This is a genomic window from Streptomyces sp. NPDC058579 (assembly GCF_042718575.1).
Lineage (GTDB): Bacteria > Actinomycetota > Actinomycetes > Streptomycetales > Streptomycetaceae > Streptomyces.
This window is the reverse complement of the sequence record NZ_JBHXPI010000016.1, coordinates 54,448-112,118: the sequence shown is the minus strand read 5'-3', so window position 1 is coordinate 112,118 and position 57,671 is coordinate 54,448. Positions and strand designations below refer to the sequence as shown.

Below are 57,671 nucleotides of genomic sequence, written 5' to 3'. Positions count from 1 at the left end.
GCGCGCGGCGCGTGCAGGATCTTCTTGCCCTTCGGGTCCCAGACGAGGGCGACGTGTTCCGGGCCCTTGCGGCCGGGCCGGAAGAAGATCACGTCACCGGGCTGTGTCTGGGCGAGATCGACCTCGTACGCGGCGAGGTTGTCCTCCTGGTCGTACGTCACCGCCCCGATGTTGATCTTGCCACCGCTCGCCTGGTAGTACGCCCACTGTGTGAAGCTGGAGCAGTCGAACGACACGGGGTTGTTGCCCTGGAGACGGGGCGCGCCCCACACGTACGGTCGCCCGATGCCCCGCTGCGCCCAGCCGAGCGCCGCCCTGACCACGGGGTCGTTCGAGTCGGGCAGGACGCCCGTCACGCCGGCGCCGTCGGGCGCGACCGGGGTGCCGCCGCTGCCCTTGGCACAGTTGGCGTACTCGGCGTCGCGACCGGCGCCGTTGTCGCCGCCCGGCACGCTGCCGTAGTCGGGGTTGGCGGTGATCTTGCCGTTCAGCCAGTCCTGGGGGTCGACCATGCCGGGGCCGTTGTCCTGGCCGCCGACGAACGGGTTGTCGACGCCGGGGACGCGGACCTCCCAGTGCAGGTGCGGTCCGCTGGTGTTGCCGGTCATGCCGACGGCGCCGATCTGGTCGCCGCGCTTGACCTGGTCGCCGACCTTCACGTTCATCCGGGACTGGTGGGCGTACTGGGTGATGACGCCGTTCGCGTGCTGGATGTGCGTCTCGTTGCCGTACGCGCCGCCGGAACCGGCCTTCACGATCTTGCCGTCGGCCGGGGCGTAGATGCCTGTGCCGACGCGGGAGACGAGGTCCAGGCCGGTGTGGTAGCCGAGGCTCCACATGCCGCCGCGCTGCTTGTACTTGGCGCCGATCGTGTACGAGCCCTCCTTCAGCGGCCACTGCCAGTCCTTGCCGGTCGCGGGCGCGTCCGGGTCGGGGGCGGGGGCGAGGGGGAAGGCCGCGAGGGACATGGGCACGGCCTCGTTGAAGCCGCCCTGTGCCGCCATCGCCTGCGTCGTCGTTTCACCGTCGCCCTCCAGGGGCGGCGTGGACCAGGAGCGGGCCGGGGACGCCGCGATGTTCAGGGCCGTGTTCGGGTCGGCGTTGTTGCCGACCGGCTCCGGGATGTCCGACTGCCGGCCGAGCGTCGGGAAGTCAGGGTTCTTCTCGACCGTCGCCTTGAGGTGCGCGTACCACTGCTTGATCCGGTCCTGATCGCCGGTCAGGTTGCCCCGGTAGCGGGCCGCCTGCGTCAGGACGACGCGCATGTAGATCGTGTTGCTCGGGCGAGAGCCCGAGTACCGCATCAGCGCGTTCCAGGCGTTGGTCTCCACCTTCATCGCGTGCAGGAAGTTGGCGGCGGCGAAGGCCGCGTCGTCGATGTTGTAGAGGTCCTTCTTGCCGTCGCCGTTGCCGTCGGCGCCGTAGTCCTGCCAGGCGGGGTTGCCGAACTGAAGGATGCCCATGTACCCGGCGCTGTTCTTGCCGCCGGGCGCCGCCGACGGATCCTGCCCGTACTTGGTCTCCTGGTACATCTGCCCGGCGATGAGCGTCCAGTCGAGCCCGTCGTAACGGGCGGCCGCGCGCATCGCGGCGAGGATCATCTTCGGGGGTATCTCGTTCCGGGCCGTCGAGCTCGGCATGTACACCTTGCCCGCCGGCATGATCGGCGAAGTGGCCGCCGCGTCACCGGTGTTGCCGGCTTCCGCGTTGTCGGCGTAGTCGGCGCAGGCCGCGGCGGCCGTACCGCCGCCGATGCCGCCGATGAGTCCGCCGATCATGACGAGGATGACGAAACCGAGGCCGCCGACCGGCAGCAGCCCACCGCCGCCGAGAAGCAGCCACAACTTGAGGTTGCTCTTCTTCCCTCCGCCGGGGCCCTGGCCGCCGCCTCCCCCTCCTCCGCCGCGCGCGTTCTGGGCGACGTTCTTGGCGGCCTTCGCCGCCTTGGCGACCTTGGCGGCCTTGGCCGCGGCCGCGAGAACGGCAGGAGCAACCATCGGTGACTAGCCTCCCGCCTGGTCGGAGGCGCCCACGTTGCCGAGGCCGAAGATGGAGACCGAGGACACCCTCCAGGAATCTCCGCCGACGCCCTGGACCGTCACGAGCCAGGAGTTGGTCTCGGAAACGGTGTTCCGGCCGTTCTCGCTCCGGGCCGCGGTCACCTCGACCAGGCTGGAGACCGTACGGCCACCATCGCGCACGAGATCGTCGGCGACCATCGCGTCGCGGGCCACGACAGCCGTCCCGCGCGAGGCGCACTTGGCGGCCACACAGGTGTCCCAGACCTTGCCGGTGGGAAGGGCCGTGTCCTGCTTCAGCTGCGGGTCGCCGGTGGTGAGCGCGAGCAGTGGCGCGGCCCAGGCGGCGCTCTTGTCGGTGTGCGCGTACGTGTTGAGGCCGACCATGTAGTCGGTCATCACCTTGTGCGCCGCGTCGGCCTCCGCCTGCGTGAGGATGGGCTTGACCGCGCCCGCGCCGGACGTGTTGTCCGAGGGCTTGCCGTCGCCGCCCGCCGAACCACCGGAACTCCCGCCCGGGGGCGCGCTGGTGGCGGACGGGTTCCCGGACGCGTCGTCCGAGGTGTCGTCGTCTCCGTCGAAGAGGGTCAGCACCACGAGGGCGCCGACCATCAGGAGCCCCAGTATCGCCAGGGCCAGTGCCGCAGTTCGCTTGTTCTCGGCGGGTGACTCCACCGTCCCGGGCCTCCCTCAGTCAGGTTGCCGAGACACGGTAGGGGGAGAGGGCCGCCGGAGACCGCATGTTTTCCCCGGCGGGGAAAGTGGGGGACGGGGCGAGGAAAGGCGGGGAGTCGGGGACGTGTGGGGAAGTGGTGGAGGCGGGGGTGAAGGATCCTCACGGACGTGGGCGGGGACCGCTTCGTCGCTTGCTCAGGCCAGCGGGTCCTGGCTCGCGTCGTACGGCTCCACGGGCAGCGGGTCGAACGGGTAGGCCGTGTGACCGTCCTTCGGCGAACAGGCCGCGAACGGACCCATGTCCGGGTCCATCAACACCCGCAGATGCGGGTCCGCGTGGTGCAGCCACCACGTGGACATGCCGGTCCCCGGCTCCTGCCGCAGGTGCTCCCACGCCAGCCAGAGCGCGGTCAGCCGCGCCCCGGCCTCGGGGTGCGCCCACCAGCGGGGGCACCAGGTGCTGGAGGAGCCGTTGACGCGGCGGCGCAGCAGCTGGGAGAGGTACTCGGTGACGAAGACGAAGACGTCCGCATAGAAGAACTCGGAGTCGTCGTCCGGCGGCGGTGTCTCGGCCTGTTGCACGGGCTGAGGCTGCGCCGCGGCGGGCTCGGCGAGGGCCGGGAACATCGCGAGCAGCTGGGCCAAGGCATCGCTGCGGTGGTGGAGTTCGGCGGCGACCATGGCGCTCAGTTCGGCGCCGGCGTTCGTCTCGGCCATCGCGTCCCCCGCCGCGCGAGCGGTGAGCAGGCGGGTCTTCCACAGGTGCAGCTGATGGCCGTGGTGGCCCTCTTCGTGGGCGGACCGGGCCCCGGCCAGGAAGTACGCCAGATTCCTGTGCGCGGACTCCCAGGCGTGGGAGTCCGCGAGCAGAACCGCCTGCTGCGCCAAGGCCTGGGCTGTGCGGGCGAGGTCGGTGTCGCTGCTCATGGCGTGCCTCTCTTGATCAGGCGGGCTGCCCCGGCGGCGGTCACCGGCGCGCCTCCAGGGTTTCGGGCGGCGCGCAGAGCTCGAGTCTCAGGGAGGTGCCGGTGTTCCGGGCCGAGGAGTGGACCGACTGGTTCAGGACGACCCAGGGCCGCCCCACCTCGTCTTCGGCCGGCTTCCAGTGGGCCAACGCGAAGGGCGCGCGGTGCTCGAGCCGATAGGCGCCGCGCGCCCAGTACGAGCGGTGCGGGGGCTCGGGGAAGTCCGCCGCGTTCCACGGTCCCGACCAGGTGGGGGAGCCCAGCACGGATTCGACGGCCTTCAGATACACCGGCCAGTTCGCTTCGGCGCGGGTGAGGGCCGTGTCGTACGCGGCTGGGTCGCCTGTCTTCAAGCTCCATGGGGTGTGGACCGCGGTTTCGACACGGCAGAGGCCGTCCATGTAGATGGACAGCCGCGCAGCCGTACGGGTCCGCACGGGAATGCACCCGCGTTCGTGAACCGGGACGTCGTACTCCCAGCCGTAGCCCTCGAACAGCCTGCGGAAGTCCGGCCCCCCGGGCTGCGGCAACCCCCGCCATAGCTCCGGCCAGTCGACCGCCAACTCGTCCTTCAGTTCGGCGACCAGGTCCTGAGGGGTTCGCGTGGTCTCTGTCAGCATCGTTCGTCTTCCGGTCAGGCGAGGATGATGCCGATGAGCAGCAGCGCCACCACGATGCCGCCCATGATGAAGCGGGCCTTCGGGTCCTCGCGTTCCCAGAGGTCGTGGACCACTGCCCAGCCCGTCATGCGGGCGGCGCGGCCGTCGTGGATGCTGGTGGAGTCGGGGCGGCCGTCGCCGGACGGGCCGTCGGGGGTGTCCAGGTCGAGGTCGCCGGTGATGCCCTGCTGCTCCTGGGCCACCATCACCAGGCCCTCGAGGAGTTCCGGCATCGTGTTCGGGGTGAGGGGGTACGCGACGGTGCCGAACTCGGTCTCGAAGACGAGGCGCGACTGCCAGGGGTTGCCGGGCTCGTAGCCGTCGATCCAGGCGTGCTGGGCGTCGTACGACGGCGTGGTCGGCGTGGTCGGCGTGGCGGGCGGCTCCGGCGCGGCGGATGTGGCGGGCGCGTACTGCTGGGGCGGCGCCGCTACCGCCTCGGCGGCGGGTGCGGGGTGCTGAGGTCCTGCGGTCTGGTCGCTCAACTCTCGTCCTTGGAAAGGTCGGGGACGCTTCGGCGCGCCCGGCGGCGCGTGGCCAACCCCCGCATTGTGCCGAGCCCGCCCGAGCACCGGGTCTTCTTGAGTCCTGGGGGCACGTCACCACTCCCGTCCGGATTCCTCTCCTTTCCTCGTTCGCACTCCTCGCTTTCCTCGATGAGGAAATCGAGGCGTTGTTGTCCCCGCCGTTTGCCACACTGCCCTCCGCACCTGAGCTCACCAGGGCCCGCCGCGCCCGATCGGCGGCCGGGATCACACGCGGGGGGAGATCGAGCCGATGACGGACCACAACAGCCCTGCCGGCGGCAACGGCGGGAATCAACCGCCCGTGCAGCCCGGGCAGTTCGGGCCGCCGAACATGCCCGCCGGGCAGCAGCAGCAGCCGCAGCAACAGCAGGCCCAGCAGCCTCAGCAGGTGCCGCCGCAGGCACCCGGGCCGTACGGCTATCCGGCCCCGGCCGCTCAGGGCCCCGCGTCCGCCCAGCAGCCGCCCATGGCCTCCGAGGCCGCGCGTGCGCAGGTGGCCGCGGCCTGGACGCGCCGCGCCCCGCAGGCCGCCGTGCCGCCCGGCGAAGCCGCCGTACCGTCGCTTCCGCCGCGCCAGAGCCCGGCCCCCGGCGCTGCCGGCCCGAGCAAGAAGGACCGGCGCGAGCAGGCGAGGCTCGAGCGGAAGGCCGCGTACGAGGCGAAGAAGGCCCAGCGGGAGAGCCGTAAGCGCGGCGGAGCCCCGGCGGCCACGCCCACGCACGCTTCCCCGGCCATGGCCGTCGGAGCGTCCTCGCACGCCCCCGGCGCTACCACCACACCGGCCGGAACACCCGCGGGCGCCACCGCGCACCCCGCCGCCGGTGCCTCCTTCGACATACCCCGGCCCGGTGGCCGGCTGCCCGCGACGGGCCGCGGTACCCACGTCGCCCTCCGCGCCACCCTGCTCTTCACCACCTGCGCCTTCGCGCTCGGTTCGTGCGGGGTCGTCGGTCTGGCGATCGGGAAGTCCTCCAGCGCGCCGACGGCCGCGCTCGACAAGAAGGACGTCCAGAAGTACCGGCTCACCGAGTTCCCGACCCGGGCCGCGGCGACCTTCGCCGAGAGGTACGCGACGCTCTGCCTGTCGTACGAGCCGAAGGATGCCGAACAGCGGCGGGAGGAGCTCGCCCGCTACGCGACCTCCGGCGTGGACCGCGACTGCGGCTGGAACGGGCAGGGCACGCAGAGCGTCTCCAGCGCCGTCTGGGACGGCAGCGTCGAGGATCTGCCCGAGTACGGGAAGAACGGCCGCTATCTCGGCGTCCAGGTCACGCTGTCCACCGGGCGCGTCACCACCGTCTCCGTACCCGTGTACGTCGCGAATCCGGCGTCCGGCGCGGGGCTGCGGGTCGTCGGTGACGTCGGCGAGATGCCGCTGCCCGGCCGGGGCACCGCGCCCGAGGTCGACCGTGACGCCGAGGTCGTCGACAGCACGCTCTCGGACCAGCTCAAGGCGCAGGTGCTGCCCGGCTACTTCACGGCATGGGGCGCCTCCGACGCCACCGCGATGTCCCGCTTCACGGCCCCCGACGCCACCGCCGCCGCGACCTCCGGGCTGGCCGGCGCGCTCTCCGCGCCCCAGGTCCAGACGGTCGAGGCGCTGGCCCCGGCCGGTACGGAGGGCGGTGGCGCCATCGCGTACAAGTACGGGCAGACCGTGCCTGTGCGGGTGATGGTCGTCTGGGGCGGGGCCGGCGCGGAAGGCGCGCCCGGTCAGGAGACCACCCCGCAGTTCAAGCGCTCGTACCGGCTCACCGTCGTGAACACGGCGCAGGGCTGGTTCATCAAGGACGTCCGCGGTGCGGTCCTCGACCCGGCGGGCGGACAGGGCGACGGCGATGCCGCCGCTCCGAGTGCCACGCCTTCGCCCGGGCAGCAGACCCCGCCGGCCGGCGGTACCACCACTCCGCCGCCCGCGACCGGCGCGGCCAAGCCGCCCGCCACGAAGCCGGCCACGGGCAAGCCCAAGCCGCCCAAGCCCTGACGGGGCGCGGCGCCTCCGGACGATCGGTCTTCCCGATCCCAGATCCGGGTCCCGGGCCCGCCCCCGTCCGATTCCCGATCCTTCTCCGCTCCTCCCCTCACGGCCCCAGAACGAAAGGACACACCATGTACCTGGCAGCGACCACGCTGAAGGACATGTTCGGCGAGATCCAGGAGATCCTCACCACCATCGGCACGATGGTCGCGGTGATCGCCCTGCTCATCCTCGGCATCCGGATGCTGATGTCCATGAAGCGCGGCGACGGCATGCGCGAGGCCTTCCAGGGCTTCGGCATGATCGCGATAGCCGCCCTGATCATCGGTGGCGCGACCGGTCTCGCCGGTGTGCTGATCGACCTCGGCAAGCAGGTCGGCGGCGACGGCAACTGAGGCACCCGGCCGGGACCGTGCGGTCCCGGCCCTCGGAGGGGCCACGGCCGTCGAGAGAGTAGGGGGAGTGACCGATGGCGCAGAACGTACAGGGCGAGCCGGAGCCGATGGTCGCGTACGACCACACGGATCTGCTCAACAGGCCCAAGCGCATCTGGAACTGGGGCAACATCCCGCTCCCCGGACTGCTGCTGCCCGCGCTCGGCGCGGCGTTCGGCTTCGGTGCGGTGTGGTTGATCGCCCTGTTCTCTCTTTCCGCCTTCCTGCCCTTCCTGGGCATGTCGATGCTGACGGCGGTGCTCTACTTCGGCCCGCCCGTCGCCGTCTACTTCGTCTGGGGCCGGCCGCTCCCCTCCGCCCTCACCCTCAGCCAGCAGCTGGTGGTCTGGGCCGACTACTGGTGGCAGCCGAAGAAGCTGCAGGGCCTGGCCGCCGACCGCGAGCCGGAGGAGCTGCACTGGCAGGTCATCCTCTGGCAGCCGGGTTCGCGGCGCTGGCAACAGAGTTACGAGCAGGCGCTCGGCGAGGCCGCGGCGCATGGTTCGTCGTACGCCGGTACGGGCCCGGTGATTCTCGCGCCCCGGACGGCTGCTCACGAACCCCTGGCGAACACCGCCGTTCCCTCCTCCGAGACCGCAGGATGACTCCTCCATGTTCATGATGATCCTTCTGGGCGGGGCGGTCGCCTTCTTCGTGATCGCCATGATCATGGCCGCCTCCTCCTCCAAGGCCAAGGCCGCCAACGGCGGCCAGGGCGCCGCCGGAAAGTCCGGCAAGCAGGGCGGCGGCTCCGGCAATCGCGGGAAGGCGCAGGGCGACCGTGCCCAGGCCCGGCGCGAGGAGATGCGCCTGCCGTACCGCTACGCCGACGACATGATCTTCGTCCACGGCGACTCGGTGTGGACCGGCCTCGTCCTGCCGACCTCGATCGACGAGTACCTCAACGCCACCGAGCTCCAGGCCATGGCCGAGGCCCCGGCCCGCGCGCTGCTCAACCTCGCGCGCGGTGACCGGAACGTCGAGTGCCACTACCGCAAGGTGTACCGGCCGATCACCGCCGTCGGCTGGGCCGAGGAGCTCAACGCCGTCGCCTGGGACCCGACCGAGAACTACAAGGCGTACAACTTCCGCAAGGCCGAGTACCAGGAGCGCATCGGGGCGATGCGCGAGCGGAACATCCTGCTGGTCAAGCTGGGTTCGCTGAAGCGCGGCTCCAACGACGGCACCGGCGTGCTGCCCGGCGGCGACGACCCCGTCGAGGAGCAGGCGCTGTCCCGTGCCCTGACCGGTACGGCCGACAAGGTGGCGGCCGGCGCGACCGGTGTGCACGGCGAGTACCTGTCGCCGGGTCTGCTGGCCCAGTGGACGCAGGTCGCGCGCGAGGTGCACGAGAGCCTGGAGAGCCTCGGGGGTACGCCGCTGGTCCGCGAGGAGCTGGTCTGGCTGATCCGCAAGCCGCTCCACGGCGACCTGCCGGTGCCGCCCGAGCCGGTGCTCGGCTCGCGGTCGTGGGGGCCCGACCAGTTCGACCTGGTGGTCGACTTCTCCGGCGAGAACCGCAAGACGCACATCGTGCTGCACCAGTACGACGAGGTCACGGGCGAGCAGCACACCAGCTACACGACGACGCTGGTGGCCGCCAACTGGCCGACGGAGACCCGGTTCCGGCAGTCGACCGCCTGGGCGCGGTACGCGGCGCAGAACGTCGAGTTCCCCGTCGAGATCGACATGCGCTTCACGCTCATCCCGTACATGAGGTTCAAGGACCGCGCCGGAAAGATCAGCGGCAACCTCCTCGACGAGATGAACGACATGGCCAACTCGGGCCGTTCGCCGGACACCAAGCTCGCCAACCAGGTCACCCGCGCCCAGCACCTCGTGGACGACATCGAGGAGCACAAGATGCCGGGGATGGAGGCGCAGATCCGTTTCACCATCTCCGCTTCCGACCCGACGGAGCTGGAGCGGCGGCGCCGCATCCTGGAGATGCAGTTCAAGCAGGACCTGAAGGTCACCCTGCTGCGTCCGACGCGCCAGCAGTGGCGGCTGCTCCAGTCGCAGCTGCCGGGCAACGCGCCGAAGCTGCCGATCGCGCCGTACCTGCGGCTGCAGGAGGTGGAGCAGCTCGGCGCCGGGCTGCCGACGGCCGGCACGGAGCTGGGCGACAACCCCGAGCAGCGGTCCGGCAAGAAGCTCGGCTGGGTGGGCAACCTGGTCGGCTGGGCGGGCAAGATGCCGGTCCACTACTCGCTGCACGTCGGCCCCGCCCGTAACGACGGCGGTGGCCTCGCCATCGTCGGCGCGTCCGGTGGTGGAAAGTCCTCGCTCGCGCTGCAGAAGTTCTACGAGGAGTCGGAGTCGGGCGTCCGCTGCCTGGTCATCGACCCGAAGACGGACTTCGCGCAGCTCTGCTACTACCTGGGCTACGGCGCCCAGGTGAACGACCCGGACTTCGCGGCGGACGCGGAGCGCGGTGTGCTCGGCACGCCGGAGAGCCGGTTCCATCCGGTGAACCCGGAGTTCTGGGCCGAGACGGAGGTCGTCGACCTTCTCAAGGGCCAGGCGGGCGTGCTCGACCCGTGGGTGATCGCGCGCGACGTCCCGTCGGGCCGGCTGCTGGCCGAGTCGATGCTCCGGGGCTTCCTCGGCGACGAGGACTACCAGCGCGTGCGACTGCCCGTCATCGAGGGGATGGCGACGGTCGTCGGCTGGTACAACTCGGCGATCCGGCAGGCGACGGAGCAGGGCCTGAGCGCCCGCGACGCCGAGCAGCAGGTGCCGAGGCCGACGCTGTGGAGCGTCGTCGACGAGGTGGTACGGGCGTACGACCACGCTCTCGCGACGAACGACCGCGAGGCCGCCAAGGACCTGAAGCTCGCGCAGATGCTCCTGACGGAGCTGCGGACGCTGCCGTACGCGCGACTCGCGTTCGCGGAGACGCCGCAGACCCTGTCGGCGATGCGCAAGCGCCGTACGGTCATCACGCTGCGAGGCTTCCAGTCGCCGGCGGCCTCCGACCCGCGCAACTGGAACCCGGCCGAGCGGCTCGCGGCGACGGCCCTGATGGCGGTCGTGGAGCTCGGCAGCCAGATGCTCGACGTCGGGTACGAGAAGAACCCGGTGACGGGCGAGATCGGCCTGCGCCCGAAGGCGCTGTTCGTCGACGAGGCGTACGTCGTCACGGCGACGGAGAGCGGCCGGGACCTGATGCGGAGGGCGCTGAAGCAGGGCCGTTCGTACCTGGCGGTGACGGTACTGATCACCCAGCAGGCGATCGACCTGGTCCAGATCGAGGACTCCGAGGCGCGCAGCGGTGGCGCGAACCAGATCCACACGGTCTTCGCGTTCAAGCAGAAGTCCGCGCAGGAAGCTTCGCTGGTGGCGCCGCTGCTCGGCCGCCCGGAGTCGGACGCGAAGGTCGTGAACGCCCTCCAGGAGCTCCGCACCGGTGTCTGCCTCCAGCGGGACGCGGACAAGCGGGTGGGGACGGTGGCGGTGGACCTCGTCTTCAAGGAGATCCTCGCGGCCACGGACACGAACGGCACGACCCGCCCGTCGCGCCAGGGCGTCAACCCGCCGCTGAGCGTCTGGGACTGGACGTTCCTCCAGGAGACCAACGACCTGGACCCGACACCCGCATCGGACGCCACGGCCGCGGTCTGACCTGCCCCGGCCCACCCGAATCGACTCAAGGAGAACCTCATGCGCCTGACCAAGACCCTCGCGGCCGGAGCCGTCGCGCTGAGCGCGCTCGTGACGCTGACGGGCTGCGGGAGCGACGAGCCGGCCGCCGACGGTGCGCAGAGCAAGCTGCCGAAGGCGAGCACCATGGCCGATGTCCAGAAGGCCGTCGTCGAGCGCGGGACCGAGTGCAACGAGCTTCGTCCGATCCGCGAGGGGATGACCTACATGGAGGAGGAGGCCAAGAACCCTGCCTGGGGCATCAAGGAGCGCGCAGCCTGCTCCGACGGTGGGGGCAGCTCCGTGACCCTGCTGCTCATCGGTGACATGGCGAAGTTCCAGCAGTCCCTGGCGGCCAAGGGCGGCGGGTCCTTCGCGGTCGGCCAGAACTTCGCGGTCGCCGCCGAGAACGACTCCTCCGGCCAGAGCCTGACTCAGAACGGCCTGCTCGTACTCTCCTGCGAACAGGGTGAACGTGACAAGGTGCCCAGCGGCTTCGAGATTCACGAGGGCCTGGTCAAGGGCTGCTTCACCACGAACTACAACGCGTAGCCGCTCCCAGTCCCGGAATCCCGGACCCCGGAAGGAAATCGATACCCGTGCGCCGTACGGCCATGTCACGCGGAACCCGTACCGTTCCCCGTTCGCCGGGCAGCCTGGTGCGCGGCGGCGGGCGGATCGTCAGAGCAGGTCTGTTCGTGGCTCTCGCGCTGGTCGCGCTGACGCTCTCCGTCCCGAGCACAGCGCTGGCCTTCGGCCCCGACCTCAACCTGAGCTGCAAGATCACCGGGGACGACAACTACAGCCACGACAGCCCGGGCGCGAGCGGTGAGTCCATCATTCCGGCGGTTCAGCAGTGGTCGGATTCGGGCCAGACCGGCGAGAACCTCAATGACACGTCGGGGATGATCACCGGCGCGGTCAAGCTGCCCAACTCCCCGGACCGGTACACGTTCTACGAGATGAACGCCATGCGCGGGATGGTCTGGACGGGGACCTTCAAGGGGCGCGGCGACGCCTCTCGTAACAACGGCGAGGACGACACCGGCGCCGACAACTGCTCGGTCATGGACTTCGTCAACAACGGCGTGGCCAACATGGTCTTCAACGGAACGAAGATCCTCTCGCGCGCGGCCATCTCCATCAAGGAACTGGCGTCCAACCCGAGTCCCCTCAGGGGCCTTTACAAGGGACGCAACGACGCCGTGACGACGCTTCAGGAGAACGTCTTCCGTCCGGCCGTGCCCGTCATGATCGCTCTCACCGGTATCTGGGTGTTCACCAAGTGGCGCCGGCAGGAGATGCGCGAGGTCTGGTCCGGTGTCGGCTGGGCCACCCTGACGACCATCGCCGTCGTCGCCCTTCTCGCCGGCAGCGGCCAGAACAGCAACTACCACAAGGTCATCAACGAGGCCGACGCCGGCATCGCGAACTTCAACTCGATGCTGGCCGAGACGGTCCTGGCGGGTGTCTCCGGAAAGATGCAGCCGCCCTGCGACCTCCCGGACACGGAGGAGTACAACCGAGGGCTTCGCTCCTCGAGCTGCGCCATGTACGACACCCTCGTCTTCCGCCCATGGGCCCTGGGCCAGTTCGGCGAAGCCGGCGCGAACTGCGTCTTCAAGAAGGAGGGTGGCGCCAAGCTCAACGAGGGCGTGTGCGAGCTGGGCAGCGCCAAGGGCGAGTGTGACTTCGGACAGGGGGTGCGCTGTGAGGACCTCCGGGTCGCACAAGCCGTGTCGCAGTCCACGACCAACTTCGACCAGTTCCCTCTGAAGGGGGACAGGCAGGACATCGACAAGGAGACAAAGCAATGGATGCCCATCCGGATCCAGATCGCAGGCGGCTATAACCTGGGATATCCGGACAAGAGCCCTCGCGTCGCGGACCAGCACGTCTATGCCGTGCCCTTCAACGACTGGGCAGGTCGCAACGCCGGAGGCCGGGTCGGGCTCGCCTTCTACTCCTTGGTGGCCGCCCTCATCGTCGGCATCATGGTCATCGTGCTCAGCGCCCTCACACTGCTCTGGCACGCCGTGACCCTGATCCTCATCATCATGCTTCCGCTGATCGCGACACTCGGCATCCACCCGTCCCAGCAGAAGCTGCTCAAGGGCTGGCTGCAGTCGTTCATCCACAGCTTCGTACTGCGGGCGGGCTTCGGGATCATCCTGACCGTGCTGCTCCTGCTGTACCAGATGATCCTGCCCGCCCGGATCCCCCTGGGCATGCAGCTGCTCATGCTGCTCCTCGTCACCGTCGCCGTCGTGATGATGCTCAAGAAGCTCATCGGTGGGGCGTACAGCCCGAAGATCGCCGGCGCTGAGGACGCCCTGGGCGTGGGCGACATGCCGGGTGCGGTCGCCGGTAAGGCCGTGCCGATGTTGGGCGCGGTCGGGCAGAAGGGTGCCGGCGCGGCCAAGGCCACCGGCCGGGTCGCGGCGGGTGCCGCGGGCCGCGGAGCCGCGGCGGTCGGCCGGGGTATGGACAAGAAGTTGAACAAGGGACGTCTCCAGAAGGGTGGTTGGCTCGCGGAGGCCAACCCCAAGCGCAAGCAGCGTCAGAACGCTCAGAAGGGTGCCGTGGTCGCGGAGGACGCGTACCAGCAGGCCATGGGGAGGCAGGGGAACCCTTCGGAGGAGTCCGGGCAGCAGGCCCCGCGTCGTACCGGCCGTGTCAGTCAGGGCAACACCACTCCGCCCCCGCCTGCCACCCCGGCACCCGCTCCCGCGCCGCCGCAGCCCGCGCCCCAGGCCGAGCAGCCTCGGCCCCCGCGGGTTCAGCCGCCGCAGCAGCCCGCGACGCAGCCGCCCGCGCAGACGCAACCGCCCCAGTTGCCGCCGCAGCAGCCGCCGCGTGACGGCAGCCGCATGCCCCGATAGGAGGACCGTTCATGTCACGATTCGACTCGGTCGCCGGGGCTCTACGGCGGCTCGTCCGGCAGGAGAAGAGCGACGACTGGGCCGTGCGACTGCTGCCCAAGATCGTCTTCGGGATCGCGGGGGCGTACACGCTCTTCATCCTGGCCTCCTCCAGCATGAGCTCGTTGATCACGATCTGCGCCCTGCTCGTGCTCGGCCTGCTCGTGTTCCTGCTGCGCCGCCGCGGTCAGTTGCTGATGGCGCTCGGGTCGACGGTCCTGACCGCCGCGTTCGCCGGGTACCTGGCGGCCGTGGGGGACATCGCACGGGGCATGTCCTCCGGGTTGCTGAGTGGGCAGGCCGTGTTCGGGTACTGGGCGCTCGCCGGGATGGCGCTGCTCGGGGCATGGGTGGTCAAGGAGCACCCCGGGCGGCGCGGGGTCACCGTCGTGCTGGCCGATGTCGTGCTGCTCGTGGCGGCCGGGGTGGGCACGGTCGTGCCCCCGGCCGCCGTGCCGCTCGGGTTCGTCGGCATCGTCGGCGTGCTCATGTTGCGGGGTGGCGGGGGCGCCGCCGTGGGGCGTCTCGTACGACGCGTCCTGCGGCGGACGACCGCGCCGGACAGCGAAGCGAACAGCAAGCGGGTCTGATGTCGACTCAAGAAGGTTTGGAGCAACTCGGTTACGGTTTGGAACAGCTTTGCGGTCGCCATTTGCACTGCTCTAGAGTCCCCAGGTATCAAAAATTGCCACGGGGGGCACTTTCATGGTCACAACCGCTCGCAGGACCCTTCCCTCACCATCCATATCCACCGGCGCAGGCGCCGCTTCCCTGCCCTGCCACCGCCGACCGGACATTTTCCGCCATCCCCTTCTGGAGAACCCGCCCGTCGCCGCCGCCGAGCTGCCCCTGCAGGGCCGCCGGGCCCAGGCGCTCGCTCACGCGGCGCGGCAGCTGTGCGCCTCCTGCCCGCTCCGCCAGGAGTGCCTGCGCGACGCCGTCCTCCGCCCGGATCCGGGCGGGTACCTCGCCGGGACCACCGAGCAGGACCGGCGGCTCATCCGTCGCCGGCTCGGCATCGGTACGCCGCAGGGGGACCTGACCGCGCCCGTCGACCTCCGGCACCGAGCCGCTGAACTCGCCGCCGTACTCGACGCGTTCGCGCCACAGCGCGCTGCCGGTCACCCGGCCCGGCCCACGCGCCGGCCCGCCCGCTCAGGTCCCCGGCCCGTGATTCCACCCCAGAAGACACACCACGTAGCAGAGGTATCCATGGCGGTTCCGGCAGGCGAACGGATCACCTTCGCTCTCGACGATCCCGTTCTCGCCGTGCGCAAGGGCGTCCTCGCGCCGCTGCTGCACGCCGCGCTCCCCGCCGTCGAAGCCACCGAGCAGCTCGCCGGGATGCTGGCGCACGTGCCGTCCGCCGGTCTTTCGCCCGAGCTGGCCGAGGCCTGCCGGCGCGCGCGGCGCTGCCTGGAGACCTGGCGCGCCGAGAACGGTGACGGCGCGTCCCGCCTGCCGGCGGACACCGGTCTCGTCGGCTCGGTCAGCGTCGAGCTCGCGACCAGCGACCCGATCACCGCGCTGCGTCAGGACCTCTTCGAGCCTCTGCTGCGGAGGGTCTCGGAGTCGATCGTCCGCATCGAGGCCGTCATGTCGGTCCTCGACGGCCCGGACCGCACCGACGGAACGACGCCGGCCGACCTGCGGATCGCCCTGCGTGAACTCGCCGTCCGCATAGAGGCGTACGAGGCTGCCGCGCCGGCCACCGTCACCGCCGTCCCGCGTCTGCGCGCCGTGGACACCGGCGACGCGGTGGTACGTCCCTTCCCGGCCACCACGAGCCTGCGCCAGGCCGTGGACCGCGCCGTCGCGTCCTTCCCCGGTCCGTTCACGGCCCGCGACGTTCTTCTCGCGCTGCCCCCGGAGGTCTTCCAGGAGTCGGCGAAGTCGATCAGCAACGTCCTGTCCGCCATGGTCAAGTCCGGGCGGCTGCGGCGCGTGTCCCGGGGTACGTACACCATGGACCCCGAGCACCCACTCGCCGCGCACTCCTGAGCACCCTCCCGACCCGAAAGGAACCCTGTCGTGCAGCCCACGCCCCCGGCGGCCGAAGTCCGCATCTTCTCTCCCAACGCGGGCCTGATCGACGGAGTTCCCGTCACCGCGCCGCCGTACGGCGACATCCAGGAGGTCGTCATCTCGATCCTCCAGCAGCGCGCCCAGCAGTTCGGCGCCCCGGCCGCGGCCTCCATCACCGACGACCGGTACGGCGGCGCGATCCGTCTGCTCATCCACCCGGACGGGACGACCGAAGCGCTGGACTAGACACCCCTAGGGACTGCCCGTGCGGGCAGGGCTCAGCCCCGTCTTCGCCCCCGCCCCGCACAGCGGCACCACCGTCAGCCCCTCCCGCCGGGGCGACGCGCGGAGCGCCGCCCAGCAGGCCACGCCCGTCGACTCGACGAAGAGGCCGCGGCGCGCCAGGTCCACCTGGGCGGAGTGGAGTTGGTCCTCCGTCACGGTCAGGAAGGTGCCACCTGTCGCGCGGACCGCGCGCAGGATCTGGGCCGCGCGGGGCGGGTTCGGGATCGCGATGCCCTCGGCGAGGGTGGGGCGGACCGGGGCGGGGGACAGGAGTTCCTCCGCGCCCGCCTCGTACGCCCGCGCCAGCGGAGCAACCGCCTCCGCCTGTACGGCGATCAGGGTGGGGCGCCGGTCGACGAGGCCGTGGCCGTACAGCTCCTCCACGGCCAGCGCCGCGCCCAGCAGGAGCGTGCCGTTGCCGACCGGGACGACGAGGGTGTCCGGGAGGCGGCCGCCGAGGTCCTCCCAGAGCTCGTACACGTACGTCTTCGTACCGTGCAGGAAGTGCGGGTTGTACACGTGCGAGGCGTAGAAGGTGCCCGGTTCGGAAGCCGCATCGCGTGCTGCGCGTGCTGTCGCCTCGCGGTCGCCCGGCACGACGGTCAGCCGTGCTCCGTGCGCCCGGATCTGCTCCAGCTTCTTCGCCGACGTGCCCTCCGGTACGTATACGACGCAATCGAGGCCCGCGCGCGCGCAGTACGCGGCGATCGCCGTGCCCGCGTTGCCGCTGCTGTCGGCGAGGACGCGTTCCGGATCGAGCCGGCGGGCCAGTTCGGCCAGCATGACCGCGCCCCGGTCCTTGAAGGACAGCGTCGGCATGAGGAAGTCGAGTTTGGCCGAGACGTCTTCCGTGAGGGGGATCAGCGGAGTGCGGCCTTCCCCCAGTGACACGCGCGGCGATTCCGTCGCCAGCGGCAGTGCCTCCTTGTAACGCCACAGTGAATTCACGCGTGACGCAAGGGACGTGAGTGAAACCGGGGCGCTCGTGAATTCGAGATCCCACGGGCCCCGGCACCGCGGACAGCACCAGGTGAGGGCGTCGGCGGGGGCGTGAATCCGGCATCGGGGGCACACGTAGGCCGTCATGCGCGCCAGCATGGCAGCTGTGTGGCACACGTGTTACGGGGCGCTCGGGACTCTTGTGTGATTCCTATGGATCCGTCAATCTTTCGCTCGGCAGCCGGATGTGCGAAACGGCGTGGACATCTCATGTCGCTTTGTCATGCGCCTGTCATACCCCCACAGCAGCGCACCACCTATGAGGAGGATCCCTCACATGTCAGTGATGCGTGACTCGCGGCGCAGACTCGCCGCGGCCAGCGCCATAGCCGTCGCCGCCCTGGCTCTCGGCACCGCCGCCACCTTCCCGGCCACCGCGGCCGAGGCCGCTCCCGAAGGCGTGATCCAGAACGCCGGGGCCCCCGGGACGATCGCGGGCAGCTACATCGTGACCCTGAAGGAGTCCGCCCCGGCGGAGACCTCGAAGGGCCGGGCGGTCGCGGCCAAGCACGGCGCGACGATCAAGAAGACGTACACCGCCGCGCTGAACGGCTACAACGTCGAGCTCTCCGAGGCGCAGGCGAAGAAGCTCGCCGGCGACCCGGCGGTCGCCTCCGTCGTGCAGAACCGTGTCTTCACGGTCGACGGTACGCAGCCCTCCCCGCCGTCCTGGGGCCTGGACCGGATCGACCAGCGGGCCCTCCCGCTGAACCAGAGCTACACCTACCCGGACAGCGCGGGCCAGGGCGTGACGGCGTACATCATCGACACCGGTGTCCGCATCTCGCACAGCGACTTCGGCGGCCGGGCGTTCAACGGCTACGACGCCATCGACAACGACAACGTGGCCCAGGACGGCCACGGCCACGGCACGCACGTCGCGGGCGCCGCCGCCGTCTACCTCGCGGACAACCCGTCGGCCACGCCGGCCCAGGTGTCGACGGCCCTGACCAGCGCCGCCACCCCGAACGTGGTCGGCAGCCCCGGCACCGGCTCCCCGAACCGGCTGCTCTTCGTCGGTGGCGGCGGCACCACCCCGCCGCCCGGCAAGAAGTTCGAGAACACCGCGGACTTCGCCATCGCCGACAACTCGACCGTCGAGTCCCCGGTCACCGTCACCGGCGTCGCGGGCAACGCGCCCTCCGCGCTCCAGGTGCCTGTGAACATCGTTCACACGTACATCGGTGACCTTCAGGTTCAGCTGATCGCCCCCGACGGCACCGCGTACACGCTGAAGGCGTTCGGCACCGGCGGCAGCTCCGACAACATCAACACCACGTACACCGTCAACGCCTCCTCGGAGGTCGCGAACGGCACGTGGAAGCTGCGGGTCACGGACAACGCGAACATCGACACCGGGAAGATCGACTCCTGGGCGCTGCAGTTCTGAGCTGTCTGAGCAACACCTGTAGTTCCAGTCGGTAGTGCATGAGGGGCGGTCGCCGGGCTCGGCGACCGCCCCTTCGTCCTTGTCAGGCGGAGTCGATGAGCGCGTACATCGTCTCCCTGGGGAGTGCCAGGTTCGCCGCCGCATCCCCCGACAGCTCCTCGTCTTCAAGGAGTTGAAGAAGCCGCTTGAGCGGAAGGGCGGGGTTGCGGGCCGCCCCTGCACGCACGCGTGCGTCCGGGTCCCGGGTGAGCGCGTCGACGAGGGCCGGGTCCGCCTCCGGGTCCAGCGTGGCCAGCAGGAGTACGGCGGGGTCCTCGGCGGTCCCGAAGCGCGCGCCGAGCCCGGCGACCGGGAAGCGCGGGAGGCCGAGCAGCCGGTCGCGGTTCAGCCCGGTGTACTCCAGATAGCAGCGCAGGAGCAGTTCGGCGGGCGCCTCGGGGTGGTGCTGCGCGAGGACGATCCGTACGCCCGGGTCCTCGTCGGCGGCGAGCAGCTCGACGAGTTCGGCCGGCAGCTCCGGGTTGTGGGCGACCCGGCGGCGCAGCCAGGGGTGCGCCGACCGGGCGTGCGCGAGCGGCGCCCCGTACGGATCCTGGCCCACCTGGACGACCTCGTGCGGCTCGACGACGTAGTCGATGGCGGCCCGTTCGTCCTCGGTCAGTTCGGGGCGTACGGAGACGGCGGTACGGACGCCGGGGTCCGGGTCGCGCGCGAGGAGGTCCACCAGGTCGCGCGGGAGGTCCTTCCGCCAGGCGACCTCCCGCCGGGTCTTGGGGTCGCCGACGCGGGCCACGTGCGCGACGACGTCCGGCGGAGTGCTGTAGTTGTACGCGAGGCACCACAGGTCGTCGTCCTCGCGCTCCTTCAGCAGCTCGTCCACGACGGCCCGGGAGAGGCGGCAGTTGACGAGGATGTGGTTGCGGGCGTGCGAACGGTGGCCGGGCATGGCGCGCAGCTGCCGCTCCATCTCCGCGGCGTCGTCCTCCTCCGCCCGCCGCGCCCGCGTCCGCTCGGCGGAGGCGCGCACGTCGGGGTCGGGGTCGTCGAGCAGGGCCGCCCGGCGTTCCTCGGACAGCTCGCGCCAGGCATCGGTCCCGTACACGCGGAGCGCGGGGTCGGGGTGGGTCGCGAGCCCGAGGCGGAAGCGGGACGGCACCTGGCGGGAGAAGACCAGCGACTGGAGCTCCTGGCCCTCGTACGTCGTGTACATCCGCTCGATGACGTGGTCCGGCAGGTACCGCGGCCAGACGTCCTGGCCCGGGCCGTCCGCCAGGCCCGCCCGGACGAGCCAGTGCTCGTCGTCGACGACCCGTCCCCGCACCTCCCCGGGGACGTGCGGGTTGCGCGCGAGCGCTCCACGCGCGCGTGGGTGCGGATGCGCGACGATCGCGTCCACGACCTCCGGGGGCAGGTCCCGGCGCCACCGGCAGAGGGCGGACCAGGCCGCCTCGTAGGGCGGTTCCAGCAGCCGCAGGAGGAGGTCGACAGGGGTGGCCGGGTTGACGGCAAGGCCCCTCAGGGCCGCGCTCCCCGGTTCTTCGGTCGTCGTCGCTGTCATGCGTGTACCGCCCCCGCCCCTCCACCACGTACGATGCGCGCGCCCGCCCGATCGCACGTTCGTACCACCCCGCCGCTACAGGAGCACCGTACTAGTGGAGCCCTCCCAGCCTCCCCAGGATTCCCCGCCTCCCAGGGATTCCCTGCCTCCCCAGCCTCCCCGGGAATCCCAGGGACCCCAGGGATCCCAGGGGTCCCAGGGGTCCCAGGAAGCCCAGCCGCCCCGCCAGAGCTGGCCCGCCCCCGCGGCTCCCGGTCCGTACACCTCCGGCCCCTACGGCCCGTACGGGCCCTACGGCCCCGGTGCCGCCGGGCCCACCGTCCCCGGGCCCACCGCCCCCGGCCCCTACGGGATACCGCCGCAACGCACCACCAACGGCCTCGCCATCGCGTCGCTCGTCTCCGGCATCGTCTGCTGCCTCCCGCCCCTCGGCCTGATCTTCGGCCTGATAGCCCTCCCGCAGATCAAGAAGAGGGACCAGACGGGCAAGGGGCTCGCCGTCGCCGGCATCGTCCTGTCCTCCCTCAGCTGCCTCCTCATAGTCATCGGCCTCGTCTCCGGGGCCCTCGGCGACGCGTGGCGCGGCTTCCAGAAGGGGGTGGACGAGGCGGCACGGGCGGAGTCCACGTTCTCGCTGCGTACGGGCCAGTGCTACAACGTCGACGGCAAGCTGGAGGCGGATACCTCCGAGGTCGAGGTGGTCGACTGCGCGAAGCCGCACGAGGGCGAGGTCACCGGCGGCTTCAAGCTCACCGGCTTCACCAAGTGGCCGGGCGAGACCTCCATCGACGACATCGCCACGAAGCGCTGCGGCGACATCGGCAACGCGTACGCGCTCGACAGCTGGGCCTTCCCCGAGGAGATCTACGACTTCTACTACATGCCGAGCCGCGACAGCTGGCGGGTCGGCGACCGCACCGTGACCTGCGCGTTCGCCGTCGACGGCGGCGAGCCGATGAAGGGGTCGCTGCGCGCCGACAAGACCACCCTCGACGCCGACCAGCTCCACTTCCTCACCACCATGAACCGGATCGACGACGTCCTGAGCAAGGAGCCGGAGGCCGACGCGGACGAGGATCTGGCCGCCAACAAGGTCTGGGCGGGCCAGGTCCACGGGGCCATCACCACCGCGAGCCGCGGCCTGAAGAACCACTCCTGGCCGGCGGCCGCCACGACCGACGTCGACAAGCTCGTCAAGGAGCTGGAGGCGTCCGCGAAGCAGTGGGACAAGCTGGCGAAGTCGGCCGACGAGGACGTCTTTTGGGAGCACTACGACCGGGCGTACGACGACACCTTCTGGGACTCGGAGTCCCAGGCACGCGCGACCCTGAGGCTGGCATCGACGCCTTCCCCGTCGTCCGCACCGGAGGCCGGCTCCTCGGCCTGAAGGCCGGAAAGCCTGATGGCCGGAAGGGCCGCCGTGGACCGGTGTACGTGACGGGGCCGGGACTCCCGGAGAGGAGTCCCGGCCCCGAATCAGCGCGCCGTCCAGCGCCGTCCGCCAGCGCCGTCCGCCAGCGCCGTCCGCTAGCGGCGGCCGAGGACGCGGTCGACGGTCGTGATCAGTTCGCCGTCGGGGGTGTCCCCGTCGAGGGACCAGAACATCGCGCCGCCGAGGCCCTTCGCCCGTACGTACGCCGACTTGGTGCCGAGCACCCACGGGTCGTCGTACGTCCACAGGTTGGTGCCGTCGAAGAGCCAGGCGTGGCCGTTCCGCCAGTCCCTGTGGACCTTGTACGTCCCCGAGTCCGCGAGCTTCTTCAGGACCTTGTAGTCCTCGTAGCCGTTCGCCCAGGTGGCCGGGGCGGGGCCGGTCGCGGGCCTGCCGAGGCCGGTGCCGCCGCCCGAGACGCCCGTCCAGCCCTGGCCGTAGAACGGCATGCCCACCACGAGCTTGCGGGCGGGCGCGCCGCGCCGCAGCCAGTCGTTGACGGTCTGGTCGACGCTGAAGTCGCCGGACTTGGCGAAGAGCGCGGACTGCTGGGCGGTGGTGGACTCCCAGGGGCCGTGGAAGTCGTAGCCCTGGAGGTTGACGAAGTCGAGGTCCCGCATGATCTTGGGGACTTCGAAGCCCGCGTCGATCTTGGCGGGTGCGGTGGGGACGAAGGCGGTCAGCTCGTAGTGCTTGCGCTTGCCGCCGCGCTCCCGCTGCCGCTCCTTCTCGTACGCGTCGAGCTGGGTGCGGAACTCCCGTACGAGCGCGGTGAAGTTCTGCTTGTCCTCCGGGCGGAACACGGTGTCGACGTCGCCCGCGGAGGCCGGCCACTCCCAGTCGAGGTCGATGCCGTCGAAGAGACCCGCGGCGGCTCCCGCGCCGCCACGGGCGCCGTCGGTGGGCAGGTTGCCCTTGATGTGGAGATCGATGCAGGACGCGACGAAGGCCTTGCGGGAGGCGGGGGTGCGGGCCGCGTCGGAGAAGTGGGTGGACCAGCTCCAACCGCCCAGCGAGATCAGGACCTTGAGGCCCGGGTGCTTCGCCTTGAGCTCGCGCAGCTGGTTGAAGTTGCCGGCGAGGGGCTGGTCGGCGGTGTCGCCGACGCCGTCCACCGAGCCCGCCGCGTCGAGCGGGCGGACGTAGTCGGCCCACGCGTCGGCCTCGCCCGGCGTGTTGCCGGTGAAGCACTTGCCGTCCGGACTCACGTTGCCGAAGGCGTAGTTGATGTGGCTGAGTTTGGCCGCGGTGCCACTGGTCTCCAGGTCCTTGACCTGGAAGTTCCGTCCGTAGACGCCCCATTGGGTGAAGTAGCCGACCCGCTTGTACGCGGGGCTCGACGCCGTGCTCGACGCTGCGTTGTGCGACGTGCGGTCGTCGTCGCCGCGTGACGACGCGGGATCGGCGCCCGCGGCGGGGGCGAGGCCGGCCACGAGGCCGAGGGAGAGGGCGGCGATCGTCAGCCGGGCAAGGGTAGTTCGACGCATGAGGCTCGTTTCCTGTGCGTGTGCCGGAAGGGAGCGGTGCTCAGCGGTGCGCGGCTGAAGTTATTGGTCTGGACCATTTACGTCAAGGTCTCGCGCGGCTATACCTGCGGTAAGCGCAGGCGTAAAGGTAAGTCATCACTTCGAGTGAAACTTTGGCCCATGCTTGCGGGTGGCCACCGAGGGTTGTCAGTCTGTAGCTGTCCGTCAACCTGAGGGGAGTGTCCTGTGACGTTCGGTGAGCAGCCCGCCTATTTGCGCGTGGCGAGCGATCTCCGGAAGAAGATCGCCAACGGCTCGCTTCCGCCGCATACCCGTCTCCCCTCGCAGGCACGCATCCGGGAGGAGTACGGGGTCTCGGACACCGTGGCCCTGGAGGCCCGCAAGGTGCTGATGGCCGAGGGGCTCGTCGAGGGCCGCTCGGGTTCGGGGACCTATGTCCGCGAGCGGCCTGTGCCGCGCCGGATCGCCCGCTCCGGCTACCGCCCGCCGTCCGGCGCCAACCCCTTCCGCCAGGAGCAGGCCGCCGACGGGGCGCGCGGCACCTGGGAGTCCAGCAGCGAGCAGGACCTCGCGAGCGCCGCGGTGGCCGCCCGGCTCGGGATCGAACCCGGCGAGCGCGTGATGCGCACGCGGTACGTGTACCGGGACGCGGGCGAGCCGATGATGCTCTCCACCTCCTGGGAGCCGCTCGCGGTCACGGGGCGGACGCCGGTGATGCTGCCCGAGGAGGGGCCGCTCGGCGGCTGCGGGGTCGTGGAGCGGATGGCGGCGATCGACGTGGTCGTGGACAACGTGGTGGAGGAGGTCGGGGCCCGCCCGGGGCTCGCGGAGGAGCTCCTTGCGCTCGGCGGCGTCCCGGGGCACGTGGTGATGGTCGTGGAGCGGACGTACTACGCCTCGGGGCGCGCGGTGGAGACCGCCGACGTCGTGGTCCCGGCCGACCGCTACCGCATCGCGTATCACCTGCCGGTGCGCTGATTCGCTCGGCCACCACCTGTCCTGCCGGTGCGCTGACCCGCTCGGCCGCCACCTGTCCTACAAGTGCGCTGACAGCCCGCCCGGCTGTCGGAGACTTCGCGACCGCTGGTCGGATGGGGTCGTCCGGGCCGCGTTGCCGGGAGTTTACGAGCCGTCAACTCCCGTAACCGCCTGGCAACCGCGTGCTGACCCACGCCGTCACGCCCCGCTCCTACCTTGCTCGTCCGTACCCGCACACCGGTCGGACGACAGGAACTCTCATGACGGATACGGTCACCCCAGCCGAGACCCCGGCTGCCGCGCCGCCACCCCGCCGCAGTTACGCCAAGCTGGCCGCCGACGAGAGCCGCGAGGACTACTCGCTGCGCTACGCGCCGCACTCCTTCCGCCGCTGGTCGCCCTCGATGGTGGCCGGCACGGCGCTCGGCGGCATCGCCTATCTCGCCGACTTCGCCATCGGCGCCTCGATCGTCTTCACCTACGGCTTCACGAGCGGCTTCGCCTCGATCCTCACCGCCGCGGCGATCATCTTCCTCACCGGCATCCCGATCGCCAGGGCCTGCGCGACGTACGGCCTGGACATGGACCTGGTGACCCGGGGCGCGGGCTTCGGCTACTTCGGCTCCACCCTCACCTCCCTCATCTACGCCTCCTTCACCTTCATCTTCTTCGCGCTCGAAGGCTCGATCATGGCCCAGGCCATGCACCAGGCCGTCGGCCTTCCGGTCGAGATCGGCTATCTGGTCACGACCCTCATCGTGATCCCGATCGTCTTCCGCGGCATGGGCGCCCTCGCCAAGGTGCAGGCCTGGACCCAGCCGATCTGGATCGTCGGCATGGTGCTGCCCTTCCTCGTGCTCGCCTTCGAGGCCCCGGACGCCTGGGGCGCCTTCGCCTCCTTCGGCGGTACGGAAGGGGCCGGTTCGGGCTTCTCCTGGATCGGCTTCGGCCTCGGCACGGGCGTCGCGCTCTCGCTCATCGCCCAGATCGGCGAGCAGGCCGACTATCTGCGCTTCATGCCCGCGAAGACCGAGGCCAACAAGCGGCGCTGGAACCTCGCCGTCCTCGCCGCAGGACCCGGCTGGGTGATCATCGGCGCGGCCAAGCAGCTCGGCGGCGCGTTCCTCGCCTTCGTCGCCCTGGAGGCCGTCGGCAAGACCCACGCCCTGGAGCCGATCGCCCCGCAGATCGAGGCGCTCAAGCCCTGGCTCGGCACCTTCGCCCTGCCCGCCGCCGCCCTGTTCGTGATCGTCTCGCAGGTCAAGATCAATGTGACCAACGCCTACAGCGGCTCGCTGTCCTGGTCGAACTTCTTCTCCCGCGTCACCCACAAGCACCCCGGCCGCGTCTGGTACATCTTCCTCAACCTCGCCATCGCGCTGACGCTGATGGAGATGAACATGTTCGCGGCCCTGGGCAAGCTGCTCGGCTTCTACTCCAACGTCGGCATCGCCTGGATCGCCGCCGTCGCCGCCGACCTCGTCATCAACAAGCGGGCCGGCTGGAGCCCGCCGTACATCGAGTTCAAGCGGGCCTACCTCTACTCCGTGAACCCGGCCGGCTTCGGGGCCATGGTGGTCGCCTCGACCGTCTCGATCCTCGCCTTCTTCGGTCTTTTCGGTGCGTACGCGCAGGCCTTCTCGACCTTCATCGCCGCCGGTCTCGCGCTGGTCCTCTGCCCCCTGATCGCCTGGGCCACCAAGGGCCGCTACTACCTGGCCCGCCCGAATCCGGTCTGGGGGCACCCCCAGGCCGAAGGCTCTGGGGGAGGGCCGGACGTCGACGTCGCGGACGTGACGGCCACCCACACCTGCGCGGTCTGCGAGACGGCGTACGAGCTGCCGGACATCGCCGACTGCCCCGTCCAGTCCGGGCCGATCTGCTCGCTGTGCTGCTCACTCGACGCCGAGTGCGGCGACGTCTGCCGCAAGGACCCCGGGGTCGCCGGCCCGGTTCTGATGCCGGTGCCGACCGTCCCGCAGGCCGCCCCGAAGCTCTGATCTTCGGCCTCCCTCCGTCGTTTCCCGGCCGGATCCGTACCTCTTTGTGAAAACCCGTATCCGCTGTGTAAAGGTCAGGCGTAGGGTCGGGCATATGCGGATTGCCATTTCAGGGAGATCCAAAGAGACGACCGGACCGGCGGAGGGAGAAGCCCGATGACCGACAGCGGCCCTGTCCTGCCCTGGCTGGTCATACGGCAGGACGACAACGGCAACCGCTATCGGGTCGGGCGGTACGCGACGAGGGACGAGGCGCAACAGGTGGCCGACAGCCTCGACGACCGGGGGCACAAGCAGCTCTACTGGGTGGAACGCATCGGCCAGCCGGCGGTCTGACCCGCACCGGCCCGCGCTCCGACCCGCGCGGGTTACGCTCCGGTCCATGACAGAGAGCACGTCCGACCACGTGGCCGACCACGTGGTCGTGGTCGCCGGAGCCCTGTACGACCGGGGGCGCCTGCTGGCCGCGCGCCGCAGCGCCCCCGCCGAGCTCGCCGGCCGTTGGGAACTGCCCGGCGGCAAGCTGGAGCCGGGGGAGCGCCCCGAGGAAGCCCTGGTCCGCGAATTGCGCGAGGAACTCGGTGTCGAGACCGAGCCCGGCGAGCGCATCCCCGGCGAGTGGCCGCTGAAGCCCGGATACGTCCTCCAGGTGTGGACGGCCCGGCTGCTCTCCGGCGAACCCCGCCCGCTGGAGGACCACGACGAACTCCGCTGGCTGGCCCGCCACGAGCTGGACTCCGTCGACTGGCTCGACCAGGACCGCCCCGCCGTCGCCGAGGCCGGGCTGCGCTGGCCGTCCGGCGCCGCCGACGGAGCGCGCGGCTGAGGCTCTACGCCGTTCGTGCCACCGTGCGCCCACTGAGCCCTCCGCCGCGATATCCCGCCCCGAATATCGGGTATGTGCTGATTAACCCCCCGAAAAAGGACGTGGACCTCCCTTCTGGTGATGGGCTGGGGAAGTGATCGGGCGTGATCGACACCGAAGGCGACTGCGTCGAGTGGCATTTCCCGGCGGAGGCCAATGCCGTGCGCACCGCCCGTCACGCGGTGCGCGACACGCTGCGGAGCTGGCGGATCGACGCGGCGGTCGGTGATGTCACCGTCCTGCTGGTCAGCGAGCTGGTGACCAACTCCCTGCGGTACGCCTCCGGCCCGATCGGCGTCCGGCTCGTCCACCTCCAGCCCGACCCGGACGGCCCCGCCCACGGCCCCGCCGACGACGCCCACCGCCCCGCCCTGCTCGTGGAGGTCTCCGATCCGCTTCCGGATCCGCCCACCGAGCGGCCCGCGGGACCCGACGACGAGGGCGGCCGGGGACTCCAGCTCGTGGCTTGTTCCGCACAGCGCTGGGGCACCCGAAAGGGCAGATCGGGCAAGACAGTGTGGTTCGAGCTGGCCCTGCCGGGTTAAGAGAGGGGAGGGACAACGATCACCATCGTCTCGGCCGGAAATGAACGAGACCAGCCTGTGATCGTGAACGTCGTGCCGTCGGGGGCCGTAGTGCTGAATACTGCGGGCATGGCCGGTCCGGTGCGGTGAGCTGGAGGGGACGGTCGCGTGAGCGAGATACCTGAGTCGGCGAGCGGCGTCGTGTGGCAGAGCAGCCCGCCCGGCTCGATCTATGACTACATCCGGGTCGCCTCCTTCTCGATAGGGCCCGACGGGCTCGTCGACCAGTGGAGCAGGCGGGCCGTGGACCTCTTCGGCGTGCCTGCCGACGAGGCCGTCGGCAAGGACCCGGTCGAGGCCTTCATGCCCGCCGACCTGCGAGACCGTGGTCGTAGCCGGGTCGCGGAGATCCTCGACGGCAGGGAGTGGACGGGCCTCGTCCCGTTCCGGATCCCCGGGCAGAACCGGCGCGAGGGCATCGCCGAGATGTACGTCATGCCGAGCCAGACGCCGACCGGTGAACGGGCCGCGCTCTGCATCGTCGTGGACGTGCGGGCGCTGCGGCACATAGAGACCGACCTCGCCGCGTCGCAGGCGATTTTCGGCCAATCCCCCTTCGGCTTTCTCCTCTTCGGTACCGACCTCACCGTGCAGCGGGCCAATCAGCGCTTCGCCACGGTCTTCGGCGGCTCGGCCGACGACCACCGGGGCCGTACCGTCCACGACTACCTCTCGCGGCCCGAGGCCGAGCGGATGACCGCCGCGCTCCAGCGGGTCCTGGAGACCGGCGAGTCCGTCACCGAGCTGCAGATCGTCGGCGCCCCGCCCGGTTCCACCGAGCGGCGCCACTGGTCGATCAACCTCTACCGCGTGCACAGCGGCTCCGGCCGGGCCGTCGGCGTCGCCGGCCTCGGCATCGACGTGACCCGCCGCCACAGCGCGGCCCGCGAGGCGGCCAGCGCCCGCCGCAACCTCGCCCTGCTCAACGAGGCCGGCGCCCGCATCGGCAACTCCCTCGACCTGGAGGCCACCGCCCGCGAGCTGCTCGACGTGGCCGTGCCCGGCTTCTGCGACCTCGCCTCCGTCGACCTCTACCAGGGCCTGCTGACCGGCGACGAGGCCCCGCCCGGACGGTGGGGGAGCTCCCACGACGTCGGCTACGGAGCGGGCAGCGCCGAGCTGCGCCGGGTCGCCTTCGCCAGCGCCGTGTCCGACACCCCGCTCAGGAGCCCCGAGGCCACGGTCGACTCCGACGCGAGCGGCGGCTGTTGCGGCACGGGACCCGTCGAGGTCGGCTCCGTCCACCGCTACCCGTTCAACTCGCCCTGCGCCGGAGCGCTCCGCACCGGCCGCGTACGGGCCGTACCGGGCCGCGACGGCGGACTCGTCCAGTCCACCCTCGTCGTGCCGATGGTCGCCCACGACACCGTCGTCGGCCTCGTGCAGTTCTCCCGGACCAAGGGCAGCGAGCCCTTCGGGGAGCGGGACCGGGCGCTCGCCGTCGAACTGGCCGCCCGCGCGGCGGTCTGCATCGACAACGCCCGCCTCTACCGCCGCGAACACGAGCGGGCCCTGATCCTGCAGCGCAGCCTGCTCCCGCCCGGAGACCCCGAGGCCGCCGGCCTCGACATCGCCTGCCGCTACCTCCCCGGCACCACCGCCACCGAGGTCGGCGGCGACTGGTTCGACGTCATCGAACTCCCCGGCCACCGCACCGCCCTGGTCATCGGCGACGTCATGGGCCGCGGTCTGCGCGCCGCCGTCGCCATGGGCGAACTGCGCACCGCCGTCCGTACCCTGGCCCAGCTCGACCTCGAACCCGCCGAGGTGCTCTCCCACCTCGACGAGATCGCCCGCGGCCTCGGCGCCCCTGCGGGCGCCCAGCAGAGCGCCCGCGCCCACAAGACCCGGGGGCCGGAACTCTCCGAGGTCTACCTCGCCACCTGCGTCTACGCCGTCTACGACCCGGTCACCCGGCGCTGCACCTTCGCCAGCGCCGGCCACCTTCCGCCGGTCCTCGTCGAACCGGGCGAGAAGGCCCTGCTGCTCGACGTGCCCCCGGGGATGCCGCTCGGCGTCGGCGGTGAGCCCTTCGAGGAGGTCGAGGTCGAGCTGCCCGAGGGCTCCCTGCTCGCCCTCTACACCGACGGTCTCGTCGAGTCCCGCGACCATCCCCTGGACGAGGGTCTGACCGCCTTCCGCGGCGCGTTCACGGACACGGCCCTGCCCCTCGAAGACGTCTGCGACCGTGTCCTGACCACCCTTCACACCGGGCACGGCGAGGACGACATCGCCCTCCTGATGGCCCGTATCCAGGGACTGCAGTCCGAGGCGGTGGGGGACTGGCGGCTGCCCAGGGAACCCCGCTCGGTCGGCCGGGCCCGTGAACTGGCCCGCGCCCAGCTCGCCGCCTGGGACCTCGAAGCGCTCGTGGACACCGTCGAGCTGCTCGTCAGCGAACTGGTCACCAACGCCCTGCGCTACGGCGAGGGCGAGATCAGGCTCCGGCTGCTGCGCGACCGGACCCTGGTGTGCGAGGTCTGGGACTCCGGGCTCGTCCAGCCGAGACGCCGCCGCGCCCGCGACACCGACGAGGGCGGGCGCGGACTGCAGCTGGTCGGACTCCTCAGCGCCGCCTGGGGATCGCGCCGCACCCCCCGGGGCAAGACCGTCTGGTTCGAACTGCCCCTGCCGGACGGCGAGGGAACCGCGGAGCCCACCGTGGAGCAGCTCCTGAGCATGTTCTGACCGCCGGCACCGGCACCAGCGACGCACCCACCGGCGGGCGCGGTTCCACAGGCTCCGTGCCCCCGGGCCCCGCCGCCCGCCGGCTACTTCTTCAGCGCGGCGAGCCGGGCCTCGATCTCCGCGCTGTCGCCGAGCGTGTCCAGCTGCTCGAACTGGGCGTCCAGCGAGGACGCGGCCAGCTCCTGCTTGCCCATCGCCTTCGCCTCCTCGCGCCGGACCTTGTCCTCGAAGCGGTTCAGCTCGCTCGTCGGGTCCAGCACGTCGATGTTCTTCACGGCGTCCATCATCGTGTTCTGCGCCTGCGCGGACTTGGCGCGGGCCACCAGCTCGTCGCGCTTCGACTGGAGCTCGCCCAGCTTGGCCTTCATCTGGTCGAGCCCGCTCTTGAGCTTCTCCACCACCTCGGTCTGCGCCGCGATCGTCGGCTCGGCCGTGGCGGCCTCCTTCTCCGACTGGAGCTGCCGCCCCAGCGCGACCTTCGCCAGCTGGTCGAACCGGTCCGCCTCGGCCGTCTGCCCGGCGGCCCGCAGCTCGTCCGCCTTCCTGCTCGACGCCAGCGCCTTCTCGCCCCACCCCTTCGCCGCGCCCACGTCCTCCTGGTGGTCCTGCTCCATCAGCCGCAGATTGCCGATCGTCGTCGCGACCGCCTGCTCGGCCTCCGAGATGTTGTTGCTGTAGTCGCGGATCAGCTGGTCCAGCATCTTCTGCGGGTCCTCGGCCTGGTCCAGCAGGGCGTTGATGTTGGCCTTCGCCAGCTGGGTGACACGGCCCAGGATGGTCTGCTTGCTCATGGTCCTTCTCCTTGAACACCAGGGGACTGAACAGGGGACTGAAAGGGTCAGAAACGGCCGCCGCCGCCCAGCCGGCCGCGGGTCCCGCCGCCACCGAAACTGCCGGGTCCGCCACCGAACCCGCCCCCGCCGAAACCTCCACCGAATCCCCCGCCATGTCCCCCGCCTCCCCTTCCTCCGCCGAACAGTCCGCCGAGGATGATGCCGCCGAGCACCGCTCCACCGAGCCCGCCGCCGCCACCTCCCACTCCTGTTACACCGCCCAGGCCGTTCGGGTTCCCATATGTACGGACGTCCTGCTCGGCGAGCTCCTGCGCGCGCCGGGCCAGCCCGTCCGCCTGCTGGGCCTCGGCGAGCGCGGACTGCGGGTCCTCGGCGTCCGCGAGCGCCCTGGCCTTCTCCAGCCGCCGCTGGGCCTCCGCCAGGCGGGTCCTGGCCTCGCTGCCCACGGCGCCGCGGTGCGTCGTGATGTAGTCGGCGGCCGCTCCGATCGCGGAACGGGCGGTGAGCATCGCCTGATCGAGGAGCGCGCGGGCGCGCCGCGTGCCCGACTCGCGCTCCCGTGCGCCGGCCAGCGCCTCGTCGAGCACCGCGTCGGCCTCCTCGACCCGGCGCAGCGCGTCGAGCGGGTCGTAGCGGCCCGCCTCGACCGTCCTGTGTACGTCGGCGACGACCGACTCCGCCCGGGCGATGCGGCCCTGGAGGTCGGCGGTGGAGACGCCCTCGGCGGTGCCTTGGAGCAGGCCGCGGGCGTCGGCGAGGTCCGCCTCGGTCTCGGACAGCGCGGTCGGCAGCTTGCCCACGGCCTCGGCCAGCTCCTTCGCCCGCCGGTCCACCGCCTCGCTCAGCCGGGCCGCCTGGTCGACGGCGCCCTCGGCCGCCCGGATGTGGACCGCCGCCGTACCGTTGTCGCCGGAGTCGACGGCCTGCCGCGCCTGGTTCAGGTGCGTGGTCGCGAACACCAGCCGGTCCTTCGCCTGTTCCACGTCGCCGGCGACGGGGGAGGCGGCCGACTCGGCGTACCGTTCCCGCATCGCGGTCAGCGCCGCCTCCGCCGTGACGACCCGGCCGGTCTGCTCGCGGAAGGCGGCCTCCGCGTGGGCCAGCGCGTCGGGGGCGTTCTGCTCCAGGGCCCGGAGCCGGTCGAAGTCCTCGGACTCGGCGTCGAGCCGGGCGTTCGCCTCGTCGCAGCGCCGGACGATCTCGTCCAGCATCGAGCGGCGGGTCGCGTCGTCCTCGGGGAAGGCGTCGTCGAGTTTCTGCCGCAGCCGGAACGCGGCCGTCAGCTCCTCCTTCGCGAAGGCCACCGCGTCGGTGAACGGGCGGGCGGCCTCCTCGCCGAACTGGGCGGTCGCGAAGCCGAGTTCCTCCTGGCTGGTGCGGACGGCGTCGTCGGTGTCGACGAGCGCCTGCCGCGCCTGCTTGTCCAGCTCCTCCAGCGTGAGCTGCGCGGGTTCCTTCGGAGCGCCCCAGCCCTGCCCGGCCTGCGGCTTCGTGGCCCCGCCACCGCCACCGCCACCGGTACGGCGCCGGCGGCGGGTCCAGGCGTACGCCGCGACGCCTCCGGCTCCGCCGACGAGGACGACGGGGAGGACCAGGTCGGTCCCCGATGTGCCGTCGGCCGCCGCGCCGCCGGGATCGGCGGGGCCCGGTGTGATCGTGGGCGTGGGCACGGGCTGTCCGGCGAGCACGGCGTCGTAGCCGTTCGCCGCGCCGATCGCGGCGCCCGCCCAGTCGTTCTGCCGCAGCGCGGGCTCGATCGCGGTCCGGGCGACGTCGTCGAGCTGGGGCGTCGTGAACCGGGAGTCCGGGTCGGCGGAGTAGCCGTACTGCCGGTCATGGGTTGCCACCGCGAGCAGGACGTCGTCGACGCCGAGCCCGTTGCGCTGGGCCGTGGCGTCGGCCCAGCTCTGGCCCGAGCGCCCGGAGAAGTCCCGTACGTACACGACGAAGAGCTGCACCCGGCGGTCGTCGTAGAGCTGGTCGAGGGCCTGGGCGACCGCGCCGCGGCGGTCGCCCAGCGCACCCACCTTGTCGGTGATCTGCCCGTCGCGGGAGAGGACGACGGGGTCGTCGGCCCGGGCGCCGTGAACGGCCGGCACGACCAGCCACCACGCCGCCACCAGCATCGCGAGAAGGGCTCGGGTGGCTGTTCGCGTCACATGGGGAGGCTATGTCCCGATCTGTCCGCTCGCGACCGGGCGGAAACCATTCTCCACAGGCCTGCGTCACTGTCGGTAGCCGCCGCTACGGTGGTGCTCACGTAACGAACACGATCTTGGGGGCTCGGGTGGACGGTCGCGTACGACGATGGTGGCGGCGGGGGCGCTGGGTCGCGCTCGGCCTGGCCCTGCTCCTGGTCCTGCCGACGGCGGGCAGCGCGGTCGCGCTGCGCCTCAATTACACGGGAGACCTCCGCGAGGGGACGAAGACGCGGGGCAAGGACGCGATCTGGCTGGGCCACGCCTGGGTCGACGGCCGGAAGAAGGACGCCGACCTCGCCGCCTTCGCCGCGCGGATCAAGGGGACGGGGATACGGGACCTGTACGTCCACGCGGGCCCGCTGGAGCACGACGGCACCCTGCCCGCCGCGCGCTACCCCCGCGCCGCGTGGCTGATCGACGCCGTCCACCGGACGATGCCCGGCATACGGGTGCACGCCTGGCTCGGCGACATCCTGGCCACCGAGGGCCCCGAGGGGCTGCGCCTGGAGGACGCGGCCTCACGGGCCGCCGTCGTGGGCTCGGCCCGCCAGATCCTCGACGCCGGCTTCGACGGGGTCCACTTCGACCTGGAGCCGCTGCTTTCCGACGACACGCACTATCTGTCCCTCCTCGACGACCTCGGCGAGCTGACCAGGGCCCGCAAGGCCCCGCTCTCCGTCGCCGCCCACCAGATCGACCCCCTGCCCGCCCTGCACTCGGTGAACGGCGCGGTCAGCGGCAGCGAGAAGTGGTGGTCGCAGGAGTTCTTCGGCCAGGTCGCCCGCCGGGTCGACCAGATAGCCGTCATGTCGTACGACACCTGGATGCCGCTGGAGGGCATGTACGGCGGGTACGTGGCCCAGCAGACGAGCCTCGCCCTGGAGGTGACGCCCGAGACGACCGACCTGCTGATGGGCCTGCCGTTCTTCCACGAGGACGACCTCGGCCACCACGACTCGGCCGAGACCGTCGCGGCCGCGATCCGCGGCACCAGGCTCGGCCTGGGCCGTACGGACCACGACCGCGAGCGGTTCGGGGTCGCGCTCTACGTCGACTTCGCCGCGAAGGAGGAGGACTGGGCGTCCTACCGCCGCGACTGGCACTGACGGACCGCCGGGCCCTACGCCCCGCGCCGACGGATCTTGTTGCCCAGCCACACCAGCGGGTCGTACGAGCGGTCCACGACCCGTTCCTTCAGGGGGATCAGGGCGTTGTCGGTGATCTTGATCCCCTCCGGGCACACCTCCGTGCAGCACTTGGTGATGTTGCAGTAGCCGAGCCCGTGCTCCTCCTGCGCCGTCCGCTTCCGGTCGAGCCCGGTCTCGGCCGCCGCGTCCAGGGGGTGCATGTCCAGCTCCGCGACCCGCATCAGGAAGCGCGGCCCGGCGAACGCCGTCTTGTTCTCCTCGTGGTCACGCACCACATGACAGGTGTCCTGGCACAGGAAGCACTCGATGCACTTGCGGAACTCCTGCGAGCGCTCCACATCCAGCTGCCGCATCCGGTACTCGCCCGGAGCCACCCCCTCCGGCGGCACGAAGGCCGGGATCTCCCGCGCCTTCGCGTAGTTGAAGGACACGTCCGTCACCAGGTCCCGCACCACGGGGAAGGCCCGCAGCGGGGTGATCGTGAGCGTCTCGGCGCGGTCGAAGGTCGACATCCGGGTCATGCACAGCAGCCGCGGCCGCCCGTTGACCTCGGCGGAGCACGAACCGCACTTGCCCGCCTTGCAGTTCCACCGCACGGCGAGGTCCGGGGCCTGGGTCGCCTGCAGCCGGTGCACGATGTCGAGGACCACCTCGCCGTCGTGCACCTCGACCGTGAAGTCCGTCAGCTCCCCGCCGTCGGCGTCGCCCCGCCACACCCTGAAGTGCGCGTCATAGGTACTCACTCGTACAGCTCCTCCTCGGCGAGGTACTTGACCAGCTCCTCCTTCTCGAACAGCGCGAGGAGGTCCGGACGGATGGGTTCCGTACGTGTCCGTTCGAGCGCGATGCCGTCGTCCCCCGTACGAGCCGGGTGGCAGAGCAGGTTCACCGGCCGCCACACCCGCTCCATCGACGGGTAGTCCTCCCGGGTGTGCCCGCCCCGGCTCTCGGTCCGCTCCAGCGCCGCGCGGGCCACGCACTCGCTCACGAGCAGCATGTTCCGCAGGTCGAGCGCCAGGTGCCAGCCCGGGTTGAACTGCCGGTGCCCCTCGACCCCGGCCCGCCGCGCCCGGACGCGCAGCTCGGCGATCCGCTCCAGGGCCTCGGCCATCTCGCCCTCCCGCCGGATGATCCCGACGAGGTCGTTCATGGTCTGCTGGAGCTCCTGGTGGAGGGTGTACGGGTTCTCGGCGGACGCCTCCTCGGCCGCGCCGAACGGCGCCAGGGCCTCGACGGCAGCCGCCTCGACGCCCGCCTCCGTGACCGCCGAGCGAGGGGCGGACGCCGCGTACTCCGCCGCGTGCCATCCCGCGCGCCGCCCGAAGACCAGCAGGTCGGAGAGGGAGTTGCCGCCGAGCCGGTTGGACCCGTGCATCCCGCCCGCGACCTCACCCGCCGCGAAGAGCCCCGGCACGCCCACGGTCGCCGCCGTGTCCGAGTCGACCGCGACGCCGCCCATCACGTAGTGGCAGGTCGGCCCGACCTCCATCGCCTCCGCCGTGATGTCGACGTCCGCCAGCTCCTTGAACTGGTGGTACATCGAGGGCAGCCGCCGCTTGATCACCTCGGCCGGCATCCGGGTCGACACGTCCAGGAACACCCCGCCGTGCGGCGAACCGCGCCCCGCCTTCACCTCGGAGTTGATGGCCCGCGCCACCTCGTCGCGCGGCAGCAGCTCGGGCGGGCGCCGGTTGTCGTCCGGGTCCTCGTACCAGCGGTCGCCCTCCTCCTCCGTCTGCGCGTACTTCTCCTTGAAGACGTCGGGGATGTAGTCGAACATGAACCGCTTGCCCTCGGAGTTGCGCAGCACACCCCCGTCCCCGCGCACCGACTCGGTGACGAGGATCCCCTTCACCGACGGCGGCCAGACCATCCCGGTCGGGTGGAACTGCACGAACTCCATGTTCACCAGCGGCGCGCCCGCGAGCAGCGCGAGCGCGTGCCCGTCGCCCGTGTACTCCCAGGAGTTGGACGTCACCTTGAAGGACTTGCCGATCCCGCCGGTGGCCAGGATCACGGCCGGCGCCTCCAGGACGAAGAAGCGGCCGGTCTCCCGCTCGTAGCAGAACACCCCCGCCACCCGCCCGGACTCGTCCCGCAGGACCTGGGTGACCGTGCATTCCTGGAAGACCTTGAGCCGGGACTCGTACTCCCCGGTCTCCCGGAAGTCCTCCTGCTGGAGGGCGACGGTCTTCTGCTGGAGCGTACGGATCAGCTCCAGGCCGGTCCGGTCGCCGACGTGCGCGAGACGCGGGTACTCGTGGCCGCCGAAGTTGCGCTGGGAGATCCGGCCGTCCGGCGTGCGGTCGAAGAGGGCGCCCCAGGTCTCCAGCTCCCAGACCCGGTCGGGCGCCTCGCGCGCGTGCAGCTCCGCCATCCGCCACTGGTTGAGGAACTTCCCGCCGCGCATGGTGTCGCGGAAGTGGACCTGCCAGTTGTCGTGCGGGTTGGCGTTGGCCATGGAGGCGGCGATTCCGCCCTCGGCCATCACCGTATGGGCCTTGCCGAACAGCGACTTGCAGATGACGGCCGTCCGCGCGCCCCGCTCACGCGCCTCGATCGCGGCGCGCAGTCCGGCGCCGCCCGCGCCGACCACGACCACGTCCCACTGCTGCCGGTCGACTCGCGCCATGTCAGAAGATCCTCGGGTCGTCGAAGGTGCCGGTGGCGAGCAGGTACACGTACAGGTCGCAGACCGCGACCGAGACCAGGGAGGCCCAGGCGAGCACCATGTGACGGGTGTTGAGGCGCCCGACCAGGCTCCACATGCGGTAGCGCACCGGGTGCCGGGAGAAGTGCTTGAGCCGCCCGCCGACGATGTGCCGGCAGGAGTGGCAGGAGAGCGTGTACGCCCAGATCAGAACGCTGTTGACCAGGAAGATCACGGTCCCGAGCCCCGCGTGGCCCCACGCGTAGGAGGAGTCCCGGAAGGTCAGCACGGCGTCGTACGTGAGGATCGCGGCGACCGGGAGCGCGGTGTAGAAGAAGTACCGGTGGACGTTCTGCAGGATCAGCGGGAAACGGGTCTCGCCGGTGTACGTCGCGTGCGGCTCGGCGACCGCGCAGGCCGGGGGAGAGGCCCAGAAGCCCCGGTAGTACGCCTTGCGGTAGTAGTAGCAGGTCAGCCGGAAGCCGAGCGGGAAGATCAGGATCAGCAGGGCGGGGGAGAGGCCCCACCAGCTGCCGAAGATCTCCCAGTTGGGGCCGCCCTTCATCGGGACGCAGTTCTCGGCGAGGCAGGGCGAGTAGAACGGCGAGACGTAGGGCGCCGCGTAGTAGTCGCTGTTGGCGAAGGCTCGCCAGGTGGAGTACGCCACGAAGGCGAGCAGCCCGGCGGCGGTGGCGGCGGGCGCCAGCCACCAGCGGTCGGTCCTGAGGTGGCGTGGTGCGATGGCCGCACGGGAAGGGGAGTGCACGCCGGTGGCGCGCACCCCCCTTCCGGTGGACGGCGGTTCGGTTCCTGTGGCCAAGGTCGGTCTCCTGGGTCCGGGATCGGTCCGGGATCTCCTGGCGCCGGGATGTCCCGGGTCCGAGCGGGATCTGCTGGGTATCCGAGCGGGATCTGCTGGATCCGAGCGGGTCTCCTGGCTCCGGGATCTCCTAAGGCGCGTGCCGGTCGCGTGCTCCCAGGCCCTCGTCGTCCGAGTCCGTCCACAGCCCGCTGTCGTAGGGGGTGTCGGGGATCGTCACGAGGTTCTCGGGGCGGCGCTGGGGCGGCTCCGAGGTGACGCCCTTCTCCGCCGCGATGCTGCGTTCCAGTTGTCCGACCGTGCGGACCAGATCTTCGAGGCAGCCCTTGACGGCCGCCAAATCGTCCTGAAGGGACATGGATTGCCCTCACTTCCGCGAGTGCGGTGGCGAACACGCGATGGGGGGAGAGTGTCGCGTGTCACACCCCGCTTGTGAAGCCATGTGTACGGGATTCCACTCGTCCGGAGACCGGCGCCGCCCGGCGGTTGGGCCGCACGGGTGGGTTTGCCCCGTCCTGTCGCCGTGTCGCCGTGGCCGGATCCGGTCCGTCCTTTTCAGTGTATGAGCAATAGGTGTGATCATCGCCAAATGGCATAAAACTGGACGAAGGGGTACAAGTCATGTCCCAGGTCGGCGCCCCTCGCGGGAGGACATGCTCCAGGAGCCCCCGCTCCCGCACGCTCCGCTCCGTCGCCACGCTCACCAGTGCCGTGCTCGCCGTCTCCGTCCTGGCCGGATGCAGCTCCGGCGACGAGGCGGAAGAGGCGACCGCCGCCGCCCCCGACCACGCGCCCGCCGCGCGCGATCAGGTGAAGGACGGCGCCACGCTGAACTGGGCCGTGGACGCGATGCCCACCACGCTCAACGCCTTCCAGGCCGATGCCGACGGTGCCACCTCCCGCATCGCCGGGGCCGTACTCCCCGCGCTCTACACCCTCGACGGGCGCGGCCGCCCCCAGCGCAACCCGGACTACCTGGAGTCCGCGCAGGTCGTCGAGACGGAGCCCAAGCAGGTCGTCCTCTACAAGCTCAACCAGCAGGCGGTGTGGAGCGACGGCCGCGAGATCGGCGCCCCCGACTTCGTCGCGCAGTGGCGGGCCCTGAGCGGCCGGGACACCGCGTACTGGACCGCCCGCAACTCCGGCTACGAGCGGATCGAGAGGATCGAGCGCGGCAAGAACGACCTGGAGGTACGGGTCACCTTCGGCAAGCCGTACGCCGACTGGCAGTCCCTCTTCACCCCCCTCTATCCGAAGGAGGTGATGGGCTCCCCGAACTCCTTCAACGACGGCGCGCGAACCACCCTGAAGTCCACCGCAGGACCGTTCCTGCTCAAGGCCTCGGACCGCAAGGCCGGTACGGTCACGCTCGCCCGGAACCCCCGCTGGTGGGGGCAGCCCGCCAAGCTCGACCAGCTCGTCCTGAAGGCCGTGGCCCGTAAGGACCGGGTCGCCGCGCTCGCCGCCGGAACCCTCGATCTGGCCGAGATCGATCGGCCGGCCGCCGACCGCATCGCGCTCGCGGTACGGGACGCCCGCGCCGGCCAGAGCGGCTCGCAGGCCCTCTCCCACGGGCCGGGCGCCGCGATCACCCCGTCGGCGGCCCTGAAGTCCTGGGCGCTCGCGAACGGCTCCGACGAGGAGAAGGCGGAGACGGTCCGGGCCGCGCGCGAGAAGAACCAGAAGGCCATCGACCGGTACGCGGAGGAGCAGCGGGCGCTCGGGAAGCTGGTGGTCCGCAAGTCGCTCGAGCCCGCGTACACCCAGCTCTCGCTGAACGGCGAGAACGGTCCGCTCGCCGACGAGCGGGTACGGCGCGCGGTGGCCCGCGCGCTCGACCGCCAGGAACTGGCCGAATCCGTACTCAAGCCGCTGGGCCTTCCGGCCAAGCCTCCGGGCAGCCACCTGGCCCTGGCGGGGCAGGCGGCGTACGCGGACAGCAGCGACGCGCTCGGCGCCCAGGACGCCAACGAGGCGCGGGCCCTGCTCGCGGACGCCGGGTGGGTGCCGGGCGGCGCGGCGAAGAAGCCCGCCGGGACGAAGGCGGGCAGCGAGGCGGTGGAGAAGGGCGCCGACGCCGACAAGAAGACGGATCCCAGCAAGACCGACGCCGAGCCGAAGACCGACGCGGACAAGAAGACCGACGCCGAGAAGAAGACCTCCGACAAGGCCCAGAAGCCCGGCTCCGACGCCGCCTCCGACGAGGGCCTCTACATCGTCGGCGACGACAAGCCGGGCGGCACCGCCGTCCCCGCCGACGGCAAGGCCCCCGAGCCCGAGAGCGGCACCAACGTCCTCGCCCCCGCCCCCGGCGCGGCCCTCCAGAACATGGCCGTGCTGCGCCAGGCCACCCTCCTCGACACCGCCGCGGGACGGGCCACGGACACCGAGGCCAAGGCCCAGAACCCGGCCGTGGGCCCCGACAAGGGCGTCGCCGGGGCCTACGCCCCGCGCGGCACCGCCGCCCCCGCCGTGCCGGCCGCCGCCACCGGGGCCCTCGGCAAGGACGGCAAGCCGCTCAACCTGCGCTTCGTCCTGCCCTCGGGCCCCGGCTCGGAGTCGCTCCGCGCGGTCGGCGACAAGATCGTCCGGATGCTCGACGCGGTCGGCATCCGTACGGAGATCACCAAGGTCGCCGACGAGAGCTTCTTCAAGGACCACATCGCCGCCGGCGACTACGACCTCGCCCTCTACTCCTGGCCCGCGTCCGCCTTCCCGGCGACCGACGCCCGGCCGATCTTCGCCAAGCCCGAGCCGGCCTCCGACGGCTCCCTCCTGGTCGAGCAGAACTACGCCCGCGTCGGGACGGACCGTATCGACCAACTGTTCGACCAGGCGGTGGCCACCCTGGACGAGGAGGAGGCCCGCGACCTGGTCCGCCAGGCCGACGCCCGGATCTGGGCGGCTGCCGGATCGATTCCCCTCTATCAGCGCCCCCAGCTGGTGGCGGCCGAGCCCGGCATCGTGAACGCGGGCGCCTGGGGCTTCGCGACCCCGCGCTACCAGGACATCGGCTACAAGAAGCCGGAGTCGGCGAACGGCGCGGAGCGCAACATCAAGAAGTAGCCAGAAAGCCGCCAATAAGCTGGGAAACCGCAGGTCGCAACCTCAGAAGCCGCTCAAGTTCCTTGCCCGCCGGTCTCCCCGGCGGGCAAGATCGCGTCCGGCCCCTTGACCCGGCCGGTTCCGCACGCTCAGTGCCCCCACTCACGTGCCCCCACTCCCCCCACCAGCCACACAGCACAGCTCCACCGAGGCCCCCAGCCTCCCAGTAGCTCCCAGATAGACCCTCTCGAATCCGGGCGGGGAAGCCCTCTGCGCGGCGGCCCCGTACCATAGGACATAGCCGTGGCGCGTCCGCCCGGCGGGCGTAAGAGGAACTGACGCCGCATCCCACGATCCGAGAGAAGCGCAAGCACCCATGCCCACGCGCCACGACATCCGTAACGTCGCCATCGTCGCCCACGTCGACCATGGCAAGACGACCATCGTCGACGCCATGCTCAAGCAGGCCGGTGCCTTCGCCGCCCACCAGCACCTCGACGACCGCATGATGGACTCGAACGACCTGGAGCGTGAGAAGGGCATCACGATCCTCGCCAAGAACACGGCGGTGAAGTATCACCCCAAGGACGGCGGGGCCCCGATCACGATCAACATCATCGACACCCCCGGTCACGCCGACTTCGGTGGCGAGGTCGAGCGCGGTCTGTCGATGGTCGACGCGGTCGTCCTCCTGGTGGACGCCTCCGAGGGTCCGCTCCCGCAGACCCGCTTCGTGCTGCGCAAGGCCCTCCAGCAGCGCCTGCCCGTCATCCTCTGCATCAACAAGACGGACCGCCCGGACTCCCGGATCGACGAGGTCGTCAACGAGACCTACGACCTCTTCCTCGACCTGGACGCGGACGAGGACCAGATCGAGTTCCCGATCGTCTACGCCTGCGGCCGTGACGGCATCGCCTCGCTGACCAAGCCGGAGAACGGCACGGTCCCCGCGGACAGTGACAGCCTGGAGCCGTTCTTCTCCACGATCCTCGAGCACGTCCCGGCCCCGTCGTACGAGGAGGAGGCGCCGCTCCAGGCCCACGTCACCAACCTCGACGCCGACAACTTCCTCGGCCGTATCGCGCTGCTCCGCGTCGAGCAGGGCGAGCTGCGCAAGGGCCAGACGGTCGCGTGGATCAAGCGGGACGGCACGATCTCCAACGTCCGCATCACCGAGCTGATGATGACCGAGGCGCTCACCCGCAAGCCGGCCGAGGTCGCCGGCCCCGGTGACATCTGCGCCGTCGCCGGTATCCCCGACATCATGATCGGCGAGACCCTGGCCGACCCGGAGAACCCGATCGCGCTGCCGCTGATCACGGTCGACCAGCCGGCCATCTCCATGACCATCGGCACCAACACCTCGCCGCTCGTCGGCCGCGGTGGCACGGGCAAGGGCGCGGACGCCAAGTCCGCGGTCAAGCAGCGCAAGGTCACCGCCCGCCAGGTCAAGGACCGTCTGGACCGCGAGCTGATCGGTAACGTCTCGCTCCGCGTCCTCGACACCGAGCGTCCCGACGCCTGGGAGGTCCAGGGCCGTGGTGAGCTCGCGCTCGCCATCCTGGTCGAGCAGATGCGCCGCGAGGGCTTCGAGCTCACCATCGGCAAGCCGCAGGTCGTCACCAAGGAGGTCGACGGCAAGACGCACGAGCCCGTCGAGCGCCTCACGGTCGACGTGCCCGAGGAGCACATGGGCGCGGTCACGCAGCTCATGGGCGTCCGCAAGGGCCGCATGGACAACATGTCGAACCACGGCTCCGGCTGGGTCCGCATGGAGTTCGTCGTTCCGTCCCGTGGCCTCATCGGCTTCCGTACGGAGTTCCTGACCAACACCCGCGGTACGGGTATCGCGCACTCGATCCACGAGGGCCACGAGCCGTGGTTCGGCACGCTGACGACCCGTAACAACGGTTCGCTGGTCGCCGACCGCGCGGGTGCGGTCACCGCCTTCGCGATGACCAACCTCCAGGAGCGCGGTGTCCTGTTCACCGACCCCGGCACCGAGGTGTACGAGGGCATGATCGTCGGCGAGAACTCGCGCGCCGACGACATGGACGTGAACATCACCAAGGAGAAGAAGCTCACCAACATGCGCTCCGCCTCCGCCGACTCCTTCGAGGCGATCGTCCCGCCGCGCAAGCTCTCCCTGGAGCAGTCCCTGGAGTTCTGCCGCGACGACGAGTGCGTCGAGGTCACCCCGGAGGCCGTGCGCATCCGCAAGGTCGTCCTGGACCAGAACCAGCGCGGTCGCACCGCGTCGCGCGCCAAGAACGGCTGACGCGCTCCACAGGTGTGATCTCGGCGGCGAGCGCCGCTGACGTCGGCTGACGCCACCTCAGATCCACCTCACACGCGAGGCCCGGACCCCCACAGTCACTGTGGGGGTCCGGGCCTTTCGTCAAATCCATTTCATGGCCAGGGTGTCCGGATATCGGCCGTCGCTCTCCGGAACGTGTGTTAACGGTCCGTTTCGCGTGTGTCTGTCTGTGATCACTTTGTCCGGATTTCGGTCTCATGACCCCTGGCGATGTTGTCAAAACGAGACCACTTAAGTGTGGTTTACGGCCCGGCCGTACTTAATAGTTGGCTGCATTGAGCTCGGGTCAATGGGTCACGCACTGTGGGGAGTGCCGACTCACGAGCACACTCGGGGCACATGGAGTGCAATGCCGTCAGGGGTGTCGGCGCACTCGGAGTGCCCTTCTTGTAGTGACAAGTGGACTCATGAGGAGGAACCCATGCGCGGTGCCAAGAGCGCCAAGTGGGTAGTGGGCGCGACCATCGTGGCCCTGGCAGCGACCGCCTGTGGCGGCGGCAGTGGCAAGGACGACAGTGCCTCGAAGGAGAAGGGCAAGCCCGCGGGCTATGTCTCGATCGACGTCGGTGAGCCCCAGAAGCCGCTGATCCCGGCCGACACCAATGAGTCGCTCGGTAGCTACGTCATCCAGTCGCTCTTCACGCAGCTGCTGGACTTCGACGCCTCGGGCAAGATCGTCTACACGAACGCCGAGTCGATCAAGACGACCGACTCCAAGACGTGGACGGTCAAGCTCAAGCCGGGCTGGAAGTTCCACGACGGCACCCCGGTCACGTCGGCGTCCTACGTCAAGGCGTGGAACTGGTACGCCAACATCGAGAACAAGCAGCAGAACGCCTTCTGGTTCGAGGACATCGCCGGCTACGCCGACGTCCACCCGGAGAAGGGCGCCCCTGCGAAGAAGGAGATGTCGGGCCTCAAGGTCGTCGACGACACCACCTTCACCATCGACCTGGCGAAGCCGGTTCCGTACTTCGAGTACAAGCTCGGCTACACCACCTGGGCCCCGCTGCCCGAGTCCTTCTACAAGGACCCGGCCGCGTTCGGTCAGAAGCCGGTCGGCAACGGTCCCTACATCTTCGAGAAGTGGGACCACAAGAAGCTCATCCAGGTCAAGGCCAACCCTGACTACCAGGGCCCGAACAAGGCCAAGAACAAGGGTGTCCTCTTCAAGAACTACGCGACCGTCGAGGCCGCGTACCAGGACCTCCTCTCCGGCAACCTGGACATGATCCGCCAGGTCGGCCCGAAGGACCTGCCGAAGTACAAGCAGGACCTCGGCGACCGCGCGATCGAGCAGCCGTACGCGGCCATCCAGAGCCTCGTGCCGACCTTCTACTCGAAGACCTTCAAGGGCATCAACCCGAAGGTCCTCCAGGGTCTGTCGATGGCGATCGACCGGGACACGATCACGAAGACCGTGCTCAACGGCACCCGCCAGCCGGCCACCAGCTTCATCCCGCAGGGTGTCGCCGGTAAGCAGGACCTCGGCAGCGACGTCTTCAAGTTCAACCCGGCCAAGGCCAAGCAGCTCGTCACCGAGGGCGGCGGCGTTCCGGACAACAAGATCTGGATCCAGTACAACGCCGACGGTGGCCACAAGGAGTGGATCACCGCGGTCTGCGAGTCGATCCGCAACTCCACCGGTGTGGACTGCATCCCGGACGCCAAGCCGGACTTCCAGACCGACCTGGAAGCGCGTGACAACGACAAGGTCAAGGCGATGTACCGCGGTGGCTGGGTCGCCGACTACCCGGTGAACGTCAACTTCATGCGTGAGCTGTACGGCACGACGGCCGAGGCGAACAACGGTCGCTTCTCGGACCCCGAGGTCGACGCCGCGTTCAAGAAGGGCGACAACGCCAAGTCGCTGGAAGAGTCGATCAAGCTCTACCAGGAGGCCGAGAAGCTCGTCCTCACGAAGATGCCGGCGATCCCGCTGTGGGAGTACAAGATCAACGGTGGCCACTCCGCGGCTGTCGACAACGTGACCGTCGACTTCCACGGCGACTTCAACATCACCGAAGTCACCACCAAGTAATCAGCCCCAAGGGCCCACCCCACTCGGCCGTCAGCCGCCACCGCAACTGGCGGTAGGCCCCCGGGGCCGGTTCCCACATCCTGGGACCGGCCCCGGGGGCTGTAGGTATTCATATCGGAGGCAAACATGGGGCGTTATGTCGCGCGGCGACTGCTCCAGATGATCCCGGTCTTCATCGGGTCAACCTTGCTGGTCTTCTCCATGATGTACGCGCTGCCCGGCGATCCCGTGCGCGCGCTCGCCGGAGAGCAGACCGTCGACCCGACGCAGATCGCTGCGATGAAGAAGGACCTCGGGCTCGACCAGCCGCTCCTCGTGCAGTACGGGACTTACCTCGTCAACCTGCTCCAGGGCGACTTCGGCACGCAGATCGCCAGTGGGCAACCGGTCGCGGACATCATCGCGGACGCGTTCCCCATCACGATCCGACTCACCCTGTTCGCCTTCACCTTCACCGCGCTCGTCGGTATCTCCCTCGGTGTCTTCGCCGGTCTGAAGGCCGACACGCTCCGGGACCGCGGCCTGCTGGTCCTGACTCTGCTCCTGATCTCCGTCCCCTCGTTCGTCCTCGGCTTCCTGGCGCAGTACTTCTTCGCCCACCAGCTCGGCTGGGTCGACCCGAACGTGAGCGCCGTGGCGGACTGGAACGAACTGGTCCTGCCGGCCGTCGTGCTCGGTTCGCTGTCGCTGGCGTACGTCGCCCGCCTCACCCGGACCTCGATCGCCGAGAACCTGCGCTCCGACTACATGCGCACCGCGGTGGCCAAGGGCCTGCCGCGCCGCCGCATCATCGGCGTCCACCTGATGCGCAACTCGATGATCCCCGTCGTCACCTTCCTCGGCACCGACATCGGCGCCCTGATGGGCGGCGCGGTCGTCACCGAGGGCATCTTCAACGTCCAGGGCGTCGGCTACAACGTCTTCTCCGCGCTGAAGCACCGTGAAGGCGCCACCGTCGTGGGCATCGTGACCCTGATCGTGGTCGTCTATCTCGTCGCCAGCCTGCTCGTCGACCTGCTCTACGCGGTCCTGGACCCGAGGATCCGTTATGCCTGAGGCACTCAAGGAAGCTGTCGCCGGAGAGACTTCGGCGGACGTGTCCGCCGTCAAGCCGGTCGAGAAGCAGGAGAAGCCGCGCAGCCTCTGGTCGGACGCCTGGCACGACCTGCGCCGCAACCCGATCTTCCTGGTCTCCGCCGTCCTGATCGCCGTCCTGCTGACCATGGCCGTCTTCCCCGGCCTGTTCACCAGCGCCGACCCGCGCCACGCGGACCTCGCCAAGCACTACCTGCAGAAGCCCAATTGGGGCAGCTTCTTCGGCGAGGACTGGTTCGGTTACGACATCCAGGGCCGCTCGATCTACGCGCGTGTCATCTACGGTGCCCGCGCCTCGATCGCCGTCGCCGTCGTCGTCACCGTCCTCGTCACCGTCCTCGGCACGATCGTCGGCATGCTCGCCGGCTACTTCGGCGGCTGGGCGGACACGATCCTGTCCCGCATCACGGACATCTTCTTCGGTGTCCCCTTCATCCTCGGCGCGATGGTCGTCCTGACCTCGTTCGAGGAGCGCAAGCTCTGGGTCGTCATCCTCGCCCTGGCCTTCCTGGGCTGGACCCAGATCGCCCGAGTCGCCCGCGGCTCGGTGATCACCATCAAGCAGGCGGACTACGTGATGGCGGCCAAGGCGCTCGGCGCCTCCACCACGCGGATCCTGCTCCGGCACATCCTGCCGAACGCCATCGCCCCGGTCATCGTGGTCTCCACCATCGCGCTCGGCGGCTACATCTCGGCGGAGGCGACGCTCTCCTTCCTCGGTATCGGCCTCGCCGAGCCGACGGTCTCGTGGGGCGTCGACATCTCCTCGGGCCAGGAGCAGCTGCGTAACGCGGCGTTCGTCCTGATCATCCCGTCGGTCATGGTGTCGATCACCGTTCTGGCGTTCATCATGCTCGGCGATGCGGTTCGCAGCGCCCTCGACCCCAAGCTGCGCTAGGAGGGCGTACACGTGAGCCTCATCGACAAGACCGCGAACGTCCCCGCCCCGCGCGGCGGCGACGAGCACACCGGCCCGCTGCTCGAAGTCCGCGACCTGCACGTGGAGTTCCACACCCGCGACGGTGTGGCCAAGGCGGTCAACGGCGTCAACTACAGCGTCAACGCGGGCGAGACGCTCGCCGTGCTCGGCGAGTCCGGGTCCGGCAAGTCCGTCACCGCGCAGGCCATCATGGGCATCCTCGACATGCCGCCCGGCAAGATCCCCAAGGGTGAGATCCTCTTCCGCGGCGAGGACATGCTGAAGATGTCCGGCGAGGAGCGCCGGAAGATCCGCGGCCAGAAGATCGCGATGATCTTCCAGGACGCGCTCTCCTCCCTCAACCCGGTCCTCTCCGTCGGCTACCAGCTCGGCGAGATGTTCCGGGTGCACCACGGCCTCTCCAAGAAGGAGGCCAAGGCCAAGGCCATCGAGCTGATGGACAAGGTCAAGATCCCGGCCGCCGCGGCCCGGGTCAACGACTACCCCCACCAGTTCTCCGGCGGCATGCGCCAGCGCATCATGATCGCGATGGCGCTCGCCCTGGAGCCGGACCTGATCATCGCGGACGAGCCCACCACGGCGCTCGACGTGACCGTCCAGGCCCAGGTCATGGACCTGCTCGCGGAGCTCCAGCGCGAGTACAACATGGGTCTGATCCTGATCACCCACGACCTCGGCGTCGTCGCCGACGTCGCGGACAAGATCGCGGTCATGTACGCGGGCCGGATCGTCGAGACCGCGCCGGTCCACGAGCTGTACAAGCGCCCGGCCCACCCGTACACCCGAGGTCTGCTCGACTCGATCCCGCGCCTGGACCAGAAGGGCCAGGAGCTGTACGCGATCAAGGGCCTGCCGCCCAACCTGCTCCGCGTGCCCACCGGCTGCGCCTTCAACCCGCGCTGCCCCAAGGCCGACGACATCTGCCGCACGGAGATCCCGGCGCTCGCGCCGGTCTCCGAGCAGGACGGCACGGAGCTGCCCGGCCGCGGCAGCGCCTGCCACTTCTGGAAGGAGACGATCCATGGCTGAGCTCAGCAAGAAGGACGAGGCCGCGGACGCGACTCCGAACGTCACCGAGGTCCACGAGGTCGACGCGGCGAGCGAGGCGGCGGCCGTAGCCGCCATCGAGGCGCCCGTCGAGCGCGGTGAGCCGATCCTGCAGGTGCGCAACCTGGTCAAGCACTTCCCGCTGACCCAGGGCATCCTGTTCAAGAAGCAGGTCGGCGCGGTCAAGGCCGTGGACGGGATCTCCTTCGACCTCTACCAGGGCGAGACCCTCGGCATCGTCGGCGAGTCCGGCTGTGGCAAGTCCACGGTCGCCAAGCTCCTGATGACGCTGGAGCGGGCCACCGCCGGCGAGGTCTTCTACAAGGGCCAGGACATCACCAAGCTGTCCGGCCGCGCGCTGAAGGCCGTCCGCCGGAACATCCAGATGGTGTTCCAGGACCCGTACACCTCGCTGAACCCGCGCATGACGGTCGGCGACATCATCGGTGAGCCCTTCGACATCCACCCCGAGGTGGCCCCGAAGGGTGACCGTCGCCGCCGGGTGCAGGAGCTGCTCGATGTGGTCGGTCTGAACCCCGAGTACATCAACCGCTACCCGCACCAGTTCTCCGGCGGTCAGCGCCAGCGCATCGGCATCGCCCGCGGCCTCGCGCTCAACCCGGAGATCATCGTCTGCGACGAGCCGGTCTCGGCCCTGGACGTCTCCGTCCAGGCGCAGGTCATCAACCTGATGGAGAAGCTGCAGGACGAGTTCAACCTCTCCTACCTCTTCATCGCCCACGACCTGTCGATCGTCCGGCACATCTCGGACCGGGTCGGCGTGATGTACCTCGGCAAGATGGCCGAGATCGGTACGGACACGCAGATCTACGACCACCCGACGCACCCCTACACCCAGGCGCTGCTGTCGGCGGTCCCGGTCCCCGACCCGGACGCCCGTGAGGGTCGCGAGCGGATCATCCTCACCGGAGACGTCCCCTCGCCGGCCAACCCGCCGTCGGGCTGCCGTTTCCGCACCCGGTGCTGGAAGGTGCAGGACAAGTGCTCCACCGAGGTGCCGCTGCTCGCCATCCCCGAGCGCTTCCAGGGTGAGGACACCCCGGCCGCGCACGAGTCGGCGTGCCACTTCGCCGAGGAGAAGGACGTCGTCCACGCGGCGTAGTTCTCCCGCTGTGCATCGAGGGCGCCCCGGCCATGACGGCCGGGGCGCCTTCGTGCTTCTGTCCTTACGGGTGTCGTTAAGGTGCATACCGCCCGCACTCGGGTGATATTGGGGCTCTCGATACATACCAGGACCTCGGGAGGCACCTCATGCGCGGAGCCACGCACGCCAAGTGGGCCGCAGTGGCCGTAGCCGTCGCTCTCACGGCCACGGCCTGCGGCGGCGGGGGCGATGGCGGAGGTGGTGGCGCGGACGGTGTCGTGAGCTCCTCGTGGGGCGACCCGCAGAACCCGCTGGAGCCCGCGAACACCAACGAGGTGCAGGGCGGCAAGGTCCTCTCCATGATCTTCCGGGGGCTCAAGCAGTACGACCCGAAGACCGGCGCGGCCAACGACATGCTCGCCGAGAAGATCGAGACCACGGACTCCACGAACTTCACCGTCACCGTCAAGGACGGCTGGACCTTCTCCAACGGCGAGGCGGTCACCGCGAACTCCTTCGTGGACGCCTGGAACTACGGCGCCAGCCTGAAGAACAACCAGAAGAACGCCAGCTTCTTCGGCCAGATCGAGGGCTACGACCAGGTCCACCCCGAGAAGGGCGAGCCGACCGCCGAGACGATGTCCGGGCTCAAGATCGTCGACCCCCAGACCTTCACGGTCAAGCTCACCCAGAAGTTCTCCACCTGGCCCGACACCCTCGGCTACGCGGCCTTCGCCCCGCTCCCGAAGTCCTTCTTCGACGACCACGCGGCCTGGCTGAACCAGCCCGTCGGCAACGGCCCGTACACGGTCGACTCGTACGCCAAGGGCTCCCAGATGGAGCTGAAGCGCTGGGACGCCTACCCCGGTGACGACAAGGCGCAGAACGGTGGCGTGACCCTCAAGGTCTACACCGACAACAACACCGCCTACACCGACCTGACGGCCGGCAACCTCGACCTCGTCGACGACGTGCCCGCCTCGCAGCTCAAGAACGTCCAGGCGGACCTCGGCGACCGGTACATCAACGTGCCGGCCGGCATCATCCAGACCCTCGGCTTCCCCTTCTACGACCCGGCGTGGAACAAGCCCGGTCAGGAGAAGCTCCGCCAGGGCCTCTCCATGGCGATCAACCGCGAGCAGATCACCGACACCATCTTCCAGAAGACCCGCACCCCCGCCGTCGACTGGACCTCCCCGGTCCTCGGCGCGGAGGGCGGCTTCAAGGACATCTGCGGCGAGTTCTGCAAGTACGACGCCGCCGAGGCGAAGAAGCTGGTCGCCGAGGGCGGCGGCATCCCCGGCGGCACGATGAAGATCTCGTACAACGCCGACACCGGCTCCCACAAGGAGTGGGTGGACGCCGTCTGCAACTCCATCAACAACGCGCTCGGCAACAACCGGGCCTGCGTCGGCAACCCGATCGGCACCTTCGCGGACTTCCGCAGCCAGGTCTCCACGCAGAAGATGCCCGGCCCCTTCCGGGCCGGCTGGCAGATGGACTATCCCCTCATCCAGAACTTCCTGCAGCCGCTGTACTACACGAACGCCTCGTCCAACGACGGCAAGTACACCGACCCGGAGTTCGACAAGCTCGTCGACCAGGCCAACGCCGAGTCCGACATCGCCAAGGCCGTGGAGACCTTCCAGCAGGCCGAGGAGGTCCTCCGCGACGACATGGGCGCGATCCCGCTCTGGTACCAGAACGGCAGCGCCGGCTACTCCGACCGGGTCACCAACGTGACCCTCAACCCCTTCAGCGTTCCGGTCTACGACCAGATCAAGGTCAACTGACGCAGCGCGTCGGCGTACGGCCCGGCGCGGCGCTCTCCCGCGCGCCGGGCCGTACGCCTACCCCACACCCCCGGAGCCCCCCATGGGTCGTTATGTGATCCGGCGTCTGCTGCAGATGATCCCGGTCTTCATCGGCGCCACCCTGCTGATCTTCCTGATGGTGACCGTGATGGGCGACCCCATCGCGGGCCTCTGCGGCGACCGTGCCTGCGATCCCGCGACCGCCGCCCAGCTGGAGAAGGAGTTCGGCCTCGACAAGCCCGTCTGGCAGCAATACCTGACCTACATGGGCAACATCTTCACCGGCGACTTCGGTACGGCCTTCAACGGCCAGCCGGTGACCGAGCTGATGGCCAGCGCCTTCCCCGTCACCATCCGGCTCACCATCGTGGCGATCCTCTTCGAGATCGTCATCGGCATCAGCCTCGGCGTCCTGACCGGCCTCAAGCGCGGCCGCCCCGTCGACACCACCGTGCTGCTGCTGACCCTGGTCGTCATCTCGATCCCGACCTTCGTCACCGGCCTCCTGCTCCAGCTCCTCCTCGGCGTGAAGTGGGGCTGGATCAAGCCCGCGGTCTCCTCCGAGGCCACCTTCGGCGAGCTGATCGTCCCCGGCCTCGTCCTCGCCTCGGTCTCCCTCGCGTACGTCACCCGGCTCACCCGGACCTCGATCGCCGAGAACAAGCGCGCCGACTACGTCCGTACCGCCGTCGCCAAGGGCCTGCCGCGACACCGGGTCATCACCCGCCACCTGCTGCGCAACAGCCTCATCCCGGTGGTCACCTTCATCGGCGCCGACATCGGCGCGCTGATGGGCGGCGCGATCGTGACGGAGCGGATCTTCAACATCCACGGCGTCGGCTACCAGCTCTACCAGGGCATCGTCCGGCAGAACACCCAGACCGTCGTCGGCTTCGTGACCGTCCTCGTCATCGTCTTCCTGCTGGCCAACCTCCTGGTCGACCTCCTGTACGCCGTCCTTGACCCGAGGATCCGCTATGCCTGAGCAGCCGCTTGAGCCGCATGTGCCGTTCGACGACGGGCGCGCCATCGACCACACGGGGGCGGGCGCCGGCACGGACCTCGCCATGGAGGAGGGCGCCTCCCTGGAGAAGACCCCGGGCGGCCCCCTCGGCACGGGACCGGCCGGCAAGCCGCGCTCGCTCTGGTCCGACGCCTGGCACGACCTGCGCCGCAACCCGGTCTTCATCATCTCGGGCCTGATCATCCTCTTCCTCGTGATCATCTCCATCTGGCCGTCCCTGATCGCCAGCGGAGACCCCCTCCAGTGCGACCTGTCCAAGGCCCAGGAGGGCTCCCAGCCCGGCCACCCGTTCGGCTTCAACGGCCAGGGCTGCGACGTGTACACCCGTACGGTCTACGGCGCCCGCACCTCCGTCGCCGTCGGCGTCCTCGCCACCCTCGGCGTCGGGATCCTCGGCTCCCTCCTCGGCGGCCTGGCCGGCTTCTTCGGCGGCGGCTGGGACGCGGTCCTCTCCCGGATCACCGACGTCTTCTTCGCCATCCCCGTCGTCCTCGGCGGCCTGGTCCTGCTGTCGGTCGTCACCAGCGCCACGATCTGGCCCGTCATCGGCTTCATGATCCTGCTCGGCTGGCCGCAGATCTCCCGCATCGCCCGCGGCTCGGTCATCACCGCCAAGCAGAACGACTACGTGCAGGCGGCCCGGGCGCTCGGCGCCTCCAACTCCCGCATGCTGCTGCGCCACATCACGCCCAACGCCGTCGCCCCGGTCATCGTCGTCGCGACCATCGCCCTCGGTACGTACATCTCGCTCGAAGCGACCCTGTCGTACCTCGGCGTCGGCCTCAAGCCGCCCACCGTCTCCTGGGGCATCGACATCTCCTCGGCCTCGCAGTACATCCGCAACGCCCCGCACATGCTGCTCTGGCCGGCCGGTGCGCTCGCCATCACCGTGCTCGCGTTCATCATGCTCGGCGACGCGGTGCGCGACGCCCTCGACCCGAAGCTGAGGTAGGCGCCCATGCTGCTCGAAGTGCGCGATCTGCACGTGGAGTTCCACACCAGGGACGGCGTGGCCAAGGCGGTCAACGGGGTCAGCTACTCGGTCGACGCGGGCGAGACCCTCGCCGTCCTCGGCGAGTCCGGCTCCGGAAAGTCCGTCACCGCCCAGGCCATCATGGGCATCCTCGACATCCCGCCCGGGAAGATCAGCGGCGGCGAGATCCTCTTCCAGGGCCGCGACCTGCTGAAGCTCAAGGAGGACGAGCGGCGCAAGGTCCGGGGCGCGAAGATGGCGATGATCTTCCAGGACGCGCTGTCCTCCCTCAACCCCGTGATCAGCGTCGGCGACCAGCTCGGCGAGATGTTCCAGGTCCACCAGGGCCTGTCCCGCAAGGACTCCCGCGCCAAGGCGATCGAGCTGATGGACCGGGTCCGCATCCCCGCCGCCAAGGAGCGGGTCGGGCAGTACCCGCACCAGTTCTCCGGCGGCATGCGCCAGCGCATCATGATCGCGATGGCGCTCTCCCTCGAACCCGACCTGATCATCGCGGACGAGCCCACCACCGCCCTCGACGTGACCGTGCAGGCCCAGGTCATGGACCTCCTCGCCGAGCTCCAGCGCGAGCTCAACATGGGCCTCATCCTCATCACCCACGACCTCGGCGTCGTCGCCGACGTCGCCGACAAGATCGCCGTGATGTACGCGGGCCGGATCGTCGAGACCTCCCCCGTCCACGAGATCTACAAGTCACCCGCTCACCCCTACACCCGGGGCCTGCTCGACTCCATCCCGCGCCTGGACCAGAAGGGCCAGGAGCTGTACGCGATCAAGGGCCTGCCCCCGAACCTCCTCGCCATCCCGCCCGGCTGCGCCTTCAACCCGCGCTGCCCGCTGGCCAGGGACGTCTGCCGCACCGACGAACCGCCCTTGTACGACGTGTCGGAGGAACGCCGCAGCGCGTGCCACTTCTGGCAGGAGGCCCTCCGTGGCTGAGCCGATTCTCCAGGTCCGCGACCTGCACAAGCACTACCCGCTCACCCGGGGCATCGTCATCAAGAAGCAGGTCGGCGCGGTCAAGGCCGTCGACGGCGTCGACTTCGACCTGACGGCGGGGGAGACCCTCGGCATCGTCGGCGAGTCCGGCTGCGGCAAGTCGACCGTCGCGAAGATGCTCGTCAACCTGGAGCGCCCGACCTCCGGTTCGATCCGCTACAAGGGCGACGACATCACCAAGCTCTCGCCGAAGGCGCTCCGCGCGGTCCGCCGCAACATCCAGATGGTCTTCCAGGACCCGTACACCTCGCTCAACCCGCGCATGACGGTCGGCGACATCATCGGGGAGCCGTACGAGATCCACCCCGAGGTCGCCCCCAAGGGGGACCGGCGGCGGAAGGTCCAGGACCTGCTCGACGTCGTCGGCCTCAACCCGGAGTACATCAATCGCTATCCGCACCAGTTCTCCGGCGGTCAGCGGCAGCGCATCGGCATCGCCCGCGGCCTCGCGCTCCAGCCGGAGATCATCGTCGCCGACGAGCCGGTCTCGGCCCTCGACGTCTCCGTCCAGGCCCAGGTCGTGAACCTCCTGGAGAAGCTCCAGAACGAGTTCAGCCTCTCGTACGTCTTCATCGCCCACGACCTGTCGATCGTGCGGCACATCTCGGACCGGGTCGGCGTCATGTACCTCGGCCGGATCGTCGAGATCGGCACCGACAGCCAGATCTACGAGCACCCCACGCACCCCTACACCCAGGCGCTGCTGTCGGCGGTGCCGGTGCCCGACCCGGACGCGCGGGAGCACCGCGATCGCATCATCCTCAGCGGTGACGTGCCCTCGCCGGCCAACGTCCCCTCCGGGTGCCGCTTCCGCACCCGCTGCTGGAAGGCGCAGGAGCGCTGCACGCTCGAAGTCCCGGAGCTGGCGGTCCCGGCGGTCTTCCGGCTCACCGACTCCCCGGCCAAGCACGACTCGGCGTGCCACTTCGCGGAGGAGAAGCACGTGGTGCCGACGGAGGAGGAGCTGAGGAAGCCGGGTGAGCCGGGTGAGCCTGGGAAGCCGGAGGAGCCTGGGGAGCCGGGCGGGCAGCAGGAGGGCAATTCCGGATGAATCACCGTCAAATTCCTTAACACGCAGGCAACTCGGCCGACCCGGATCCGATATACGAACCCGCCAAGCTCGACAGCGTACGGCCGTGCGGGTGCCGTAGGCCGGCCGGTGCGCGCCATGTCGCCCCGGCCGGCCGACACCGCCCCTCCACTTGCCGCTCGAATATGCGGAACCGCTTGTTTCGACGCGTGGTAGCCGTGAGTATCGGCTCCGTGACAGTGACACGACCGGCACGTCTCACCGGCGCCGCGCTGTGCGGTGCGCTCGCGCTCGTCATCGTCGTCTGGCTCCTGCGGGACCTCGCGGCCTTCGGCTCACTCGCCGATCTCGGCCGGTATTGGGCCGGGGACCACACCTTCCTGCTCCGGAGCAGGTCCGCCACGTCGCTGCTCGACCCCCTCCTGCTCGTCGCCTACGTGGCCACCGCGCTCGCCGCGCTCCGTTCGTCGTCGGCCGGGCCCGCGCTCGCCGCCGCCGGGGCCCTCACGCTCGCGCTGCGGCTGCCCGGCCTGTGGGCCACCGGCGTCGACGCGCTCGTCACGACCCTCCTCACGCTCGTCCTCGCCTCCGGGCTCGTCGTCACCGCCGCCGTGGGCCGCGGCCCCGCCTCCGAGCCAACGGCCCGCCCCCGTACGGGCCCCGCCGTCGCCGCCGGGGTGCTGTGCGCGGTGGCCGCGGTCGCGTGGGTGGCCTGGGAGGTGCACTGGGCGCGGGCCCTGCCGGTCGAGGCGACCGTCGACCGGTTCACCGGCGGCCGCTCGCTCCTCCTGCCCTCGTTAGCGGTCCCGCCGGCCTGGCTGAGCGTGATGCTCGCCGCCCTCTTCCTGGCGGCCGCCGGCAGCGCCTTCGCCCGCGCCCCGCACGCCCGGCCCCTCGGCCTGCTCGCGGGGCTGCTCCTGGCGGGCGGCGGGCTCACCGGGGTCGCCACGGCGTTACGGACCGGGTGGGCCGCCCACCTCGCCGCTCTCGACGACACCGGCCGACTCGCCCTCGCCACCTCCGCGTACGGGCTGCTCGCCGGGGCCGCCGTGCTCGTCCTGCTCTCCGTGCGCGGCGCGCCCCACCCGGCACCCCGGCGCCCGGTGGCGGCCCTGCCACCGGCGCCGCCGCACCCCCGCCCGCCGGGCTGGTGAGGCCTCAGCGGTCCCGGTCCATGCCCAAGGAGCGCTTCAGGAACTCCACCTGAAGCAGCAACAGGTTCTCCGCCACCTGCTCCTGTGGGGTCATGTGGGTCACGCCCGTCAGCGGCAGCACCTCATGGGGGCGGCCCGCCGCGAGCAACGCCGAGGAGAGCCGCAGCGTATGGGCGACCACCACATTGTCGTCGGCCAGGCCGTGGATGATCATCATCGGCCGCGCGGGCTCCTCGGGTGCCACGAGCCCGTCGTCGGTGACGAGCGAGTTCGCCGCGTACACCTCCGGGTTGTCCTCGGGCGTGCCCAGGTACCGCTCGGTGTAGTGGGTGTCGTAGAGCCGGAAGTCCGCCACCGGAGCCCCCACCACCGCCGCGTGGAAGACGTCGGGCCTCCGCAGCGCCCCGAGCGCGGCGAGGTAGCCGCCGTACGACCAGCCCCGGATCGCCACTCGCTCCAGGTCGAGCGGGAAGTCCTTCGCCAGTGCGTGCAGCGCCTCGATCTGGTCGTCCAGGGTCGGCATCAGGTCGTTCTTGATCGCCTTCTCCCAGCCGGGCGACCGGCCCGGCGCACCCCGCCCGTCCGCCACGATTACCGCGAAGCCCTGGTCGGCGAACCACTGCGAGGTCAGGTGCGGGTTGTGCGCGGCGACCACCCGCTGGCCGTGCGGACCGCCGTACGGATCCATCAGTACGGGAAGCGGCCCGTCCCCTTCCGCGTACCCGGAGGGGAGCAGCACGGCGCACGGAATCCGCCGTGCGCCCCCCTCCATGAGCCGCACCCCCGCCGAAAGCACCGGCTTCTCCGCGTACGAGGCGATCACCGCCACCTGCGCGCCGTCCCGCAGCACCCGCGCCACGCTCCCGGGCGCGTCAGGCCGCGCCGAGACCAGCACCGTCACCCCGCCGCCGCGCACCGCCGAGTGGATCCCCACGCCCTCCGAGACCCGCTCCACGCCCCGCTCGTCGACCCGGTACACATGGATCTCCCCGGTCTCCGGCTCCGCCCGCTCCTCGCCCGCCGAGGCCGACAGCAGGACGCCGTCGTCCCCGATGTCCAGGACCGCGCGGACGTGGAGCGCCGCACTTGTCAGCGCCCGGTCCCCGACCGCGAGCACCCGGGCCCCGCCCTCGTCGGCGATCCGCACGAGCCGCCCGTCCGGCGCCCACGCCGGCGCTCCCGGCAGCAGCTCCAGCCACACCGGGTCCTCGTCCGCGTGCACGGTCCGCGTCCCCCCGGTCTCCGGGTCCACCGCCAGGTGCAGCTGCGTCCGCTGGTCACGGGCCTGGACGAGCAGCAGCGGAGCCCCGTCCGCCGACCAGTGCACGCGCGCCAGATACGGG

46 protein-coding genes and 1 pseudogene (2 of these 47 only partly in view) are annotated in these 57,671 nt (G+C 70.4%); 32 read left to right on the top strand and 15 right to left on the bottom strand.

All coding sequences use genetic code 11. The features are described from left to right. The 5 genes from ACFWRO_RS20145 to ACFWRO_RS20125 all read right to left on the bottom strand — a co-directional run. On the bottom strand, nucleotides 1-1,997 hold the 5' portion of the coding sequence (locus tag ACFWRO_RS20145) for a peptidoglycan DD-metalloendopeptidase family protein (RefSeq protein WP_384512021.1). 118 nt of this gene lie to the left of the window's left edge; only the first 1,997 of its 2,115 coding nucleotides appear in the window; its start codon is at nucleotides 1,995-1,997; its stop codon lies off the left edge, out of view. Between the two features lie 6 nt (nucleotides 1,998-2,003). After that, nucleotides 2,004-2,693, bottom strand: a complete 690-nt coding sequence (locus ACFWRO_RS20140; RefSeq protein WP_384512019.1) for a hypothetical protein — start codon at nucleotides 2,691-2,693, stop codon at nucleotides 2,004-2,006. A gap of 195 nt (nucleotides 2,694-2,888) precedes the next feature. After that, nucleotides 2,889-3,620, bottom strand: coding sequence for a DUF4913 domain-containing protein (locus tag ACFWRO_RS20135; protein ID WP_384512017.1), 732 nt, complete (start codon nucleotides 3,618-3,620; stop codon nucleotides 2,889-2,891). A gap of 40 nt (nucleotides 3,621-3,660) precedes the next feature. Then, a complete protein-coding gene (locus ACFWRO_RS20130) occupies nucleotides 3,661-4,278 on the bottom strand; it encodes a hypothetical protein (protein WP_384512015.1) in 618 nt (205 codons plus the stop codon). 14 nt (nucleotides 4,279-4,292) lie between these two features. Then, nucleotides 4,293-4,802, bottom strand: a complete 510-nt coding sequence (locus ACFWRO_RS20125; protein ID WP_384512013.1) for a hypothetical protein — start codon at nucleotides 4,800-4,802, stop codon at nucleotides 4,293-4,295. 292 nt (nucleotides 4,803-5,094) lie between these two features. Between ACFWRO_RS20125 and ACFWRO_RS20120 the strand changes: the two genes are divergently transcribed. The 10 genes and pseudogenes from ACFWRO_RS20120 to ACFWRO_RS20075 all read left to right on the top strand — a co-directional run bounded on the left by ACFWRO_RS20120 (nucleotide 5,095) and on the right by ACFWRO_RS20075 (nucleotide 16,090). Further along, nucleotides 5,095-6,828: a conjugal transfer protein gene (locus tag ACFWRO_RS20120; protein ID WP_384512011.1), complete on the top strand. Its 1,734-nt coding sequence runs from the start codon at nucleotides 5,095-5,097 to the stop codon at nucleotides 6,826-6,828. A 125-nt stretch (nucleotides 6,829-6,953) separates the two neighbouring features. After that, nucleotides 6,954-7,217: a TrbC/VirB2 family protein gene (locus ACFWRO_RS20115; RefSeq protein ID WP_384512009.1), complete on the top strand. Its 264-nt coding sequence runs from the start codon at nucleotides 6,954-6,956 to the stop codon at nucleotides 7,215-7,217. A gap of 74 nt (nucleotides 7,218-7,291) precedes the next feature. Then, nucleotides 7,292-7,861, top strand: coding sequence for a hypothetical protein (locus ACFWRO_RS20110; RefSeq protein WP_384512007.1), 570 nt, complete (start codon nucleotides 7,292-7,294; stop codon nucleotides 7,859-7,861). Nucleotides 7,862-7,868: 7 nt separating this feature from the next. After that, nucleotides 7,869-10,880: an ATP-binding protein gene (locus ACFWRO_RS20105; protein ID WP_384512005.1), complete on the top strand. Its 3,012-nt coding sequence runs from the start codon at nucleotides 7,869-7,871 to the stop codon at nucleotides 10,878-10,880. 39 nt (nucleotides 10,881-10,919) lie between these two features. Then, nucleotides 10,920-11,450 carry a hypothetical protein gene (locus ACFWRO_RS20100; protein WP_384512003.1) on the top strand — a complete coding sequence of 177 codons (531 nt, stop codon included), beginning with the start codon at nucleotides 10,920-10,922 and terminating at the stop codon, nucleotides 11,448-11,450. Between the two features lie 62 nt (nucleotides 11,451-11,512). Then, a complete protein-coding gene (locus ACFWRO_RS20095; RefSeq protein WP_384512001.1) occupies nucleotides 11,513-13,780 on the top strand; it encodes a hypothetical protein in 2,268 nt (755 codons plus the stop codon). 11 nt (nucleotides 13,781-13,791) lie between these two features. Then, nucleotides 13,792-14,409: a hypothetical protein gene (locus ACFWRO_RS20090; protein WP_384511999.1), complete on the top strand. Its 618-nt coding sequence runs from the start codon at nucleotides 13,792-13,794 to the stop codon at nucleotides 14,407-14,409. Between the two features lie 115 nt (nucleotides 14,410-14,524). Continuing rightward, nucleotides 14,525-14,755 (top strand): annotated as a pseudogene (locus ACFWRO_RS20085) (hypothetical protein); the annotation flags it as partial. A 276-nt stretch (nucleotides 14,756-15,031) separates the two neighbouring features. Then, complete coding sequence (locus ACFWRO_RS20080; RefSeq protein WP_384512085.1) at nucleotides 15,032-15,820, top strand: hypothetical protein; 789 nt, start codon at nucleotides 15,032-15,034, stop codon at nucleotides 15,818-15,820. Nucleotides 15,821-15,850: 30 nt separating this feature from the next. Beyond that, the gene (locus ACFWRO_RS20075) at nucleotides 15,851-16,090 is read left to right on the top strand and encodes a hypothetical protein (protein WP_361668352.1); all 240 of its coding nucleotides are present in this window, start codon (nucleotides 15,851-15,853) and stop codon (nucleotides 16,088-16,090) included. A 6-nt stretch (nucleotides 16,091-16,096) separates the two neighbouring features. Here ACFWRO_RS20075 and ACFWRO_RS20070 read toward each other — a convergent pair whose 3' ends face one another. Further along, nucleotides 16,097-17,227, bottom strand: coding sequence for a threonine synthase (locus ACFWRO_RS20070; protein ID WP_384511997.1), 1,131 nt, complete (start codon nucleotides 17,225-17,227; stop codon nucleotides 16,097-16,099). A gap of 187 nt (nucleotides 17,228-17,414) precedes the next feature. Between ACFWRO_RS20070 and ACFWRO_RS20065 the strand changes: the two genes are divergently transcribed. Continuing rightward, entirely contained in the window at nucleotides 17,415-18,518 is a 1,104-nt protein-coding gene (locus ACFWRO_RS20065; protein ID WP_384512079.1) for a proprotein convertase P-domain-containing protein, read from the top strand. Between the two features lie 82 nt (nucleotides 18,519-18,600). Here ACFWRO_RS20065 and ACFWRO_RS20060 read toward each other — a convergent pair whose 3' ends face one another. Then, entirely contained in the window at nucleotides 18,601-20,076 is a 1,476-nt protein-coding gene (locus ACFWRO_RS20060) for a translation initiation factor 2 (RefSeq protein WP_384511995.1), read from the bottom strand. 94 nt (nucleotides 20,077-20,170) lie between these two features. Between ACFWRO_RS20060 and ACFWRO_RS20055 the strand changes: the two genes are divergently transcribed. Then, the gene (locus ACFWRO_RS20055; RefSeq protein WP_384511993.1) at nucleotides 20,171-21,463 is read left to right on the top strand and encodes a DUF4190 domain-containing protein; all 1,293 of its coding nucleotides are present in this window, start codon (nucleotides 20,171-20,173) and stop codon (nucleotides 21,461-21,463) included. Between the two features lie 140 nt (nucleotides 21,464-21,603). On the opposite strand, the gene ACFWRO_RS20050 is transcribed toward ACFWRO_RS20055, so the two are convergent. Beyond that, entirely contained in the window at nucleotides 21,604-22,995 is a 1,392-nt protein-coding gene (locus ACFWRO_RS20050; protein ID WP_384511991.1) for a glycoside hydrolase family 18 protein, read from the bottom strand. Nucleotides 22,996-23,220: 225 nt separating this feature from the next. On the opposite strand from ACFWRO_RS20050, the gene ACFWRO_RS20045 reads away from it, so the two are divergent. From ACFWRO_RS20045 to ACFWRO_RS20020, 6 genes are all read left to right on the top strand, one after another. Next, nucleotides 23,221-23,973: a GntR family transcriptional regulator gene (locus ACFWRO_RS20045; RefSeq protein ID WP_362011032.1), complete on the top strand. Its 753-nt coding sequence runs from the start codon at nucleotides 23,221-23,223 to the stop codon at nucleotides 23,971-23,973. Nucleotides 23,974-24,233: 260 nt separating this feature from the next. Further along, nucleotides 24,234-25,973: a purine-cytosine permease family protein gene (locus ACFWRO_RS20040; RefSeq protein WP_384511989.1), complete on the top strand. Its 1,740-nt coding sequence runs from the start codon at nucleotides 24,234-24,236 to the stop codon at nucleotides 25,971-25,973. A 156-nt stretch (nucleotides 25,974-26,129) separates the two neighbouring features. Then, nucleotides 26,130-26,309, top strand: a complete 180-nt coding sequence (locus ACFWRO_RS20035) for an SPOR domain-containing protein (RefSeq protein WP_362418113.1) — start codon at nucleotides 26,130-26,132, stop codon at nucleotides 26,307-26,309. Between the two features lie 46 nt (nucleotides 26,310-26,355). Continuing rightward, nucleotides 26,356-26,799, top strand: coding sequence for a (deoxy)nucleoside triphosphate pyrophosphohydrolase (locus ACFWRO_RS20030; protein ID WP_362011037.1), 444 nt, complete (start codon nucleotides 26,356-26,358; stop codon nucleotides 26,797-26,799). 143 nt (nucleotides 26,800-26,942) lie between these two features. After that, entirely contained in the window at nucleotides 26,943-27,383 is a 441-nt protein-coding gene (locus tag ACFWRO_RS20025) for an ATP-binding protein (RefSeq protein WP_384511986.1), read from the top strand. 147 nt (nucleotides 27,384-27,530) lie between these two features. Next, nucleotides 27,531-30,110, top strand: a complete 2,580-nt coding sequence (locus ACFWRO_RS20020; RefSeq protein WP_384511984.1) for a SpoIIE family protein phosphatase — start codon at nucleotides 27,531-27,533, stop codon at nucleotides 30,108-30,110. Between the two features lie 83 nt (nucleotides 30,111-30,193). On the opposite strand, the gene ACFWRO_RS20015 is transcribed toward ACFWRO_RS20020, so the two are convergent. Together ACFWRO_RS20015 and ACFWRO_RS20010 are read right to left on the bottom strand one after the other, a co-directional pair. After that, nucleotides 30,194-30,901 (bottom strand): PspA/IM30 family protein, encoded by a 708-nt coding sequence (locus tag ACFWRO_RS20015; protein ID WP_384511982.1) that lies wholly within the window; start codon nucleotides 30,899-30,901, stop codon nucleotides 30,194-30,196. A 47-nt stretch (nucleotides 30,902-30,948) separates the two neighbouring features. Next, entirely contained in the window at nucleotides 30,949-33,030 is a 2,082-nt protein-coding gene (locus ACFWRO_RS20010) for a TPM domain-containing protein (protein WP_384512077.1), read from the bottom strand. A gap of 161 nt (nucleotides 33,031-33,191) precedes the next feature. Here ACFWRO_RS20010 and ACFWRO_RS20005 point away from each other — a divergent pair, with 161 nt between their 5' ends. Beyond that, the gene (locus ACFWRO_RS20005) at nucleotides 33,192-34,211 is read left to right on the top strand and encodes a hypothetical protein (protein ID WP_384511980.1); all 1,020 of its coding nucleotides are present in this window, start codon (nucleotides 33,192-33,194) and stop codon (nucleotides 34,209-34,211) included. Nucleotides 34,212-34,225: 14 nt separating this feature from the next. Here ACFWRO_RS20005 and ACFWRO_RS20000 read toward each other — a convergent pair whose 3' ends face one another. From ACFWRO_RS20000 to ACFWRO_RS19985, 4 genes are all read right to left on the bottom strand, one after another. Then, nucleotides 34,226-34,996: a succinate dehydrogenase/fumarate reductase iron-sulfur subunit gene (locus tag ACFWRO_RS20000; RefSeq protein WP_384511978.1), complete on the bottom strand. Its 771-nt coding sequence runs from the start codon at nucleotides 34,994-34,996 to the stop codon at nucleotides 34,226-34,228. Further along, nucleotides 34,993-36,885, bottom strand: a complete 1,893-nt coding sequence (locus ACFWRO_RS19995; protein ID WP_384511976.1) for a fumarate reductase/succinate dehydrogenase flavoprotein subunit — start codon at nucleotides 36,883-36,885, stop codon at nucleotides 34,993-34,995. The genes ACFWRO_RS20000 and ACFWRO_RS19995 overlap by 4 nt, the downstream gene beginning before the upstream one ends. Before the next feature lies 1 nt (nucleotide 36,886). After that, nucleotides 36,887-37,723: a hypothetical protein gene (locus ACFWRO_RS19990; RefSeq protein WP_384511974.1), complete on the bottom strand. Its 837-nt coding sequence runs from the start codon at nucleotides 37,721-37,723 to the stop codon at nucleotides 36,887-36,889. A gap of 130 nt (nucleotides 37,724-37,853) precedes the next feature. Beyond that, nucleotides 37,854-38,081: a hypothetical protein gene (locus tag ACFWRO_RS19985; protein WP_384511972.1), complete on the bottom strand. Its 228-nt coding sequence runs from the start codon at nucleotides 38,079-38,081 to the stop codon at nucleotides 37,854-37,856. Nucleotides 38,082-38,344: 263 nt separating this feature from the next. Here ACFWRO_RS19985 and ACFWRO_RS19980 point away from each other — a divergent pair, with 263 nt between their 5' ends. The 13 genes from ACFWRO_RS19980 (at nucleotide 38,345) to ACFWRO_RS19920 (ending at nucleotide 56,328) form a co-directional block, all read left to right on the top strand. Continuing rightward, entirely contained in the window at nucleotides 38,345-40,789 is a 2,445-nt protein-coding gene (locus tag ACFWRO_RS19980) for an ABC transporter substrate-binding protein (RefSeq protein ID WP_384511970.1), read from the top strand. 355 nt (nucleotides 40,790-41,144) lie between these two features. Beyond that, nucleotides 41,145-43,046 carry a translational GTPase TypA gene (gene typA, locus ACFWRO_RS19975; RefSeq protein WP_384511968.1) on the top strand — a complete coding sequence of 634 codons (1,902 nt, stop codon included), beginning with the start codon at nucleotides 41,145-41,147 and terminating at the stop codon, nucleotides 43,044-43,046. A 460-nt stretch (nucleotides 43,047-43,506) separates the two neighbouring features. Further along, complete coding sequence (locus tag ACFWRO_RS19970) at nucleotides 43,507-45,126, top strand: ABC transporter substrate-binding protein (RefSeq protein WP_384511966.1); 1,620 nt, start codon at nucleotides 43,507-43,509, stop codon at nucleotides 45,124-45,126. 126 nt (nucleotides 45,127-45,252) lie between these two features. Next, nucleotides 45,253-46,182, top strand: a complete 930-nt coding sequence (locus ACFWRO_RS19965; protein ID WP_384511964.1) for an ABC transporter permease — start codon at nucleotides 45,253-45,255, stop codon at nucleotides 46,180-46,182. After that, complete coding sequence (locus ACFWRO_RS19960) at nucleotides 46,175-47,119, top strand: ABC transporter permease (protein ID WP_384511962.1); 945 nt, start codon at nucleotides 46,175-46,177, stop codon at nucleotides 47,117-47,119. The genes ACFWRO_RS19965 and ACFWRO_RS19960 overlap by 8 nt, the downstream gene beginning before the upstream one ends. 12 nt (nucleotides 47,120-47,131) lie before the next feature. After that, a complete protein-coding gene (locus ACFWRO_RS19955; protein WP_384511960.1) occupies nucleotides 47,132-48,190 on the top strand; it encodes an ABC transporter ATP-binding protein in 1,059 nt (352 codons plus the stop codon). Then, nucleotides 48,183-49,331: an ABC transporter ATP-binding protein gene (locus ACFWRO_RS19950; RefSeq protein ID WP_384511958.1), complete on the top strand. Its 1,149-nt coding sequence runs from the start codon at nucleotides 48,183-48,185 to the stop codon at nucleotides 49,329-49,331. Before ACFWRO_RS19955 ends, ACFWRO_RS19950 begins: the two co-directional genes overlap by 8 nt. Nucleotides 49,332-49,480: 149 nt before the next feature. Further along, nucleotides 49,481-51,106 (top strand): ABC transporter substrate-binding protein, encoded by a 1,626-nt coding sequence (locus ACFWRO_RS19945; RefSeq protein WP_384511956.1) that lies wholly within the window; start codon nucleotides 49,481-49,483, stop codon nucleotides 51,104-51,106. 82 nt (nucleotides 51,107-51,188) lie between these two features. Then, nucleotides 51,189-52,112: an ABC transporter permease gene (locus ACFWRO_RS19940; RefSeq protein ID WP_384511954.1), complete on the top strand. Its 924-nt coding sequence runs from the start codon at nucleotides 51,189-51,191 to the stop codon at nucleotides 52,110-52,112. Further along, entirely contained in the window at nucleotides 52,105-53,103 is a 999-nt protein-coding gene (locus ACFWRO_RS19935) for an ABC transporter permease (protein WP_384511952.1), read from the top strand. The genes ACFWRO_RS19940 and ACFWRO_RS19935 overlap by 8 nt, the downstream gene beginning before the upstream one ends. Nucleotides 53,104-53,109: 6 nt before the next feature. Next, on the top strand, nucleotides 53,110-54,084 hold the full coding sequence (locus tag ACFWRO_RS19930) for an ABC transporter ATP-binding protein (RefSeq protein ID WP_384511950.1): 975 nt from the start codon (nucleotides 53,110-53,112) through the stop codon (nucleotides 54,082-54,084). Further along, nucleotides 54,077-55,195 (top strand): ABC transporter ATP-binding protein, encoded by a 1,119-nt coding sequence (locus ACFWRO_RS19925; protein ID WP_384511948.1) that lies wholly within the window; start codon nucleotides 54,077-54,079, stop codon nucleotides 55,193-55,195. The genes ACFWRO_RS19930 and ACFWRO_RS19925 overlap by 8 nt, the downstream gene beginning before the upstream one ends. Before the next feature lie 212 nt (nucleotides 55,196-55,407). Next, the gene (locus tag ACFWRO_RS19920; RefSeq protein WP_384511946.1) at nucleotides 55,408-56,328 is read left to right on the top strand and encodes a hypothetical protein; all 921 of its coding nucleotides are present in this window, start codon (nucleotides 55,408-55,410) and stop codon (nucleotides 56,326-56,328) included. Between the two features lie 4 nt (nucleotides 56,329-56,332). On the opposite strand, the gene ACFWRO_RS19915 is transcribed toward ACFWRO_RS19920, so the two are convergent. Continuing rightward, a protein-coding gene (locus tag ACFWRO_RS19915) for a prolyl oligopeptidase family serine peptidase (protein WP_384511944.1) crosses the window boundary here: on the bottom strand, nucleotides 56,333-57,671 show its 3' portion. It continues 809 nt past the right edge of the window; 1,339 of the gene's 2,148 nt are visible here — the last part of the coding sequence; the start codon falls outside the window, past its right edge; it ends in the stop codon at nucleotides 56,333-56,335.

Bases quoted from the DNA above. Each gene is read 5' to 3' on its own strand.
- ACFWRO_RS20135 (WP_384512017.1), bottom strand. From the start codon at position 3,620: ATGAGCAGCGACACCGACCTCGCCCGCACAGCCCAGGCCTTGGCGCAG.
- ACFWRO_RS20130 (WP_384512015.1), bottom strand. From the start codon at position 4,278: ATGCTGACAGAGACCACGCGAACCCCTCAGGACCTGGTCGCCGAACTG.
- ACFWRO_RS20120 (WP_384512011.1), top strand. From the start codon at position 5,095: ATGACGGACCACAACAGCCCTGCCGGCGGCAACGGCGGGAATCAACCG.
- ACFWRO_RS20115 (WP_384512009.1), top strand. From the start codon at position 6,954: ATGTACCTGGCAGCGACCACGCTGAAGGACATGTTCGGCGAGATCCAG.
- ACFWRO_RS20110 (WP_384512007.1), top strand. From the start codon at position 7,292: ATGGCGCAGAACGTACAGGGCGAGCCGGAGCCGATGGTCGCGTACGAC.
- ACFWRO_RS20105 (WP_384512005.1), top strand. From the start codon at position 7,869: ATGTTCATGATGATCCTTCTGGGCGGGGCGGTCGCCTTCTTCGTGATC.
- ACFWRO_RS20100 (WP_384512003.1), top strand. From the start codon at position 10,920: ATGCGCCTGACCAAGACCCTCGCGGCCGGAGCCGTCGCGCTGAGCGCG.
- ACFWRO_RS20095 (WP_384512001.1), top strand. From the start codon at position 11,513: ATGTCACGCGGAACCCGTACCGTTCCCCGTTCGCCGGGCAGCCTGGTG.
- ACFWRO_RS20090 (WP_384511999.1), top strand. From the start codon at position 13,792: ATGTCACGATTCGACTCGGTCGCCGGGGCTCTACGGCGGCTCGTCCGG.
- ACFWRO_RS20080 (WP_384512085.1), top strand. From the start codon at position 15,032: ATGGCGGTTCCGGCAGGCGAACGGATCACCTTCGCTCTCGACGATCCC.
- ACFWRO_RS20070 (WP_384511997.1), bottom strand. From the start codon at position 17,227: ATGCTGGCGCGCATGACGGCCTACGTGTGCCCCCGATGCCGGATTCAC.
- ACFWRO_RS20065 (WP_384512079.1), top strand. From the start codon at position 17,415: ATGCGTGACTCGCGGCGCAGACTCGCCGCGGCCAGCGCCATAGCCGTC.
- ACFWRO_RS20060 (WP_384511995.1), bottom strand. From the start codon at position 20,076: ATGACAGCGACGACGACCGAAGAACCGGGGAGCGCGGCCCTGAGGGGC.
- ACFWRO_RS20050 (WP_384511991.1), bottom strand. From the start codon at position 22,995: ATGCGTCGAACTACCCTTGCCCGGCTGACGATCGCCGCCCTCTCCCTC.
- ACFWRO_RS20040 (WP_384511989.1), top strand. From the start codon at position 24,234: ATGACGGATACGGTCACCCCAGCCGAGACCCCGGCTGCCGCGCCGCCA.
- ACFWRO_RS20035 (WP_362418113.1), top strand. From the start codon at position 26,130: ATGACCGACAGCGGCCCTGTCCTGCCCTGGCTGGTCATACGGCAGGAC.
- ACFWRO_RS20030 (WP_362011037.1), top strand. From the start codon at position 26,356: ATGACAGAGAGCACGTCCGACCACGTGGCCGACCACGTGGTCGTGGTC.
- ACFWRO_RS20015 (WP_384511982.1), bottom strand. From the start codon at position 30,901: ATGAGCAAGCAGACCATCCTGGGCCGTGTCACCCAGCTGGCGAAGGCC.
- ACFWRO_RS20010 (WP_384512077.1), bottom strand. From the start codon at position 33,030: ATGCTGGTGGCGGCGTGGTGGCTGGTCGTGCCGGCCGTTCACGGCGCC.
- ACFWRO_RS19995 (WP_384511976.1), bottom strand. From the start codon at position 36,885: ATGGCGCGAGTCGACCGGCAGCAGTGGGACGTGGTCGTGGTCGGCGCG.
- ACFWRO_RS19985 (WP_384511972.1), bottom strand. From the start codon at position 38,081: ATGTCCCTTCAGGACGATTTGGCGGCCGTCAAGGGCTGCCTCGAAGAT.
- ACFWRO_RS19980 (WP_384511970.1), top strand. From the start codon at position 38,345: ATGTCCCAGGTCGGCGCCCCTCGCGGGAGGACATGCTCCAGGAGCCCC.
- typA (WP_384511968.1), top strand. From the start codon at position 41,145: ATGCCCACGCGCCACGACATCCGTAACGTCGCCATCGTCGCCCACGTC.
- ACFWRO_RS19970 (WP_384511966.1), top strand. From the start codon at position 43,507: ATGCGCGGTGCCAAGAGCGCCAAGTGGGTAGTGGGCGCGACCATCGTG.
- ACFWRO_RS19965 (WP_384511964.1), top strand. From the start codon at position 45,253: ATGGGGCGTTATGTCGCGCGGCGACTGCTCCAGATGATCCCGGTCTTC.
- ACFWRO_RS19960 (WP_384511962.1), top strand. From the start codon at position 46,175: ATGCCTGAGGCACTCAAGGAAGCTGTCGCCGGAGAGACTTCGGCGGAC.
- ACFWRO_RS19950 (WP_384511958.1), top strand. From the start codon at position 48,183: ATGGCTGAGCTCAGCAAGAAGGACGAGGCCGCGGACGCGACTCCGAAC.
- ACFWRO_RS19945 (WP_384511956.1), top strand. From the start codon at position 49,481: ATGCGCGGAGCCACGCACGCCAAGTGGGCCGCAGTGGCCGTAGCCGTC.
- ACFWRO_RS19940 (WP_384511954.1), top strand. From the start codon at position 51,189: ATGGGTCGTTATGTGATCCGGCGTCTGCTGCAGATGATCCCGGTCTTC.
- ACFWRO_RS19935 (WP_384511952.1), top strand. From the start codon at position 52,105: ATGCCTGAGCAGCCGCTTGAGCCGCATGTGCCGTTCGACGACGGGCGC.
- ACFWRO_RS19930 (WP_384511950.1), top strand. From the start codon at position 53,110: ATGCTGCTCGAAGTGCGCGATCTGCACGTGGAGTTCCACACCAGGGAC.